Source organism: Clostridium sp. AN503 (assembly GCF_040719375.1).
Lineage (GTDB): Bacteria > Bacillota > Clostridia > Lachnospirales > Lachnospiraceae > Brotaphodocola.
Map to the genome: position 1 here is coordinate 979,777 of NZ_JBFDTP010000002.1, position 57,671 is coordinate 1,037,447.

Below are 57,671 nucleotides of genomic sequence, written 5' to 3' on the forward strand. Positions count from 1 at the left end.
GCCGTGCTGCCAGGAATACGGCGAATTTGAAGAACCGCCAGCCGATCGGTACCATGTATGTGAAAGCGGACCATGAGCTGTCCGAATTCTATGTGGAGATCATCGAGGACGAACTGAATGTGAAGCATGTGGAATTTGTGGAGGATGTGCGCAATTTTACCTCCTACAGCTTCAAACCGCAGCTTAAGACCGTTGGACCAAAATACGGAAAGCAGCTTGGCAATATCAGGAAGGCCCTGGCAGAGATCGACGGAAACGAAGCTATGGATACGCTGAAAGCAGAAGGCGCTTTGAAATTTGATTTCGGCGGCGAGGAAGTTGTCCTGACCGAGGATGATCTGCTGATCGATATGGCACAGACCGAAGGTTATGTGTCGGAGAGTGATAACAATATCACGGTTGCCCTGGATACCAACTTAACACCCGAGCTGGTGGAGGAAGGCTTCGTCCGGGAGCTGGTGAGCAAGATCCAGACCATGCGCAAGGAGGCCGGCTTTGAAGTGACCGACCACATCAAGGTATACCAGGATAACAATGACAAGATCGCAGAGATCCTGAAGGCACATGCCGACACCATCAAGAAAGAGGTGCTTGCAAACTATATCCTGCTGGGCCAGATGGGCGGATTTGCAAAAGAATGGAACATCAACGGTGAGACCGGAATGTTGGGCGTAGAGAAGACTGACTGTGACTGAGAGCACGGCAGATTAGGAGGAAAGCCACTATGAATATGGGATTTGACAAGGAAACATTTAAAAAGAGCGTTGTATATAACGTAAAGAGCCTGTTCAGAAAAACGATCGACGAGGCGACACCTGCGCAGGTGTTCCAGGCGGTGTCTTATGCGGTGAAGGACGTTATCATCGACGAGTGGATCGCTACACACAAGGTATATGAGAAAAAGGATGTAAAGACCCTTTACTACCTGTCCATGGAATTTTTGATGGGTCGTGCCCTGGGCAACAACATCATCAATATCATGGCCAGGGATGAGATCAAAGAAGCGCTCGATGAGCTGGGCTTTGACTTAAACCTGATCGAGGACCAGGAGCCGGATGCGGCGCTTGGAAACGGCGGTCTGGGCCGTCTTGCAGCCTGCTTTTTAGACTCCCTGGCGACACTGGGCTACCCGGCATACGGCTGTGGTATCCGTTACCGTTACGGAATGTTCAAACAGAAGATCGAGAACGGCTATCAGATCGAAGTACCGGATGAGTGGCTGAAGGACGGCAACCCCTTTGAGGTGCGCCGCTCGGAATATGCGACCGAAGTCAAGTTCGGCGGTTATGTGAAGACCGTATGGGAGAATGGGCGGGAGCATTTTGTTCAGGAGGGCTATCAGTCTGTGATGGCGGTGCCATATGACCTTCCGGTTGTGGGCTACGGCAACAATGTGGTGAATACCCTGCGTATCTGGGACGCGCAGCCGATCGATACCTTCAGCCTGGATTCCTTTGATAAGGGCGACTATCAGAAGGCCGTGGAGCAGGAGAACTTAGCGAAGACCATATGTGAGGTCCTGTATCCCAATGACAACCATTATGCAGGTAAAGAGCTGCGCTTAAAACAGCAGTATTTCTTCATTTCCGCCAGTGTACAGCGCGCGGTTACCAAATACATGGAGAAACACGATGACATCCGTAAGTTCTACGAAAAAAATGTTTTCCAGCTCAACGATACCCATCCGACGGTGGCAGTTGCAGAGTTGATGAGGATTCTTTTGGACGAGTATGGCCTGGAATGGGATGAGGCATGGGAGGTCACCACAAAGACCTGTGCTTACACCAACCACACCATCATGGCTGAGGCCCTGGAGAAATGGCCGATCGAGCTGTTCTCCAGACTGCTTCCGCGAATCTATCAGATCGTGGAAGAGATCAACCGCCGTTTTATCATGCAGATCCAGCAGATGTATCCTGGCAATCAGGATAAGGTTGCCAAGATGGCGATCATCTATGACGGTCAGGTGAAGATGGCCCATATGGCGATCGCAGGCAGCTTTTCCGTAAACGGCGTTGCGCGCCTGCACACGGAGATCTTAAAGAACCAGGAGCTGAAGGATTTTTACCAGATGATGCCGGACAAATTCAACAATAAGACCAACGGTATCACCCAGAGAAGATTCCTTCTGCACGGCAATCCGCTTCTGGCTGACTGGGTCACTTCAAAGATCGGCGATGAGTGGATCACCGACCTGTCCACTATCAGCAAGCTGAAGCTGTATGTGGATGATGAGAAATGCCAGCATGAATTCATGAACATCAAATACCAGAACAAGATCCGTCTGGCAAAATATATCAAAGAGCACAATGGTATTGATGTGGACCCGCGTTCTATCTTCGACGTGCAGGTGAAACGTCTCCATGAGTATAAACGCCAGCTGATGAATATCCTGCATGTGATGTACTTATACAACCAGCTGAAGGATAATCCGAATATGGATATGATCCCGAGGACCTTTATCTTTGGCGCAAAAGCGGCGGCAGGCTACAAGCGTGCCAAGCTGACCATTAAGCTGATCAACGCTGTTGCAGATGTGATCAACAACGACAGGTCGATCAACGGCAGGATCAAGGTAGTGTTCATTGAGGATTACCGGGTATCCAATGCGGAGGTTATTTTTGCGGCGGCAGATGTCAGCGAGCAGATATCCACCGCCAGCAAGGAAGCATCCGGCACCGGCAACATGAAATTCATGTTAAACGGCGCTCTGACCATAGGCACCATGGACGGTGCAAATGTGGAGATCGTGGAAGAGGTTGGTGAGGAGAATGCATTTATCTTCGGTACTTCCTCCGATGAGATCATCGAGCTGGAGCACAACCGCAAGTATGATCCCATGCAGATATTCAACAATGACCAGGATATCCGCCGGGTGCTGATGCAGCTGATCAACGGCTATTACGCGCCACGGGATCCGGAGATGTTCCGGGATATTTACAATTCCCTGTTGAATACCCAGAGCAGCGATCGTGCCGACACTTATTTCATCTTAAAAGATTTCCGCATGTATGTGGACGCGCAGAAGCGTGTGGATGAGGCTTACCGCGATTCTAAGTGGTGGGCAAAGGCTGCCATGCTCAACACTGCATGCAGCGGCAAGTTCAGCTCTGACCGTACCATCGAGGAGTATGTGCGTGACATCTGGCACTTAAAAAAGGTTGAGGTAGAGCTGTAAACCGCAAAAACTTAAATAAAATGGAATAATCAAAAAATCCCTCCATAGACTGATAATAGCAGTTAGGAGGGATTTTTTATGCGCAAATGGGTGGTGTCGGGAATTATCATCCTCCTGCTTCCCTGGCTGATGTCCCTTGTGTGGATGCATCAGGGAGGACAGGCTGTGAGTCCCGTGAAAGAGATCCAGGCGGGGCTTGAAGCTGAAAACCAGGCGGCGGGGACGCTGATAAATGGAAGCGGAGACGCGGCGGGAGTTGCGGGAGATACCGTAGTGGAAGCAGGAGAAGCTGAGGTGGAAAAGACTGCCGGGGCGCTGGAGGCAGCGGTGGAAGGACTTGCGGCAGGTGTCCGGGGAGCGGGGGACGGCTCACATGGCACTGTCACCAGGAAGATCCTTCTGGAGCGGAACGGCATCCGCACCTATCTTGCTCTGGAAGACTACCTGCCTGGAGTGATCGTCTGTCAGATGAACCCGGAATACAGCCCGGAGGCGTTGAAGTGCCAGGCAGTCATTGCAAGGACCTACATATACCGTCTGATGAATGGGCGCACGGAGATCCATGAGGAGGAGCTGGATCTGGATTACCTGGGAGAAGAGGCTGGAGTGCGGCCGGGCAGCACCAGCCTGGCCGAAAAGGAGCTGGCGGCGGAGAATCTGGGGCGCTGCCGGAAGGCAGTCCAGGAGACGGCGGGGATCGTAATGAGATATGAGGACCGCTATGTGCTGCCGCTGTTTCATGCCATAAGCGCAGGACGGACGAGAAAGGGGGAGGCGGACTACCCGTATCTTCAGCCCGTGGACAGCCGCTGGGACACGTCGAGGGCAGATTATAAGTGTACCCTGGAATGGAGCCGGGCAGAATTTGCAGGACTGGTGAACCAGATACCAGACGGGCAGCCGGTGTCGGCAGACCAGCTTCCAGACCAGATCCAGACTGTAAAAAAAGATGATTCGGAATACGTTTTACAGATGAAGATCGGCGCAAAAACTTACACTGGCGAGGAGATCCAGTATGCACTGGGACTTCCGTCCTCATGCTTTCTTCTGGAAGGCGATGGCGACAGGATACGCGCCGTTTCAAGAGGCAGCGGACATGGTTACGGCCTGAGCCAGGCGGGAGCGGACAGTATGGCAAGGGACGGCTGGGGATACGAAGATATATTAAATTATTATTATAAAAATATTTCTCTGACGGCTGAATAACTTATATCGCTTTGGTAAGAATAGTACCGAGGTGATAAACGGTGAAAGAGAAAATGAATCAGATGTTCAAGGATAAATTATTCCTTGTCATGTTGGTGCTGGGCCTGCTGACTATAGTAGCTGCGGCAGGTGTTGTTACAATCCAAAGAGGAAGCGGGCAGGAACAGAATCCATATGTGGATATGCAGGGGCAGGGGGAATTTCTTGCAGAGGAACCGGGGCAGCAGACGCCGGTAGCAGGAGACTCCAATACACAGCCGGCTGGTACGCAGGAAGCAAAGGAGAATATGGCACAGAACAATCCGGATACGGTTGTGTCAGAGGAGACTTATGAGGTTGCAGCAGCAGAAGAAGAAGCCCAGGCTGCCGGGACCGGGATCGACGCAGCAACTGCACTGGTGCTGAATTTCAACGACGCCAGCAAGATGATGTGGCCGGTCAGAGGGAATATCGTGCTGGATTACAACATGGAATCCACCATATTTTTCCCGACCCTGGACCAGTACAAATGCAATCCCGGACTGGTCATCCAGGGCCAGGTCAGCGACCCTGTCTATGCTCCGGCCAATGCACGCGTAGTGGAGAGCGGTACCAACGAAGAGATCGGAAATTACCTGATGCTGGATCTGGGTAATGACTATTCCGTGATCTGCGGACAGCTCAAGGAAGTGACGGCCGTGGAAGGGGAATACCTGGAAAAGGGCCAGCTTATGGGCTATGTTGCGGAGCCTACCAAATACTATACGGTAGAAGGCAGCAATGTATTCTTTGAGATGAAGCAGGGAGATAAGACAGTGGATCCGCTGGATTATCTGGAATAAGAAAAAGCTTGTTTGAAAAACGGCGTAGCGGTTGGCTATGCCGTTTTTTCTGGGCAGAAAAGCAAGATTAAGCAAAACAGGACGTCAAAAATCTGGTAAACTGGAAAGGATGAAAGGAGGCTGTCTATATGGACAACGACAGTATTACAATAATTACAGCAGCGATCCGGTTCATAGAGGCCCATTTGACGGAAAAGCTTGACTTGTCCCGCGTGGCAGAGGCCGTGCATTACTCCAAATACCATCTTCACAGGGTTTTTACCGATACAGTTGGCCTGACGATCCACGACTATGTCCAGCGGAGGCAGTTGACGGAGGCGGCAAAGCTGCTGATTTTTTCTGCGAGGCCCATTGTGGAGATCGCAGCGATGGCGGGATATGAGACCCAGCAGGCTTTTACAAATATTTTTACTGCCATGTACAAGCAGTCGCCGGGCAAATACCGGGAAAATGAAAAATTTTATCCGTCTGCAGCTGGAGTTTAAATTCGGGGAGGGATGCCAGATGCTTTGTGCTGATGAGTCCGGGACATGGGATATTGTTTTTGCAGAGGAGGGAGACATACCTTGCTGGATGGAGCTGGTAAGGCTGGTCATAGACGGGTTTCCGCATCTTCAGGAAGAGGAATATGTGGCAGAGCTCAAAAGAAGGATCAAGATCAGGCAGGCTCTTATCCTGAAGAATGGTTCGGCTGCGATCGGGGTGATGTTGTTTTCATACTCGACGGGAAGCATTGATTTTATGGGAACCCATCCGCTCTACCGAAAAAAAGGAATTCCCCAGGCTTTCTTAAAGAAGGTGGTGGAGGAACTGATCGAGGAAAAAGAAATCAGTATCACTACTTACAGAGAAGGGGATAAGGCAGATACCGGACACCGCAGGCAGATCCAGGAGCTGGGATTTGCGGAGGCAGAGCTGCTTATCGAGTTTGGTTATCCGACCCAGCGCTTTATCCTGCCGAGGGAGGCCGCACATGACAGATAGACAGAATTTACCTGAAGAACAGAATCCATTTCCAGATGAGACCGCCCATCTGGAAATGATCATGGGAAGGCTGGATGAGGCTCTGAAAGAGGCCAACGACAGTGTTGAGCGGATCGACAGGGAGTACAGAGATGCAAAACGGTATATGGCGGATTACCGGGGGGAGATCGATCCTCATGAAATGTTCCAGAATGAACTGGCTTTAAAACAGATTGACAGGACCGGTGCGTTTGCGGTGGATGTGTGGTCACGGCTTGCCAGGCTGAAGGAATCCCCTTACTTTGCGCGGATTGACTTTCGGGAAAAGGACGGGCAGAAGGCGGCACAGTATTATATCGGACGCTTTGCGTTTCACCGTGAAAACGAACTTTTGATCTTTGACTGGCGGGCTCCCGTAGCGGGAATGTTTTATGACTGTGAGGTGGGGCCTGCCGGGTATGAGGCCCCGTCTGGATGGATCGAGGGCGAGCTGACCCGAAAACGCCAGTTCAAAATAAAAAACGGGGTGCTGGAATACGCACTGGAAAGTTCGGTCCATATCGGGGATGATGTCCTGCAGCGGGAGCTTTCCCATACATCCGACGAGAAGATGAGATCGATCATTTCCACGATCCAGAAGGAACAGAACCAGATCATCCGGGATGAAAATACCAATACCATGATCATACAGGGAGTGGCCGGTTCCGGCAAGACCTCCATCGCACTGCACAGGATCGCATACCTTCTCTACCGTTTTAAGGACAGGCTTTCCGCAGCCAATATCATGATCCTTTCACCCAACAGGGTATTCGGCGACTACATATCCACGGTCCTTCCAGAGCTGGGGGAGGAGCCTGTCTGTGAATTTGGGTTTAAAGATATTGCCCAAGTACAGCTTGAGGGGATCGTAAGTTTTGATAAGGACCGGGATCCGCTTGGATTTTCTGACAGGGAGTGGGAGGAACGTGTGCGGTTCAAGTCGACACTGGATTTTGTCAGGCTGATGGATCAGTATCTTGAGGAAATGCCCCAAACCATTTTTCAGCCGGAGGACTATGTTTTTGGCCCTTTTACGGCGAAGGCAGACTGGATCCGGATGCGTTTTGGAGCCTGTGAAGGTATGCCTGTGAAAAAACGGCTGGAACGGATCGCGGAGGATATTCATGATCGTTTTGATTCCGATAATTATATGGGAGACAGGGTGCCGGGGGTGAGGACCATACTAAAAAGCCTGAATTCCATGCTGGTCATAAAGAACAGCCTTGCGCTGTACAGGAACTTTTATCAGTGGCTGGGATATCCCCATATGCTTGTGATGCCGGGGAAAAAGACCCTGGAATGGGCGGACGTATCCCCGTTCCTTTATCTTCATTCAGCCTTTGAAGGTATCCGGGAGAGCAGGCGTATCAGGCATCTGGTCATTGATGAGATGCAGGACTATACCCCTGTGCAGTACGCTGTCATCAACAGGCTCTTTCCATGCCCCAAGACGATCCTGGGGGATTATGGTCAGTTCATCAATCCCCTCCATCGGCATACCTTGAAAGACCTGATGCAGATCTATCATGATGGGAGGCTGGTTGAGCTGACGAAAAGCTACCGCTCCACCTATGAGATCATCACATTCGCAAAGAAAATACAAAACTCCGGGAAACTGGAGCCAATGGAGCGGCATGGAGAAGCCCCCCAGGTAACGGCATGCAGTGATGATGCGGAAAAACTGGACAGGATCCGCCGGAAGCTGAAGGATTTTTCAGAAAGCGAATATGCATCCTGCGGAATCATTGTCAAAACCGGGCAGGCAGCTAAGGAACTGTATAAACTGCTTGCAGGAGAGTTTCATGTGCAGTTGATCTCTGAGGAAAGCACCAGATTCATGAATGGGATCTCTGTCACATCCATCCGGATGTCAAAGGGTCTGGAATTTGATGAGGTCATAGTTGCGGATGCCGATGCCGAGGTTTATCACACGGAATATGACAGGTGCCTGCTTTATATAGCATCCACAAGAGCCATGCACCGGCTGTCCATGTTTTATACAGGAAATCCGTCCCATCTGCTTCCCTGAAAAGGAATTGTCCCCAGACTGTGATCTGCGCCGGGAGGCCTCGTACATGCTTCATGAGATTTTAATAATTTGTTCACATTATCGTTGGAAATATGTGTTATGATAAATTGAAATCAAAAACAGGACATGAGCGAGGTGCTATATGAATATATTATTTTTTATCACACCCAAGAGTGAGATCGCCTATATATACGAAGATGATTCTATCCGCCAGGCGCTGGAGAAGATGGAATACCACAAATTTTCTGCAGTACCCCTGCTCACCAGGGACGGCAGATACTGCGGGACCATAACCGAAGGTGACCTGTTGTGGGGGATAAAGAATCAGTATGATTTAAACTTGAAAGAGGCGGAGGGGATACCGGTCAATACGATCAGGCGGCGCATGGATTACCGCCCGGTGACGGCAAAGTCCAACATGGAGGATATGATCGACCGGGCGCTGAACCAGAACTTTGTCCCGGTAGTGGACGACCGTGGGCTGTTTATCGGGATCATCACCCGAAAGGATATTATCAAGTATTACTATGAAAAAGGCAATGCGGCTGAGAATGCCGCAGAAGTGAAAAGCGGGCTGAGGAGGGCAGGAGTGTTATGTTAAAGATCTATGGCACTATGTTGTGCGAAGACTGTGCGGCATTTGCAGAGAGGCTGAAGGAATCAGACATCGCATATACTTTCTGTGAATTCGAGGACAGCTTAGACAACTTAAGAGAGTTTATACGACTGCGCGACAGTGAACCGGTGTTTGATGCTGTAAAAGCAGAAGGCGGTATCGGAATTCCCTGTATATTAAAGGAGGATGGAAGCTGCACACTGGACTGGGAGTCCTGCCTGAAAGCGCAGTCCTGACAGATTTAAATGGCATTGCGCTCCAATAGAATACAGCTTAAATAGAAATGCCGATATCCCGGCAGACGACTGATCTGCCGGGATATCGGTTCTTTTTGTTTTGGAGGATTTTCAGATGTTTATAATTCCCTGGCCGGTTTGGCGATCCGGCAAGGGATCGGTTTTAGTGATCGGTTATAGAGGAAGATATCTGCAGTTTAGTTGCATCCGCACCCACAGTTGTTGTCGCGTGCACTGTTGCATCCACAGCCGTTGTTGCGTGCAGCGCCACAGCCGCAGTCTTCAGCAATCTCGCTGAGCGGCATGATCCCGTTGTTGTTTGCAGCCCGGAAGCCTTCCCGGAAGCCTTCGTCGTAGCCGTCGCGGTAGCCTGCGGCGTAACCTGCACGGTAAGCCTCACGGAGTCTGCGGTTTATATTGTTGTTATTGCCGCAATTGCAGCCGCATCTGTTGTTGCTGCATCCGCAGCCGCACCCGGAGTTGGCACCACATCCACAATTGTTGCATCCATTACAGTTATTCCAGTTATTACATCCACACATTTTAAAAATCTCCTTTTTTGTTGTTTGTACTGTATCATATGTGGACGGTGAGACAGGTGTGACAACCATGGCTGGAGGCAGCAGGCTGGAGCGAGTGGTATATAAGAAGAAAGACGGGACGATGCCTGATGAGAATGCAGGGGAGAAATGCCTCCGGCTGAAAATACAGATTCCGGAGTAACGGAGGCGACCGGAGCCTCATACCATGATACTAGAAACTTCCGTAAGGAAAGGAGTAATTCTTATATGGATTGTAACTGCAATCAACGGAACACCTGTACCTGCAGACCGCAGATGCCGGTTCCTCCCTGCATGAATACCAATTGCGGATGCGGACAAACGGATATCCAGCCGCGCCCGATCCGCCCGATGCAGCAATCTGCACCGGCATCATGCCAGTGCCAGACCCCGATAAAACCAATGCCGTGCCAGGTACAGCCGGCTGTCCGGCCTATGCCGTGTCAGTGCCAGGACCAGACTCCGATCATGCCGCGGCCAGCGGTTCCGTCACAGACCACCTCGGTTTCTCCGGCTTTCAGCACCTGTGTCCGTGAAGACCGGCTGTCCGGTATGCCGATCGCCATGGGATATGTGCCGTGGCAGAAATGGAAACAGACATATTCTCTGGAACAGGGACTGAACCGTGGAACTATTTTCCCGGAACTGGATCTGCCATTTGTTATGGGGAGGTGCCGTGGATGATGTGTGGATGTGAAAACCAGCTGTTAAAAAATGTTTACGAAACCGGCTTTGCCCTGGACGATATCCTCCTTTATCTGGATACCCATCCAACCGACCAGGACGCCATGAACTACTATAAATATGCAAAACGGATCAATGAGGAAGCAGTGAAAGCTTATGAGCAGGCTTATGGCCCGTTAATGATCACTCAGGTCTGCTCTGACAACTGGAGCTGGATGAAGAGCCCGTGGCCCTGGGAAGGAGGGAAGCGTTAATGTGGAGATATGAAAAAAGACTGCAGTATCCGGTAAATATTACGCAGACAAACCCGAAGATGGCACAGTTCATCATCAGCCAGTATGGCGGTCCCGACGGAGAATCTGCGGCAGCTATGCGGTATTTAAGCCAGCGCTACGCTATGCCCTATGAAAAGGGAAAGGCAATCTTAAATGATATTGGAACAGAAGAACTGGCGCATTTCGAGATCATCGGCGCTATCGTCCATCAGCTGACCAGGAACCTGACTCCCCAGGAGATCGAGGAATCTGGTTTTGGGCCATACTATATTGACCATACTACCGGTCTCTGGCCTCAGGCGGCAGGGGGAATCCCGTTCAATGCCTGCGAGTTCCAGTCCAAGGGCGATCCGATCACGGACCTGTTTGAGGACCTGGCGGCAGAACAGAAGGCCAGGACCACGTATGACAATATCCTGCGGATGGTAAAGGACCCGGAGGTCTGTGATCCGATCCGTTTCTTAAGAGAGCGGGAGGTTGTGCATTTCCAGAGATTCGGTGAAGCCCTCAGGGATGTCCAGGATCATCTGGACAGCCGGAATTTCTATGCGTTCAATCCTGCATTTGACAAGAAGCAGGGGACGCCTGGGTGCTGATGACGCCTGAAAGGGCGCTGTGCCTGGAGCATTAAATACACAGTGAAAAGCAACACCGCTGAAGGTAATTGAAAACCTCGGCGGTGTTGTTTGTTAGAAGGCTTTTAAATGAGCTGTTGGAACTTGGAAATATGTTTTTTGTTTACAAACTGCCCTCTGCGTACTATGATGGAAATCATACAGGAGTACATCATACATAAGGAGGTGGAGCCTTGAACTATTTGATGGGGATAGATAACGGAGGGACATTTTCAAAAGCGGCTATATTTGACACAGAAGGAAGTCAGATCGCGGTGGCAAGCCTTCCCACCCGGGTACTGACGCCGAAGTCCGGCTATACGGAGCGGGATATGGAGGAGCTGTGGCAGACCAATGCGCAGGTGATCCGGGCGGTGCTGGAAAAAAGCGGGATCCGGCCGTCTGATATAGCGGGCGTCTCTTTGTCCGGACATGGCAAGGGGCTGTATGTGGTGGATACACAGGGAAACCCTGTCTGCAGCGGTATCTTGTCTACCGATACCAGGGCATGGGAATACCCTGTGCGGTGGAGGCGGGAAGGCGTGCTGGACAAGGTGTTTGAGAAAACCTGCCAGACAGTGCTGGCGTGCCAGCCGGTCAGTCTGCTTGCGTGGATGAAGGATCATGTACCGGAGGCATATGACCGGATCGGCACGGTATTTTCTGTGAAGGACTATGTGCGATACCGCCTGACGGGAGTGAGGAACGGGGAATACACGGATTTTTCGGGCGGAAATCTGATCAATATGAAGACTGGCACATACGACCGGGAGCTGATGGAGCTGTTCGGGATCGGTGGGATCTATGACAGGCTGCCGCCTTTAAAGGAATCCGCGGAGATCTGCGGCGGTGTGACAAGAGAGAGCGGCCGTCTGACCGGACTTTTAGAGGGAACGCCTGTGGCAGCAGGTATGTTTGATGTGAATGCCTGCGGGATTGCATCCGGGCTTGTATCAGAAAAGGATCTGTGCATGATCGCCGGAACCTGGAGCATCAATGAATTCCTGGCACGGTCTCCTATTGTGGACGGCAGTGTATCTTTGAATTCCATGTTCTGTATCCCGGGATATTATCTCATTGAGGAGAGCAGTCCAACTTCAGCCGGCAATCTGGAATGGTTTATCCGGACTCAGATGCCGATGGAACAGGAAACCTGGGGCCGGGCCGGTCTTTATGAGCGGATCAACCGGATGGTTTCTGAGATCCGGCCAGAGGAAAGTAACCTGATCTTCCTGCCGTTTTTAAACGGTTCCAATGAGGACCCGCAGGCGAGGGGGACATTTGTCGGATTGACGGGATATCATGACCGCAGGCATATGCTGAGAGCCATTTATGAGGGCGTGGTGTTTTCCCACATGACTCATGTAAGACGGCTTTTACGGAACCGGGAGAGGCCGGAGAGCATCCGCCTTTCGGGCGGCGCTGCCAATTCGGAAGTCTGGGTACAGATATTTGCAGACGCACTCCAGATCCCGGTTGATGTGGTGGAAGGGAAAGAGCTGGGGGCTCAGGGTGCTGCTATGGCAGCAGGGATCGGCGCAGGGATCTATGCAGACTATCAGGAGGCGGCAGCCAGGACTGTCCGGATCACAAAGACGGTTGTCCCCAGGCCGGAATCGGGAGCGGTCTACGAAAAAAAATACCAGGCTTACCGGCTGGTCAACGACGCTATGGCCGGTATATGGAGCAAATTAAAGTAAATAATCTGATAATTTCAGATAATATAAAAAATATATACATAAAAAGCAAATTATTTTAAAATAAATTTCAAATAATTAAAAAATAGCTTGACAAATAGGATGGTATCAGTTATTATAGAACTACAAAGATAAGAACTTTCTTATCCGAGCAAAGCAAAGAAACAGGAGATTGATTCAAGAAACAAAATCCTGCGGAGCTTGAAAGCAACAAAAAGGGTTAGGCAGAAAACCTCAACTTGAATAGGTTTCGAACAGAAGATCAATCAAAAGTAAAAAATTATCGAAAGATAAGAAAACGAAATTGAGTTGATAAGAAGTGAAAAACCGAAAGAAAATGCCAGGAGAGAGTCTTTATATGATAGTCGCAGGAGGCTATAGATAAAGGCTCTTTCTTTTTGTGTTTGTTTCTTTTTATGATTCCCCTCGTGAAAACTGGGCTTTCTCTGATATGTACAAAAATAAAAAGCGATCTTTGTTTAAACTGCCACTTGCAAACCGGTCAAAGATATGATATTGTATACCTATAAATAAATTGTATACAATTAAATAAGATTGTATACTAAAATTAAACAGAAAAAGGAGAATGGAACATGGACTACATCAAGAATTATTCCCTGGAAGGCAAAGTTGCGCTGATCACCGGAGCATCTTACGGTATTGGTTTTGCTATCGCGCAGGCTATGGCAGGTGCAGGCGCTACCATCGTTTTCAATGATATCAAGCAGGAGCTGGTTGATAAGGGGATCGCAGCTTACGAGGCAGAGGGCATCAAAGCACACGGCTATGTATGCGACGTTACCGACGAGGATGCGGTGAACGCCATGGTAGCGAAGATTGAGGCTGAAGTGGGCGTTGTAGACATCCTGGTCAACAATGCAGGCATCATCAAGAGGATCCCGATGATCGAGATGGCAGCCAAAGATTTCCGTCAGGTTATCGATGTGGACTTGAATGCTCCGTTCATCGTATCCAAGGCAGTGATCCCGGCTATGATCAAGAAGGGCGGCGGAAAGATCATCAACATCTGTTCCATGATGTCCGAGTTTGGCCGCGAGACCGTTTCTGCATACGCAGCAGCGAAGGGCGGATTGAAGATGCTGACCAGGAACATTGCTTCCGAGTACGGCGAGTACAACATCCAGTGCAACGGCATTGGGCCTGGTTATATTGCAACACCTCAGACCGCGCCTCTGCGTGAGAAACAGGCAGACGGCTCCAGGCATCCGTTTGACCAGTTTATCGTATCCAAAACTCCTGCAGGCCGCTGGGGTGAGGCTTCCGATCTGGGCGGACCCGCAGTATTCCTTGCATCCGAAGCTTCTGATTTTGTGAACGGCCAGATCCTGTATGTAGACGGCGGTATTAAGGCATATATCGGAAAACAGCCGTCTTAAGACTGATGTTTTAAAGAAACTGCCGAAAGGCACAGGGGGAAAGCATGAGCGAGAAGTGCTACAAGAACCGTGGAGATTATGTATTTGACACGCTGAAGCGGGATATTCTGGACCTGGAACTGAAGCCGGGACAGGCGATCAGTGAAAATGAGATCTGCGCCCGCTTTGATGTATCCAGGACGCCGGTCAGGGAGGCTCTCAGGAGGCTCCAGGAACAGGGATTTGTCAATACGGTCCCGTATTCCGGCACCTATGTGACTCTCTTGAATCTGGATGATATCCGGCAGATGATCTATATGCGGGTTGCAGTAGAACTGATGGTCATGCGGGATTTTATGGAGACCCAGACGCCACTACTTTTGGAAGAGATCCGCCATCAGATCCGCTGTCAGGAGCTTTTGATCCGGGAGCCGGATTTTGAACCGGAGCAGTTCTACCGTATGGATGCACAGATGCACACCATCTGGTTTGCCGCCACAGGCAGAGAGAAGCTTTGGGATTTTATCCAGGCCCAGCAGCTCCATTACACACGGTTCCGAATGCTGGACTTTGTGACAGAGACGGATTTCACGCGCATCATCAAGGAACATGCCCATTTGCTGGAGCTTTTGGAGCAGAAGGACGAGAAGGGGCTTGAGGCTGCGCTTAAGGAACATCTCTATATCAGCATGACCCGCATGAAATATGCTATTGAGGTTGAATATAAGGATTACTTTGAGTAAGAGCGTGATACCCGCTGTGGATTCAATCCACGGCGGGTGTTTCGGTCAAGAAGATGAGCCGTATGGACTGTTATGAATTTACAGGAATTTTATCAATATTTTGAAAAAAGGGTTGCAAAATCTGCCATAAGTGCTAAAATAAGTTACGGAGGCATAGCTCAGCTGGGAGAGCACATGCATCACACGCATGGGGTTGCAGGTTCGAGCCCTGTTGTCTCCACTGTTTTTCCTGTGTGATACCCAGTGTCGGGTATCACACAGCTATGTTAAGGGGACGTGGCTCAGCTGGGAGAGCGTTGCGTTCGCAACGCAAAGGTCGCGGGTTCGAATCCCGTCGTCTCCACTATTTCGCCAGTTCCGGGAGGAGTGCAGGGAAGTTCCCTGTATCGGAGGTGTCCGGTCTCACACATTGAATATCCCGCGAACACGCTCCGGCTGGTGGAACACAAAGCGAAAGTATCAAAACCGGATAAGTCCAAAAGAGGATAAGCTCCGGGCGTATGGTCTTGAACCTGTAGAGGTTCAGGGCTTTTTGTTTTTTCTAATAAAAAATGAAAAAATCCAAAAAGAGCTTGACAGATTGAACTGTTACTGATATCATATCAGTATGAACTGAGAGAAAAAAAGTAACAGTTTGGGCCGGCCCATAAGAGGGCAGGTAAACAGGATGATAAGGAGGTATTTTATGAACCGGTATATAGCAATCGGGCTTTCGGTGGCTGCAGCGCTCCTGCTGGCTGCCTGTACCCGGTCCCATAAAGGAACGGCAGCCGCAGCTCCAGAAGAGTCAGGCAGTGCCTATCACAAGATAACGGCTGAAGAAGCAAAGGAGATGATGGATTCAGGAGATGTGACGGTCGTGGATGTACGCAGGGCAGAGGAATATGAGCAGGCACACATTCCGGGAGCGGTCCTGGTACCCAATGAGTCGATCGGTGAGGAGCAGCCGGAGGAATTGCCGGACAAGGATGCGGCGATTCTGGTGCACTGCCGTACCGGGGTCCGCAGCAAGCAGGCATCAGACAAGCTGGTGAAGATGGGATATACTAATATTTATGATTTTGGCGGCATTGTGGACTGGCCGTATGAGACAGAAGGTGGTGAAGCAAATTGAACAGCGATTTTATCGTAGGACTCCATGCGCTGGTGTACCTGCACCATAAGGGGACGACCCAGCGCAGTGAGGAACTGGCGGACAATATCTGCACGAATCCCGGCCGGGTACGGCGGGTCATGGCACAGCTTAAAAAGGCGGGATTGGTGGAGACGAGGGAAGGACGTTTTTCAGGCGGATATTCCTATGAGATGGGACGCACGATCACGCTGGGGGAGATCAGCAGGGCTCTGGACACCAAATTTGCCGATGCAGGCTGGCGGAGCGGAGACCCGGATAAGAATTGCCGTGTAGCCTGCGGTATGAGCGGTTATATAGATGGGCTTTATGAAGAGATGAACCACCGCTGCAATGATTACCTGGACACTATTACAGTGACAGATGTGGAACAGGAGCTTTTCAAGGACAAAGAGGGAATGCATGCAGCAGGAAATGCTTAAACTATTCTGGAAGGATTGAAAGGAGATCATAACATGATTGATGTAACAGGCAAGAACTTTAAAGAGGAAGTATTAGATTCGGCAGTTCCGGTAGTGATTGATTTTAAGGCGCCCTGGTGCGGCTATTGCCGCCGTCTGGAGCCGACTGTGGTAAAAATGGGGCAGGAGTTTGAAGGTAAGATCAAGGTGGTTGGGCTTGATATCGATGCAGATCCGGAGCTGGCAGAGCAGTTTCAGGTGATGACGATCCCAACGCTGATCCTGTTCCGGGATGGCAGGGAAGTCAGCAGCGTAGTAAATCCAGCGAACCGGGATGCCATTGAAGGCTGGCTGAAGGAGCACGGCGCCCTGTAAGGACTGGAATTATAAATGAAATACATTAGTATAAAATAAAACACGGGAAATCCATAACAGATGTCAGGATTTCCCGTGTTTTATTGACCTTGCAGTAATCGGGGCAACAGGATTTGAACCTGCGACCTCTCGGCCCCCAGCCGAGCGCGCTACCAAGCTACGCCATACCCCGATGTTCGGCAACCAGCTTATTATAGCAGATAATTTCCATTTTGAAAAGAGGTTTACAGCAGGTTTTTTATTTGTTATCATTATCTTTAGGATAAATGAGAGGAATTTTGAGAAATGAAGGGAATTATCAGTTTTGATATGGATATGACGCTTCTGGATCATTCAGCTTCCAGGATACCGGACAGTGCATATCGGGCTATCGACCGGCTGCGGGAGCAGTATTACATTGCCATCGCTACCGGCCGGGATTTAGACAGCAAGTTCAGCGCCGGGCTGAGGGAACTGGTGGAGCCGGATGCGGTGATCCATTTAAACGGTACCAAGGTGACGGTGGGGGATCAGATGATTTATCACCACACCATGAATAAGGATCTGGTAAGACGGATTCTGGAATTTGCCGAGGGAAGGAATTTTGCCGTGGGGCTAACTGCCGGGACGGAGGACTATTATATGAACCCGGAGGTGGTGAGAGAGCAGGATATCCGGCGCTGGGGGGAGACGGGACGTGTCTTTAAGGACCCCTGGAAGCTGCTTGACATGGAGGTGCGGACCCTGGTCTATCTCGGCAGGGAGCAGGGGGCAAAGCAGGTGGAGGCGGAGTTTCCGGAGCTGAAGCTGCCCATGTTTTCCAGCGGCGAGGGCGCGGATATCGTGGAGCGGGAGGCATCCAAGGCAGAAGGGCTTAAGCGTCTCTGCGAGTATTATGGGATCCCGCTGGAGCATACGGTGGCTTTCGGCGACAGCATGAATGATTATGAGATCGTGCGCACAGCCGGGATCGGAGTTGCCATGGGCAACAGTATTGAAGCGTTAAAACAGGTGGCTGATTATGTGACGACGCCTATTGGCGAGGATGGGATCTGGAATGCCTGCGTCCATCTGGGGCTGATCTGAGGCGTTTGATCTAAAAGATTATGGAACTTTAAGGGGAAGGAAGTAGGGACAATGGCAGTAAACTGTGATTTAGTGATCATCGGCGCGGGACCGGGCGGATATACGGCAGCGCTGAAGGCAGCCGGGTTTGGCATGAAGGTCGTTGTGATCGACCAGGACAAGTTGGGGGGAGTATGTATTAACCGGGGATGTATCCCGACTAAGGCGCTGCTTCACGCATCCAATATTTTTTCTATGATGCAGCAGTGCGATGAGTTCGGGGTGTCTACTGATTTTATTTCTTTTGATTTTGCCAAGATGCAGGATTACAAGAAGCGTTCCGTCAAGCAGTACCGCGGGGAGATCGAGAAGCTGTTTAAGCAGAATGGGATTGGTTTTGTGAAAGGGACAGCCACCATACGCCGGGAAAAGACGGTTGAAGTGAAAAATGAGAATGGCCGGGAGTATTTCCATGCCAGGAACATTATCATTGCCACCGGAGCAAAGCCTGTGATGCCAAAGATTCCGGGGATCGATCTGCCGGGCGTGATCAACAGCGACCGGCTGCTGGCGGTGCCTAACTGGAATTATGACCGGATCGTGATCCTGGGCGGCGGTGTGATCGGCGTGGAGTTTGCGACGATCTTCCAGGCGTTGTGTGCAAAAGTCACGATCGTGGAGAAGGGCAGTCACCTGCTGGGGCCGATGGATGTGGAGGTTGCAACGGCTCTGGAGGAGCAGCTGGCTCAGAAGGGCATTTCCATCCACTGCAATACGACTGTGGAAGAGATCACAAAGGAGGATGGACTGACCTGTCATCTTTTAGATCATAATACCGGGGAGACCAGCCAGATCAAGGCCAGCCAGGTGGTGGTCGCAGTTGGCAGGACTCCATATATGCAGGGACTGTTTGGCGAGGATGTGGATCTGAAGATTGAAGACGGGCGGCTGGCGGTGGACAGCGATTTTCAGACCAGCGAACCGGGGATCTACGCCATCGGAGACGTGGTGGCGCGCACCCAGCTTGCCCATGTGGCTATGGCACAGGGAACCTTTGTGGTGGAGAATATTGCGGGGCATTCCCACAGCATCCGCCTGGAGGCAGTGCCAAACGGGATGTATGTGTCGCTCCCGATCGTGCCCAACTGTATTTACACAGAGCCGGAGATCGCGACTGTCGGGATCACGGAGCAGAATGCCAACAATCTGGGCATGAAGGTGCGCTGCGGTGTCTATACCATGGACGGGAACGGCAAATCCATTATCGCCCGGGAGGAGCATGGCTTTATCAGACTGATCTTCGAGGCGTACTCCAACACGATCGTGGGCGCCCAGATGGTATGCCCCCGGGCGACAGATATGATCGGAGAGATGGCGACGGCAATCGCCAATGGCCTGACTGCAGAGCAGCTTTCGCGCGCCATGCGCGCCCATCCCACATACAGCGAGGGGATTACGGCAGCCATCGAGGATGCGATGAAAAGCTGATAGGGAAAGATGGATCATGAAAGACAGATAAGGAGAGAACAGGATATGAATGAGATTGCAGAACGGATTGAGAAGCTGCGGGAGCTGATGGCTGAGAGACGGATTGACGCCTATCTGGTGCCAACTTCGGATTACCACGAGTCGGAGTATGTGGGGGAGCATTTTGCCTGCCGCAAGTATATCACCGGTTTCACCGGTTCTGCCGGAACCGCGGTTATTACCAGGGACTGGGCGGGAGTATGGACGGACGGGCGTTATTTTGTACAGGCTGCCGCAGAGCTTGCGGGCACAGGTGTGGAGCTGATGCGGATGGGCCAGGAGGGAGTGCCGACTCTGGAGGAATATCTGGAGCAGAACCTTCCGGACCATGGCATCCTTGGCTTTGACGGCCGGGTGGTATGCTCCCGGATGGGCGAGGATCTTCAGAAGCGCCTGGAGGACAAGCAGGTTTCTTTTGCATATACAGAGTCTTTGATCGGTGAGATCTGGGAGGACCGTCCGGCGCTTTCTGCAGAGCCGGTGTGGATCCTGGAAGAGCAGTATGCAGGCGTTCCTGCCGGTGAAAAGATTGCCGCCCTGCGCGCAGAGATGGAGAAATGCCATGCAGATGTACACATTATCACAACTTTGGATGATATCGTATGGCTGCTGAACATCCGTGGAAATGACATTCCGTGCAATCCGGTCGTCCTGTCCTATATGGCAGTCACCAAAGAGGAACTTTTCCTGTTCATCAATCAGAAGGTAGTTTCTGATGAAGTCAGATCTTATCTGGAAGGTCTGGGCGCCACTCTGATGCCTTATCAGGAGGTATATACCTATGCCCAGCAGGTGAAGAATTCCAGGATCCTGCTGGAAAAGGGAAAGGTAAACTATGCGATATTACAGTATTTAGACGACAGCAACCGCATCATTGACCGGATCAACCCAACAGTATTTGCCAAGGCACAGAAAAATGAGGTGGAGATTGCCAATCTGAAGGCAGCCCATATAAAAGACGGCGTAGTCATCACAAAATTCATCTACTGGATGAAGCAGAATATTGGCAAACTTCCCATGACGGAATGCAGCGCCGCGGATTATCTGGACAACCTGCGGAAAGAGCACGGCGCACTGGAACCCAGCTTTACTACGATCTCCGCCTATGGCGCGAACGCAGCCATGTGCCATTATCATGCACTGCCGGATACCTGCGCTGCTTTAAAACCGCAGGGGCTTTACCTGGTGGATTCGGGCGGACAGTATCTGGAGGGAACCACGGATATTACCAGGACCTTTGCCTTGGGACCGGTGACGGATACTGAGCGGGAGCATTATACGCTGGTGCTGATGAGTATGCTCCGTCTGGGACATGTAAAATTTTTACAGGGCTGCAGCGGCTTAAGCCTGGATTATGTGGCAAGAGAGCCATTGTGGAAACGCGGCCTGGATTATAATCACGGCACAGGACACGGCGTAGGCTATCTTTTAAATGTGCATGAGCGTCCAGCCGGGATCCGGTTCCGCATCGTTCCGGAGAGGCAGGACAGCGCTCCGTTCATGCCGGGGTATGTTTGTTCTGACGAGCCGGGGATCTATATTGAGGGGAGTCATGGAATCCGTACAGAGAACATGATGTTCTGTAAGAATGCAGAAAAGACAGCGTATGGACAATTCCTGGAATTTGAGTATCTGACCTGTGCCCCGATCGATTTGGAGCCGGTGGACGTGTCTCTGATGGAGGAACAGGATATTGCCTGGCTGAATGAGTATCATAAGTGGGTTTATGAGATGATCTCTCCGTATCTGACGGAGGCTGAGGCGGCATGGCTGAAAGAAGCAACTCGGCCGGTCTAAAAACCATGGATAAGAGAAAATCTGTTTTGGGCAGTGGATTTGATCATTATAGTGCAGAGCTTTCCCGGAGGAGTTTTCACTCCTCCCAGGGAAGCTCTACAATTGTATATGGATGATTTACAAATGGAAGAAATTTATCCAGGATGTCCCTGGTGCGGATCTTTAAGCTGGAGGTATTGATGCAGGGATGACATCCCACATATTCATGGTGGTCGATCACATCCTTGTCGATGAGCAGCTTAACCCTCAGGTCTTTATCATTCATCAGTCCCAGAACGCTGACTGAGCCAGGTGTGATATTTAAGAATTCCTCCATATATTCCGGGCCTGCGAAGGACAGCCGCGCGCTGCCGATCTGCCGGGAGAGCCGTGCAGTTTTGAACTTCTTATGGCCGGGCATCATAAGCAGATAGAAATCCGTTTTCTGTGCATTGCACAGAAACAGGTTTTTGCAGATCTCAATATCCAGAAGCTGATCGACATCGTGGCATGCCTCTATAGTAGCTGTTGCATCGTGGTCCAGACGCCAGTATGGGATTGCGAGCCTGTCTAACAGGTCGTAGGTAGAAAGCTCCTTTGGCAGGCGGCCGGTGGCGTCAGCAGGACGGCCAGTGTAGAGGTTTGGGTCTAAATGAAAGGAATCTGCTGCGGTAGTGTTCATATGGTTGTCCTCCTGAGGTGAGTTTGGGATTTATTATACTCGGATTGAGGGAAAATGCAAGAGGGGCTTGTGGAGGAGATATTTTAGTGGGAATATTTTAGTTGCGAAGAGGGCCTGTTTTAAATGATCTATAAATATAGAAATGTATGAATCGATAATTAGACTGAAATTAGGATAGAAAAAAATGTTGTGATCAATAGAGGAGATATATGGTGGCAGGGAATAGCAGGAAACAGAAAACAAATGTGGCTGGTGAAAAGCAGCGAAATATGGAAGCGAAGAGGGCGGATAGGGAGAAAGGGAGAGTTTCTGGAAAGTTTGCAAAGCCAATGAAGCCTGGGGAGAGGAAGCTGCCAGGGCGGAAAACAGACGGTCGGGAAGTGGAAGGCCGGAGTACAGAGTGCCGGAAAACAGAAGGTTGGAGTACAGAAAGCCGGAGAGCAGAAAGCCGGAAAACAGATTGTAAGAAAGAAGATCGGAAAACGGTTGACAGTAAGACAACCGCCTGGAAGAGTGCTGCCCGCAAGAGCATGTACAAGAGGGAAGAGGGGGCTGCAAAGAAAAAGAGTCTGTGCCCTGTTTCCCGCAGGTGCGGTGGATGCCAGCACCTGGACAAGCCATATGAGGAGCAGTTGAAGAAAAAACAGGCGGATATGCAGAGGCTGCTTGGTCAGTTCTGCAAGGTGTATCCGATCAAAGGAATGGACAATCCATTTCATTATCGCAATAAGGTCCATGCAGTATTTGGCTTTCGGAAAGGAGAAGCGGTGTCCGGCGTATACGAGGCTGGAACCCATAATCTGGTTCCAGTGGAAAGCTGCATGATCGAGGATGAAATAGCGGATGAGATTATTGGAACTATCCGTGGCATGCTGAAATCGTTTAAGATACGTACCTATGATGAGGACACCGGTTATGGGCTTCTTCGTCATGTCCTGGTCCGCCGGGGATTTGCCACAAATGAAATCATGGTGGTTCTGGTGACGGCCTCCCCGATATTCCCTTCGAGGAATAATTTTGTTAAGGCTCTCCGCGAGAAGCATCCGGAGATCACCACGATTGTTCAGAATATCAATGGTCGGGGAACCAGTATGGTTTTGGGGGACAAGGAACATGTCCTGTATGGCAGGGGATACATTGAGGATGTGCTCTGCGGCTGTCGGTTCAGGATCTCTCCAAAGTCCTTCTACCAGGTAAACCCGGTGCAGACGGAGTACCTGTACAGCAAGGCGATCGAGCTTGTAGGACTGACTGGAAAAGAAACGGTCCTGGATGCTTACTGCGGTATTGGTACGATCGGCATCATTGCCGCCAGTCATGCAAAGCAGGTGATCGGCGTGGAACTGAATGCAGATGCGGTGCGTGATGCAGTGCAGAATGCCAGGTGTAATCAGGTAGATAATATCCGGTTTTATTGCAATGATGCTACTAAGTTTATGTGCCAGATGGCAGAGGCTGGTGATACGGTAGATGTGGTATTTATGGATCCTCCCCGCATGGGAAGTACGGAGGAGTTTATTCGGGCCGTTGCGGCGGTGAAGGCGAAAAAGGTTGTCTATGTGTCCTGCGGGCCGGATACGCTGGCGAGGGATCTGGAGGTGTTTGGGAGAGCGGGGTATCAGGCAATGGGGGCTTATCCGGTGGATTTGTTTCCGATGACTGGGCATTGCGAGTCCATCGTCCTGTTGCAGCGGAAAGGGTGATGTTAAGAAGGGGAATAAGAGAAATAAAGATGGAAAAAATATTGAAAAATTGAATTCGGTGTAAGATTTGTGGGGATGTGATTGAGTCGAAATCGGTGCATGATTTTAAGACCTGTTCCTGCGGCGTCTGCAGTGCAGATGGTGGCTTGGAATATCTGCGGAGGGTAGTAGCGAGTAAGGAGAGTTATGCAGAACTGTCAGTAACAGAAGAGAACGCTGATATAAAATAGCATAGAAGAAGTTAAGACGTAAGGGCGAATATGCTTTTGCGTCTTTTTTCTTATGAGAAGGTGGAAATACTTTGTGAAGAAAATCAGATTAATACCTGTTCTGCCCAAAGAATCAAAGCTGTTGCAAGTAGCGGCTTATTGCCGCGTCAGTACAAGGAGTAAGGAACAGAAAGCCAGCCTGTTTCGACAAATATGGGCTTATATGAATCGGATACTGAATCATCCAAATTGGGAATTTGCTGGAATCTTTTATGATTTTGGAAAAAGCGGATTACGGAAAAGAGGGCGTACAGGACTGGAAAAGACTTCCTGCTGTTTGCCGCAGAAAGGGTATGAGGTTGCACCCTCCAATAATGTGGTATTGCTGTTAATCCTGATCCTGCTTTGTTACAAACATGAAAGAATGGGTAATATAGTCTAACAAATTGACATTTTTTGTTTTTTGTGATATTATTTGGTATAGGTACACAGATCGTGGGTTGAAAAAGTATTATTGATAAATATTTTGAGCTGGAGATATTACTATGGGTGTCAAAGAATGTTACAAAAAAATGGCCGGGGATTACGATGAAGCTGTTCGTAGAATGGGTAGTGATGAACGTATCATAAAATATTTAAAGATTTTACAAAGGGACACCAATTTCAAGTCTCTTTGTGAGGCGATTGAGAAAAATGATCTGAAAACTGCTTTTTGTGCAGCACATACGTTAAAAGGGATTGCCTTGAATTTGAGTCTGACATCCCTTGCAGACAGTATCATAGAGCTGACTGAGATGCTCCGCAGTGGAATGCCCAACGAAAATATGGTCTTATTGCTTCATAACGCAAAAAAGACGTATGAATTGACGCTGGAGTGTATTGATGCTCTGATAAATATAGAGTGGAAAGGGTAATGATATGAAACTCCAAAATAAAGTTTTGATTGTGGACGATTCGGAGTTGAACCGCTCTTTGCTTGCAGATATGCTTCAGGATGAGTATGAGATATTAGAAGCTGAGAATGGGCTGCGGGCAGTAAAGCTTTTGGAATTTTATCAATTTGAGATTTCTTTGATACTGTTAGATATTATGATGCCAGAGATGGATGGGTTCGGGGTTCTGGCAATGATGAATAAAAATAAGTGGATTGAGCGTATCCCGGTCATTATCATTTCAGCAGAAACAACGGCAGCCTATATAGATGCAGCCTATGATTTAGGTGCAACAGAGTATGTTAATCGGCCTTTTGATCCTAAAACAATCAGGAGGCGTGTAGCTAATACCATCATGCTCTATTCCAAACAAAAATTTCTTGAAAATGCCGTTACCGAACAGGTTTTGGAAAAAGAAAAAAGCAATCTTATTATGGTTGAGGTTTTAAGCCATATTGTTGAGTTTCGTAATGGCGAGAGCGGAATGCATGTCCTTAACATTCGTACTGTCACAGAAATGCTTCTAAGGCAGCTCTGTGCTTTAAATGATCAATACGGCTATCTTCAATCCCAAATTTTATTGATCGCAAATGCATCTACGCTGCATGATATAGGAAAAATTTCTATTGATGAGCGAATTCTAAATAAGCCCGGCAGACTCACAGGCGAAGAATATGAGAAGATGAAAGCACATAGCAGCATTGGCGCGAATATGTTGGAAAAAACACGATATTATCCAAATGAAGCGCTTGTACGGATTGCAAGGGATATTTGCCGGTGGCACCATGAGCGGTATGATGGCGGAGGCTATCCTGATGGTCTTGCGGGTGATGAAATTCCTATCGAGGCGCAGGTAGTTTCCCTTGCGGATGTGTATGATGCTCTGACCCACAAGCGTGTTTATAAAGAAGCCTATTCGCACCAGAAGGCTTTTGAAATGATTTTCAGCGGTCAATGTGGTGTGTTTAATCCGTTATTGCTTCAATGTATGAAGGATATAGGCCCTATGTTGGAAAGCGAGTTAAAACTCCATTCGCTTGGTTATGTTACAAAAGAAGAAATAAAAGACATAACCCGGACTATCTTACAAAGCGGAGAGGCTTCCAACCGCACATTGGCCCTCTTAGAGCAGGAACGGATCAAATATCAATTTATTGCTGAAATGTCAAAAGAAATTCTTTTTGAATATACATATGAAACAGATGTCCTAACATTTTCGGAAGAGGGAGCTCTTCAACTGGGTTTGCCGGAAATTATTGTTAATCTGAAAGAAGATCAGTTGTTTAGGCAGGTTATGAAAGATGCCGACTATCAAGATCTGCACAATAAGCTTCTCTGTGCATCACCAAACAATCCTATAATCATGGAAAACTACTGCCTGTGTGTCAAAGGGCAGCAGCGATGGTATAAAATCACAGCCCGTCCTCTTTGGCTGGGGAATGATACGGATATAGTTACAGGAGCCATCGGAAAATGTACAGACATCCATGAGGAAATCAAAGAACTTGAGTTGTTGAAGAAAACAGCTCATATTGATGATTTAACTGGTTTGTACCGCAGAAATTTTGCTCGTAGAAAGATAAAAGAACTGCTCGCTAAAGAACATTCTGTGGGCAAAAATTATGCGTTGCTGCTGTTTGACCTGGATTGCTTTAAAAATGCCAATGATATGTATGGGCATATGTTCGGAGACCAGGTACTGCATGCAACAGCACAAAAAGTACAAAAATCGGTGCGAAACTCAGATATTATTGCCAGGATCGGAGGGGATGAATTCTTGATTTTTGTGGAATATAAGAATGACATCGCTTCACTGGTTGAACGTATTTTTCAATCGATTGGCGGAATGTATCAAGATTTTCATATTTGTGTGAGTATGGGCATTTCGCTTGCCCCTATGCACGCAACAGAATATGAGGATTTATTGAATTGTGCAGATCAGGCGCTTTATGCCGCAAAGCGTAAGGGACGGAACTGTTATTGTTTTTATGATGAGTCTATGGATAGTTTTTCGTCGGCGCTATCAGAAAAAATACCTTATGAGGAAAAGATGAGATGAAATACGATAAATACCAATATGACAGAATATTTGAAATTTTAAAGAATAAGATCGAATCCGGACGGATGCCGAAAGGCACGGCCCTTCCTTCCTATGCTGATCTTTGCAAAGAGTATAAAGTATCTAACAAAACCATACGGCGTGTGGTAGCAATGCTGTCTGAAGCCGGTTTCATTGAGACAAAGGAGCGGAAGCTTTCCGTGGTTGCATATGATCTGGCGGGTACGGAAAAGGCTTTATCAGATAACTTGAAAGAACCCAATATCCCTGTTATGACAGATATCTTAAAAACAGCGGAAATTCTTTATTATCCGTTTATATGCCATGGAATATCGCTGTGCGACAAGTATGACTGGGATATCCCTGAAAGAATTGCCCGGCAGCTGAACCCCAGGATACCAGAGCTTTTTTGGAAAAACTCAAAGCTGGTCTGGCGTTTTTTTATTGCCAGATGTGAAAATGAGTTAAGCCTTCATATTGTTGATGGTCTTGGTTTCCTGGGAGTAGAATACAGGGAAAACAACTTTGACTCACGCGTCGTATATCAGCAGACGCTTATCGATTTTATCCAAAAGAGCAGAGTAGAGGCGCCTGCAAGCGAAGTCATCAAAGATTTCCTTACATATATCCATTTTATTACGATTTCAAGGGAAGATTTTCAATGCTTTGTGCCTGCTGATTCGCCATTTTGTATCGGCGTTCAGGGACTTGACCAGTGGATGAAAACAGCGGAAGAACGCTATTCCAGTGTATACCTGGATATTTTGGGGCTTATCGCGATCGGGTATTATCAGCCGGGTGACAGACTGCCTTCTCATGCCCAGATGCAGAAGCAGTATGGCGTCAGTGTAAATACGACGACGCAGGCTATTCAGTGCCTGCAGGAATGGGGCGTTGTAAAGGCAACCCGTGGGAAAGGGATTTTTGTTTCTGCAAATATAGATACATTGAACAATATTCAAGTGGATCCGAAATTAATTGCCAGCCATCTCAGGAGATATTTCGAGTGCCTGGAACTGCTTTCCTTAACGGTAGAGGGAGTGGCTTACCATGTTGCGGCTCATGTAACCGATGAGCAAATACAAAAATTAATCCGGCAATTAGACGAAGCGAAAAAATACGGCAGCCTATATCAACCAGCTCCTGTTGTTCTGCTGGAATTTTTGACAGAGCATATTAGACTGGACGCCCTGCGGTCGATCTATACGATTGTACTCAAAAATTACCGGATTGGCCGTAAAATACCCAAATTAATAAACAGGGCCAAACCATACAGAAAACTGGAAATACATGGCAGGTGTGCAGCAGTTGCGAAGGTATTGTCCGACGGGGATCAGAGTGCATTTGCAAAGCAGGCTGCGGAAATGTTCAAGTATACCCATCAGCTTATCATTGAAGAGTGTAAAGAGTTGGGATACTGGAATACGGTCAAGGATATATACGACGGCTCCCAACTGTGGAAATAGTGTCGATATTATGAGGAAACAAAGTGAAAAGAGCGATGAATGGAAAAATGAAAAAAACCGGAGCGGAAATCCTGCCTCGGATCAGATGTATAACGGTTCTTCTGACGGTGGCGCTCATCTCCGAAATTTTTTTGTTTACCGTTACATACCGTCATTTAAACCAGTCTATCCAAAATGAGCGTATCGATTCGATCGAGCAAATGAGTACTCTTATTTCGGAAAAGCTGTTTCTATTAAGGCAAAATTATGAGGATAAGGTACGGCAGGCGGCTCTCGTCATTATGGACAACCATGTCCGGTCGCTGGACCAGGAACATCCTCTGCTCCAGGGGGTTGAACAGCTTTACCTGCTGGCTGAGGATGGCTCCTGTATCTCTTTAACAGGCGATAAGATCCTGCTGTCTGAATCGGAGGAGATCAGGAAGCTGAAAACCTCGGATGAGGTTCGGACGGATTTTTGTACGGTACAGACAAAAGGAGATTTTTGGGTTTTTATGTCTCCTCTTTCTGGCGTAACCATAGAGAATAAAGAGTTCTTCGGAGTTATTATGCTGGTGGACTCAAATACCTATGCAGAGATCGCCGCCACAGCTTTATATGAGAATCAGGGCGCTTCCTATGTGGTGAACCGGTTGGGCGTGATCGAACTGCGGCCAACCAAGTCCACCGCAAATGAGTATTTCGGTGGGTATAACCTGCTCCATATCCTGCGTGAAAAAAATGTGGATGAGCAGCAGATCTTTGTGCTGCAGCAGGGACTGAAAGAACAGCAGGAAGTCAATTTTATCGCTAAAATAGGTGGGGAAACATGGCGGATACAGAGTTTTCCGGATAGCTGGGGAAACAGCATTGTTATTACAGTGCCCATATCGATCACGGCCCGGTCAACCTTTGACGGAATGCGGAATGTAGTCATTATGATTGGACTTATCCTCCTGACTGTGGTGATCATGGCACTGGTCTGGGTCTCCTACTATGTGAAAAAGGGTCAGCAAATCAAATTGGAGCAGGCGAAAGCAGCATTGAAGAGCGATTTTATGAACAAGGTCTCTCATGATATCCGTACACCGTTGACTGCCGTGATTGGGCTGAATGATCTTCTGATGCATAATGCAGACAAACCGGAAGTTGTAGCGGAATGTGCACAAAAAGCGAAAAAGTCTGGTGAATATCTTGTCTCTATTATCAATGACGTTCTGGATTTAAGCCGGATTGAATGTGGAAAGCTGCGGCTTTCACAAAAAGCTTTTGATATGAAGGAACTGCTGGAGACTGTTGTTCAGTTGGAGACATATCCTGCTGGAGAGAAAGCGCTGAATTTTTGCCTGGATTGCCCGGAAAATTTCCACAGAGGATTTTTAGGAGATGCCGTTCGCATCAAGCAGTGTCTCATCAATCTGGTTTCCAACGCCATCAAATTTACGCCTGAACAGGGAACTGTGACTCTGACCTACCGGGAACAGACGGATAGCAGCAGATATACCAGAGCTTATTTTGTGGTGGAGGACACTGGGATCGGTATGAGCGAAGCGTTTATGCAGCAAATGTTCCATCCCTTTGAGCAGGAACAGTCTTCCCTTACTTCTTCTCATGTAGGCAGCGGCCTGGGGCTGGCGATTGTGCACAATCTGGTGACCCTGATGAACGGAACCATCCATGTGGAGAGCAAATTGAAGCAAGGGAGCAGATTTGTCATAGAACTTCCCTTGGAGCGCACCGGATTGAATGAACAGAACCTTGAAAACATGAACACCGATGAATTGCCTGCATATTTGCTTGGCAGGAGAATCCTGTTGGCAGAGGATAACGAAATCAACCGTGAGATTGTCACAGAGCTTTTAACCGGACTAGGCTTTGTCGTCGATGGTGCTGGAAATGGCGCTGAGGCTGTAGAGCGCTTCCAGGATTCTTCTGAGGGATATTATTCCATGATTTTGATGGACATCCAGATGCCGGTGATGAGTGGCCTGGATGCCGTATCAGCCATACGCGGATCGGATCATATGGACGCCGGGATCATCCCCATCATTGCCTTATCTGCAAACGCTTTTGAAGAGGATGTAGAGAAATCCCTTGCCCACGGCATGCAGGCGCATATCAGCAAGCCGGTAGATATGAGTATGCTCAAGAAATTGTTTGTCAAATATATACACGAAAGAGGGGGCGCAGAATGAAAAAACGGAAGTTTTTTTGCATCGTTCCAGTCCTGAGCCTATTGACGGGCATGGGTGGATGCACCGACACGCCGCGTGAAACGGAGGTTAGAGCACGGTTCTGCCAGGAGAATGAGATTTTGACCTGTGAACCTGTGGATTTTGATAAAACGGTGATCACCATCGGCATATACGCCCCCTGTAATTCGGATCCGGTGGAGCTTGCCATTGAGGCACAATTCCCTAATATCGATATTGTTACCCTGGATCAGGTCAGCGTCCCCGACATCCAGTCGTACGTAAAGCAGCCTGGCGTACAGCATGATTTGGAAGATATTATATTTATGGGCTATGTAAAAGATATGGCGGTAAGTGACAGCATATTTTATGACTTATCTGCGGAAGATTTCACTTCTCTTTACAATCAGGCTGTATTAAACAGCATGAGTTCCGGTGGCAGTCTTTACCAGCTTCCGATCAATAGTTCCGTACAGGGGATCTTTTACAACAAAAGTCTGTTTGAGGCGCATGGCTGGGAAATCCCGGAGACGGTCGAGGCATTTTATACTTTGTGCGACGAAATTACTGCACAGGGTATCCGCCCTTTTGTCCCCTGTTACAAGTATTCTCCGGACGGAGTTGGTCTGGGGTTTAGCAACCGTGCCGTTTTTTCCACTATGGATAAACGGAAGCAGTATGAGCTTTTCTGTAGAGGACAGGCCTCCTGCAAAGGGCTGCTGGAGCCGTATTTCGAGGTACACAAAACCCTTTATGACCGAGGCATCGTGGTGGAAGGCGACTTCTCCTCCAGCCTGACAAGAAACCGCCGCGCCCTATACGCAGGTGAGATCGCTATGCTGCCGGAACAACTGACCATGTTTTCTCTGTATGAGGATGAGCAGCCGGAATGTGAGCTTGGATTTTTCGGTTACCCCTCTCATACGCCTGGGGATCGGTGGATGCAGATGTCACCGGGGCGCAGCATGGCACTGTCTAAGGAATCTATGGAAGACAGCAATAAAAAGCAGGTTCTATTGGACATCCTGGCGTTTCTCAGTACAGATGAGGGGCAGGAGGCTTTGTTAGAAGTTTTTTCGGGGCTGAGCAGTGTGAAATCCGCTCAGGCAGATTTGAGAGAAGAATTTTGGGACGTACAAAGATGTGTGGAAAACGGACAGGTTTTTTTTGCGAACAGGATTGGAAATGATCTTCACAACCAAACTCTGAAGGCCTATTTGGAAGGCAGGATGACCTTGGAGCAGGCTCTTGCCCAAACAGACGCTATGGTTAAAAACATCTCGGCCAACCAAGTACCCGATGAATCAATCGGAACCGCAACCGAGGAGTTTACAATCCTGGAAACCAGCAGTTTTATTGCTGATGCCATGCGTTCTGCCACCGGAGCTGAGATTGCCCTCATTCCCCACAGTTCTTACTATGCGGGAAATTATGCGAAGTTTTATGAGGGAGAGGTTACAATGCTATACCGCTTTTATCTGAGAGGGCTGGGCAACGGGGACTATCTGACCACTTATGAAATTACCGGCGCCAATCTGAAAAATCTGATGGAGCACCCAGTCATCAACGGGGAAGAAGTTAATGCCATGTATGCCTTTTCCGGCTTGAACATGGAGTACGCCCCATGGCGGGCATGGGATGAAAATGTAATAAAGCTGACCCTGGCTAACGGAGAAGAGATCGAGGACGATAAGAGCTACATCGTGGCTGCATGGCCCACCTCTATTGACGGACGTTATCTCACCTCCACCCTGGACGTCCACAGCGAGCTGGGCAGTAATATTGATCTGGTCACTTCCGCTGTCAAACAGGCAGGGACCATCTCTCCGGCAAAAGATCACCGGCTGATACTGCGCTGGGATTAAAACCACAAAAACAGGAGCTTATATGAAACAATCTATGAGAAGATTAAAAAAATACAGAACAGGAGTTCTTACTGTGGCAATCCTGCTTGTGATTCTGCTTTTAGTGGATAGTCCTGCCTATGCCGCAAAAGAACACCCTGTCCGGCTGCGAATCCCATTTCCAGAAACAGAAGGCTTTACGATGACCGATGAAAATGGAAACCGGTCTGGACTGGTCGTGGATTATTTGTATGAGATCGCAAAATATACCGGCTGGTCATATGAATTCATTGATACGGATGCGAATGTCATGGTGCAGGATTTTATTGCAGGTCAATATGATCTTATGGGCGGCACTTACTATTCAGAGGCATTTGAGCAATACTTTGCCTACCCGGATTATAGCTGTGGCAATACCAAAGCTGTTCTGCTGGCCCGCCAGGACAATGACGCCATTAAAGGTTATGATCTAAGGGATTTTAATGGGAAGACCATAGGTGTTGTGAAGCAGGCAGCTGATAATGTGCGCCGGCTGGAGGAATTTTTATCTTTCAATGGCTTAGTCTGCACAATCAGGCCATACACAGCTGAAGATGTTGCCTCCAATCAAATTAATCTGGATCTGGAGGCTGGGATAATCGATCTTAAGCTCGGAAATGCAACAGATGATATAGGTGAATTCCGTGCGGTAGCGTATTTTGATGCGCAGCCTCATTATCTGGTTGTGCAGCCGGACAATAAGGAACTGCTTGACCAGTTAAATTGGGCAATGGAGCTTATCCTGTTGTCTGATCCTCATTTTTCAGAGGAAGTTTATAAACGGTATTTCGATGATACAGGTGTGCAGAACCTGCTGCTGACCGAGGAAGAAAAAGACTATATTCAACAGGAGGGTACCGTAACGGTGGCGGTTCCCGCCTATTTTCATCCGCTTTATTGTATTGGTTATGAGGATGGGGATCATGCCGGACTGATACCAGAGCTGCTGGAAAAAATAACTGCGCGATATGGGATCCAATTTTCTTATATATTGTCGGACTCTTACGCCCATACCCAGCAACTGGTCATCGAAGGCAAAGCTGACATGGCGGGTATTTTCTTTGATGATGCGGCGGATGCCATGCGGAGTGAGCTGATACAGACCAAGCCCTATGCCGCGTTAAATGACTTGATTGTACGCAACCGGACCGTGACCTATCCGGCTGACGGATTAACCTGCGGTCTTTTAGAAGGACGTTGCCTTCCCACTTATATAAAAGCAAGCGAAGTGATATATTTTACTACCATTGATGAAGTTTTGTCCGCAGTAAATACTGGTAAAGTGGATTTTGCATGTGGGCTTTCTGCACGGGTGGAAAAAATGATGCAGGAAAACATTTATACCAACGTCGTTCCGGTTACCTTGTCGGCAAACCGGATGAACATCAGTTTTGCTATGCCTGTGCCAGCAAAACCGGAGCTGCTGTCCATCATTAATAAGGGTATTAACAGCTTATCCGAGGATGACCGGATTTCCCTTTTAGATCACAATCTGGTCTCTATTGGAAATGCCAAAGTATCAGTAAAAAATTTTGTTGAGACCAATCCTATTTTATCGATCACTGCAATATCAGTTTTTTTGCTGCTCGTCATAGTTGTTGTTATTGCAATCGCTAACCTGCGCATAAAAAATGCCAATATGCAAAAAGACATTGTTAGAGCAGAAGCGGAGAATAAAGCAAAAAGTGAATTCCTTTCCCGAATGAGCCATGAAATCCGTACACCGATGAATGCCATTGTAGGTACGACTGCACTGATCGCAATGAAGGATGATGTCCCCGAAAGCATAAAAGAAAATTTGGCGAAGCTAAAAGCGACATCACAGTATTTATTGGCACTCATCAATGATATTTTAGATATGAGCCGGATTGACAATGGCATGCTTTCTATTGCAGAAGAGGATTTCTCCTTACAGCAGATGCTTAATGAATTTTGTAGTATGATGCAAACACAGGCAAAGGGGCGGGAGATAGCCCTCTGCTGTGAAACAAATTTCGAGCATTCCGATTTGAAAGGGGATGCAATCCGGCTAAAACAGGTTTTGATGAATCTGGTTTCTAATGCGATTAAGTTTACGCAGCCGGGAGGAACCGTACATCTGACTGTGGAGGAAACCTCCTCCTCTGACCTGCAGGCTGTCTATTTGTTCAAGGTTTCAGACAACGGCATTGGGATCAAAGCAGAGGATCTAGAGCGTATTTTTGAATCCTTTGTCCAAACTGGCGCCAATCTAATGCGCAGTCAGGGTACCGGGCTGGGTTTGCCGATCAGTCGGAATATTGTGCAACTTATGGGCGGCACTTTGGAAGTGAAAAGCAGGATAAATGAGGGCAGCGAGTTTTTCTTTTCCATTCCCCTGGCCTTTGGATCGCCCATAGATCTAAAACAGGAATTAGAGACTTCTTTCTGTTTTGAAAATGTACGGATTCTATTAGCAGAGGATCATCCGATCAATGCAGAAATTGCTATGGATATTTTGACTTTAAAAGGAGCGCAGGCAGAACTCGCAGAGGATGGCGCAAAAGCAGTCAGGCTCTTTGAGCAAAGTGCTCCTGGATATTTTGACCTTATTCTAATGGATATGAGAATGCCTAACATGGGAGGCTTGGAGGCAACAAGGGCAATTCGGGCTTCAGACCATCCTGACGCAGCAAAAATCCCGATTATCGCCCTGACGGCCAATTCATTCCAGGAGGATAAAGACATGGCAAAAGAAGCAGGAATGAATGATTTTCTATCGAAACCTTTGGAAATAGATTTGCTTTATACGGTACTTCAGAAATGGATGGGGAGGTAAGGCTGGGAATCCAGGTAAGGGCAGTAGCCCCAACTCAACTTCGCGCTCAATTCTGAAGCTCCCTGATCAGTTCCCGAAGCCGTGATCTGATCCTGGTCCGGTGTATGCCGGTATAACCCGGCTTCTCCACAAACCAAAGCAGATACTCGCGGTATAATGCGACAATCCCGGACCTGCTCCGCCAGTGCACACTTCTTTTTCGAGTATATCATACATTCACTCATTCTATAATTTAGTGTCATTTAAAATGACACTAAATTGGCATTGTCAATTTGAAAACTAAAGCTTGAATTCTGGTTTAAAATCAAATAAAATAGAGTAATTAGGAAAAATATAATTATTGTCATTTTGAATGACAAATAAATGCCATTTAGTCAACGGCTTTCCCACGGAGATAGTATCTCCATCGGAGTCTGGGCAGAGGATTTGAGCGTCCTGGTTGAGCATTTGGAAATCACGGAAAGAGAGGGAGTAACAAATGAAAGCAGCATTGACTGCCTGGGAGACTTTACAGGCATTTTGCAGCGCCTGGTTTGAACGGCGCAGTGTAGAGGAGACCCATATTTTTTTGGCGGATGAATTCTGTTTCGTGGGAACGGGGGAGAATGAGTTTGCACACAGCTCCCGGGAGATGAAGGAGTATCTGGAAAAAGATATTCAGGAGATTCCTGAACCTTTTTCTGTGGAATTAACACTCTATCAGGAACAGGAGCTTGACTCCCGGATCTGCAATCTGTCTGTGGGCATGAACCTGAAAAATTCACAGTACCGCTGGAGGTTAAGAGGTTTTTTTACTCTGGTCAGAGACCGGGGGGAGCATTGGCGTTTCCGTACCCTGTGGTTTTCAGAGCCTGGGAGCAGCCAGATGGGAGAAGAACACTATCCCCAGACACTGGTCATGGAAAATATCACCAGACAGCGCCAGGAACTGCTGAATACATCGCTGCCCGGCGGTATGATGGGCGGATATATCGGGAAAGGGTTTCCCTTCTATTTTGTGAATGGCCGTATGCTGGAGTATCTTGGCTACAGCGATCAGGCGGAGTTCGTAGCTGACATCGGAGGGATGGTTTCCAACTGCATGCATCCGGATGACCGGGCTATGGTGGACGCGGAGGTGGCCCGTCAAATGGCGGTGCGGGGCGAATACATGGTGGAGTACCGCATGAAGAAACGGGACGGGTCTTATATCTGGGTCCAGGATCTGGGACATGAGGTTACTGCAGAGGACGGCAGGCCGGCTATTATATCGGTGTGCATTGATATCACGGCGCAGAAAAAGGCGCAGGCCGAGATCATACATCTTTATAACAATGTTCCTGGCGCAGTATTCCGTGTACGTTATGAGAAGGATTTTACCATCGTAGATGCCAACGACGGGCTGTATGAATTTCTGGGCTATACCCGTGATGAGTTTATTGCATTGGGGAACCGGATGTCTGCGGTGATCTATCCGGATGACCTGGATGGCGTTCGTGAAAGGCTGATCCTGGAGGAGAACCACGGGGACACCATACAGGATGAACACCGGCTGGTCTGCAGGGACGGAAGCGTCAAATGGATATCGGTGAAAGCCCAGCTAATGCCCGGAGACGACGGTGAGGTGTATTTCTACGGAGTTTTTGTGGATATCACGGACCAGAAGCTGGCCCGCAACCAGGTCAGGGAGTTATATGAAAAGGAACTGGCTTATTTTACGCAGGCAGCTTTGATGGAGGGCAGTATCCAGGGACGTGTCAATGTCACGCAGGATAAGGTGGAGAGCTATCAGGCCACGGATATCGCAGCCATTGCGCAGACGGGGGATTCCTATGAACAGGCGGTCAGAAAGCTGGCGGAATCCTCAACGGATTCCAGATATGGCGAGTATATCCGCACAGTCCTCAGCCGGAACCATGTGCTGGAAGAGTTTTCCTCAGGGAAAACAGATCTTCATTTCGAGTTTTTGCGGAAACGGACGGATGGCAGCGTTTTCTGGGGCAAAACAAATTTCCGGTTTCACAGGAATCCTGAAACCGATGATATGATCGCGTTCTTTTATACCATTGACGTTACAGAGCAGAAGATCCAGGAGCAGCTCCTCAGCAAAGTGACTGAGCTGGATTACGAGATCATTTCCGACGTTGACATCCGCGATGATACATACCAGGTAGTTTCTTTTCACCCGGATGCGATCGGCATGATGCCGGTAAGAGGGCGGTTTCAGGAAGCGGCCAGAAAGATCGCAGCAGATTTTATGCGGAAAGAGACCGGGCGTGAGTACCTGGCAAAACTGGATTTTGGTTATATGCGGAAGACGCTGGCTGTATACGGAAGCTATAACTTCATGGCCGAGATCCTTGACGAACATGAAAATTCCTATGTCAAGCGGTACCAGGTCTTTTACATCAGCAGGGAACTGGGGCGCGTGTGCATTGCGCGGACCGATGTCACGGATATCATCCGCCAGGAGCAGGAACAGAAAGAGATCCTTTCTGCTGCCCTGACCGCTGCAGAGCAGGCCAATGCGGCCAAGACGGACTTCCTTTCCCGCATGAGCCATGAGATCCGCACCCCGATGAACGCCATTATCGGCATGAGCGCCATAGCGGCACAGGCAGTCGGCAATGATGAGCAGGTTGCAGAGTGTATTTCAAAGATTGGGATCTCATCCCGTTTCCTGCTCTCGCTTATCAATGACATTCTGGATATGAGCCGGATTGAAAGCGGAAAAATGCTGTTGAAGAATGAAAAGATACCCATGGAGGATTTCTTAAACGGCCTCAATGTCATCTGCTACAGCCAGGCGGCGGCAAAAGGCGTGGATTACGAATGTATCGCGTCCCCGACGCTGGACGACTGTTATATGGGAGACGCTATGAAGCTGCAGCAGGTACTGCTCAATATCTTGTCCAATGCCATCAAGTTCACGCGAGAGGGCGGCAAGGTCACGTTTTCTGCCGAGCTGCGCAAAAAGGTAAAAAAGAGCGCTAAGCTGCGTTTTATCGTCAATGATAACGGCATCGGCATCAGCGATGAGTTCCTTCACCACATATTCGAGCCATTCGCCCAGGAATCCATGGGGACCACTGCGTTATATGGAGGTACGGGGCTGGGGCTGGCCATATCGAAGAGTATTGTAGATATGATGAGTGGGAAGATCACAGTGCGTTCCATCAAAGGGATCGGTTCGGAGTTCACCGTGGATGTGGAGCTGGGGATCACAGACGAAGAACTGCACCGCCGCAACAGGAAAAAAGCCCATCCTCAATTCGCCGATTTAAAAACGCTGGTGGTGGATGATGATATGATGGTGTGTGAAAGTGCGGTAAACACGTTGAAAGAGATGGGGATCACCGCTGAATGGGTGGACAGCGGTCATAAGGCCATAAAGCGGATACAGGATCTGTACGACGACGGCAGGCATTACGATATGATCTTGATTGACTGGAAGATGCCGGAGATGGATGGGATCGAGACCGCCCGCCGAATCCGTGCGATCGTAGGCCCGGAGGTTACGATCATCATCATGACTGCCTATGACTGGGCGGCCATTGAACATGAGGCAAAAGCGGCCGGCGTAAATCTGCTGATGAGCAAGCCCATGTTTAAGTCGTCCCTGATTTCAGCGTTCTCCAGGGCGCTGGGCGAAAAGGAGGAGGCCGGTACGGGCAGCGAATCAGTAGTTTATGATTTCACCGGGCGGCGGGTCCTCTTAGTGGAAGACAACGCGATCAATACTGAAGTAGCTGAGGTTATTCTTGAGAGCAGAGGCTTCGTCGTGGATACTGCGGAAAACGGGCTGCGGGCCATTGAGATGTTCAGTAAGTCTGATGCGGGCTATTATGATGCCATCCTTATGGATATCCGGATGCCTCAGATGGATGGGCTGACAGCTGCCAACAATATACGCCATATGATCAATGCCGATGCCGGGATGATCCCGATCATCGCCATGACAGCCAATGCTTTTGACGAAGATATTGAAAAAAGTAAAGCAGCCGGGATGAATGCGCATCTTGCAAAGCCCATCGAGCCGGAACGGCTGTTCCGGGTCCTTAATGATCTTATTCTGGGCAGGGAGGAGTAAACGATGACAGAGGCGTTTTATCAGGAACTGAAAGATGTCCTTGACAGTATCCCCAGCGGCATGTGCATCTACCGGGTGGACCAGGGACGGCTTTATCCACTGTATCATAACCCGGCCTTTTTTGAAGTGCTGGGGCCTTCTAAAAGGCACGCCCAGGTAAGCGAGCAGGTGTCGTTCATTGGCGTTCATGAGGAAGACCGCGCCACTTTGCAGAAAGAAGTGTCCGGCCTGCTGAATGGGGGCGATATGCTGCGGCATACCTGCAGGCTTTTTCATGAAGAACTGGGAGAATACCGGTGGATTTGTATTGAAGGAGCCAGAAGAGTGGGGGCGGACGGCGATGCATTTTTGTATGTGGTGTTCAGCGATGTGACAGAACAGAGACGGCTGGAGCAGTATTTTCAGAACACGCTTCAGAATCTTCCCGGCGGAGTGGTGGTAGTCCGCTATGAGGAGGACGGAAGCATTATCCCCGAGTATATTTCGGAGGGTCTTGCGGTAACTACAGAGATGCCGCTTGAGGACACCTGGGAGTTATACCGCAAGGATGCCCTGACAGGCGTCCATCCGGATGATCTGGATCGTGTGCGGCAGCAGTTGGACGCATATTTTGCCAGTGGAGAGAGCCAGTGGGAGATTGAGTACCGTCTCTTAAAAGGGTCCGGGGATTATGTGTGGGTCAAGAACACCCTGTCGCTCATCGAATATGATGGCGGTGAAAAGAAGATATATTCTATCTTTAATGATATGACAAAGGAGCGGGAAGAACGTGTCCGTGTCCGGCAGAATTACAATGACCTTCTGCTGCAGCACCATCAGAAGTCGGACCCCAACGCCCTGGTGATGGGGCACTGCAATATCACGGAGGACAGGATCCTGCAGATCAGCGATCAGACCGGAGCAGGCCTTTTAGAGCGGTTTGGAACGGTCCGTGAGGATTTTTTTACCTGCCTGGCGGGGCTGATCGTGGATGAAGCGGAACGGCAGTTATTTCGGGATACCTATCTGCGTGCTCCCGCACTGGCTGCTTTTGGACGCGGGGAGACCGTAAAAACACAGAATGCCTTTGTTATGCTGCCCGGCGAGGCGCTTGGGCGGTATGTGAGATTTGATATGAAGATGGTTTCTACACCGGACAGCGGCGATGTCACGGGGATTTTGACGGTCATGGATACCACAGAGCAGACGATTTCCGGCCGGATCGCCCATCAGTTATCCGTCAGCGGTTATGATTTTGTGGCGGATGTGGATCTGATGCGGGACACATACAAGTTACTGTCCCAGGATGAAAATGCCAGATGTGCGCCGTTTAGAAATGGCGTCCATTCATACCGGGTGGCGAATCTGCTGAGATCCGGGATCGTGCCAAGGGACCGGGAACGCTTCCGGGAAGGGCTTGACCCGGAATATATGCTCAACAGGCTGAAACAGGGCCAGGCTTATACCTTTGCGTATTCCATGATGGATAACAAGGATATCCGTACTAAGAATGTCACGGTTTCTCCCATTGACCTGCGGCTGGGCAGGGTATGCCTGACCAGGACGGATATTACCGATTCCATCCGGGAACAGCAGCGGCTGCTCCGGTCGATCGCCTGTATCTGTGAGCTGGCCGGTTTCATCAACGTCGCCAATGGGACATTTCTTTTGTATACCAGGGAGATGATCCTGGAGAATCTGCCGCCTCATGCCGCACAGAATTATAATAAGATTCTTGATAAGCTGGCAGGCAGTTATGGGGCAGAGGCTGATCATGCCAAGATAAAAAGGATGTTCCATATGGAAACACTGCTCCGGCAGTTGAGAGAAAAGCCGGAGGGTTATGAATTTGTACTCCCTTATCAGAATGAGTCCGGCCTGCGGTATAAACAGATCAATGTTCTGTGGGGAGACCAGAATCATAAGACGGTCTGTCTTCTGCGGTCGGATGTGACGGACATGCTGGCTGCGGAGCGTGAAGTGAAGGCCGAGTTGGAACGCGCTCTTGTGCTGTCACGGGAAGCCAGTCTTGCCAAAAGCGATTTCCTGTCTGCAATGAGCCATGACATCCGCACGCCTATGAATGCGATCATGGGAATGACCACACTGGCGAAGGCCAACAGTGATGACCCCGCCCGCGTCCGGGATTGTCTTCAAAAGATTTCCGTGGCCTCCGATCATCTGCTGAACCTGATCAACGATGTGCTTGATATGAACCGGATCGAGCGGGCCCAGATCACACTGAACCGGGAGCGGATCTACCTGTCGGAGCTGGTACAGCAGGTCGGAGGGATCATTGTTCCACAGGCAGAACAGGCGGGGCTTGACTTTGATATTCAGCTTGGAGAGATACAAAACGCCTGCTTTTACGGTGATTCCCTGCGCATCAGCCAGGTCCTCATCAATGTTTTAGGCAATGCAGTCAAGTTTACACCGCAGGGAGGCGCTGTACAGTTTAAGGTGGAGGAACTGTCGGCGCAGTCCGACTCCCGGTGGGTCTGTTATCGTTTCACGGTCCGTGATACAGGGATCGGTATGGAGGAAGAGACCATGGCGCATCTTTTTGAACCCTTTGTCCGCAGCCGTGTTGTATCTCGTGTGGAAGGGACAGGGCTGGGGCTGAGTATTGTAAAGGGGCTGGTTGATCTGATGGATGGAAGAATAACTGTGCAGAGCGAACTGGAGGAGGGAACGGTATTTGTCATCGAGCTGAAAGGGGAAATCGTGCCGTCCTCTGACCGGCAGCCTGTCCCGGACCCGCCCCGGATCATGGAGAAGCCAGGTCTTTTTTCGGGCCGCCGCTTTCTGATCGCAGAGGACAATGCGATCAATGCAGAAATCATTTCTGAGATCCTGCGCATGTGCGGCGCGCAAACAGAGGTCATGGGGGATGGGGCGCTGGTTGTGGAAGCGTTTTTTACTGCGGCTCCGGGAACCTACGATGCCATACTGATGGACATCCAGATGCCTGAGATGGACGGTTATGAGGCTGCCCGGATGATCCGATCGGATCCAAGGCCGGATGCCGGGACGATTCCCATCATCGCCATGACTGCCAACGCCTTTGAACAGGATGTGAATGCAGCCCTGGAAGCGGGGATGAACGCACATATCGCAAAGCCTCTGGATGTGAATGTTCTGTATGAAAAGCTGGCCAGGGAACTGGATTGAGCACCGTGTGGGATTTTCAGGTGATTTTATTAGGGAGAACTATAGAATGTCAGATGACAAAAAGAAAAAACGGACGATAACCGCCATATTTTTAATCCTGCTTCCGTTGTCTGCCCTTATCATATTCCTATTGGCAAGAGCAGAGAAAAAGAGGACGGTCATGCAGGCGGGATATGTCATGATCAGTGAGATCAGTAAGGTTCAATATGCGATTGATTCCCGGCTGTTAAATGCAGAAATACTTGAAATGATCGTAGTCAATAACCATGGCACGGTTACAGATTTTGAGATGATCGCGGAGCGTTTATATGATGATGACCCTGCAATCCGCTGTCTGCAGTTGGCGCCGGATGGAATCGTGACCTATGTGTATCCGCTGGAGGGCAACGAAAGTGCATTCGGCAGCCTTTTTGACCATCCGGACAGAAAAGAGGATGCCGGGTATGCCAGGGATACCGGCAGGATGACTCTGTCAGGACCGTATGAGCTTTCCCAGGGGGGCACTGGCCTGGTGGCCAGAAATCCCATTTATCTGGAGGATGGACAAAATGGGACTGCTTTTTGGGGGTTCAGTGTGGCTGTATTAAATGTGCCGGAAATATTTAATAAAGCAGAATTGGAAACCTTATCGTCCCGGGGCTATTTCTATCAGATATTCAAAATAAGACCTGAAAATGGGGAGATCCAGGTCATTACCAGCAACACAGACAGGGACATGCCGGATGCCATCAAGGGTGCGATCACAGTTCCAAATGGAACCTGGTACTTGAACCTGCGCCCTAAAAGCGGATGGGTCTCATGGAAAAACATAGTTATGGAGAGCATGATAGCCCTGATCTTAAATACGCTGTTTGTATTACTGGCCTATGGAGGGCTTACGATCCTCGAGCAAAAAAGAAAGATGACGGAACTGGCAAACACAGATTCACTTACCGGTTTATACAACGTCCGTTTCTTTATGGCAACAATAAAGCAGCTATATGAATGCAGGCAGGCATTTGGCGTTTTTTATCTGGATTTAAATAAATTTAAAGAAGTGAATGACCAGTATGGACATGATATGGGAGACAGGCTTCTTGTGGAGGTGGCGGCGCGGATCGAAGGCTGCCTTAAAAAAGACGACATACTGTTCCGCATAGGAGGGGACGAATTCTCTATCATAGTGGCAGGAACAAATCCCTCCACATATTATCATGCTCTGACAGAGCGGATCGTGGAGCAGATCTCCACGCCTTTTACCGTATCGGATATTGTATTGTATCCGGGAATAAGCTGCGGGTATTCCCGGTATCCGGAAGATCAGTCGGATATAGAAAAGCTGATTCAGGAGGCGGACAGGAATATGTATGCTATGAAAAACAGGTGAGATGGGGCGATAGGAGACATCAATATGTTGTATCCGGTTGCTTTTATTTTTCACATTCGATATAATGTGAAGAGGGATTATCTGAGCATTTTGGTGAAAGGCCGGAAATGGTGCAAAAAGGATATATCTCAGCTCAGGATGAGTCTGTACATAGATCCGGTCAGCAGAAAGGTAGTCATATGAAGCAGAGATTCAGCTTTCGATATAAATTTATGGTCATTACGGTACTTACAGTATTGTTGTCTTTTTTTACAGTGATATCCGGGGCAGCCGAGGAGGGACAAAAAGCTCTCCGCGTGGCATTTCCGCAGGTGGAGGGCTTCACCATGACGGCGCCGGATGGGACGCGTTATGGGCTTGTTGTGGATTTCCTGGAGGAGATCTCCAAGTATACCGGCTGGGAGTATGAATATATAGAGACCAACAGCGATACCCTGCTGGAGGATTGTGCAGAGGGGAAGTTTGATCTGATAGGCGGCAGTTACTATTTGGAAGGCCTGGAAAAATATATGGCTTATCCCGATTACAACTGCGGTTACAGCCGCCAGGTTCTGATGGCGCGCAGGGACGATGACAGTGTGAGGAGCTATGATCTGGGAACGCTCAATGGAAAGGTGATCGGCGTATATGATCGTGCTACGGAGAATATACGGCGTCTTAAGGAGTTTTTAGGGATCAATGGCCTGGACTGTGAGCTGCGTTATTATAGCTATGATGATGTAACAAGGTGGGGGTCTTTAAAGCCTGCGCTGGAGGGCGGCGAGGTGGATCTGCTTATGGGGAACAGCTCGGATGCCACGGAGGATGTTCAGCTTGTGGTTTCCTTTGATTCCCAGCCGTTTTATATCGTTGCCATGCCGGGAGACCAGCAGACCCTGACAGAGCTTAACATGGCGCTGCAGCGGATCTATGATGCGGACCCTGAATTTGCAGCAAAGGTGTATGCTGAGAATTTTGAGGCAGTGACCAGTGGTGCAAGAGTGCTCAATGAGAAGGAACAGGAGTATGTTGCTCAGAAGAAGACGGTAACAGTTGCAGTCCCAAAGGACTGGCATCCTCTGTTCTGTCTCAATAACGAAGACGGGCACAAAGGCCTGGTGCCGGATGTGCTGGAAGCAGTATCGGAATTTTCCGGATTGGAATTTACCTATGTGTATGGTGACAGTTATGCGGAGGCCCTGGAGCTAATGCAGCGGGGAGAGGCGGATATGATGGGATTTTTCGCCGGTACTGATGAGGATGCTGCATTTTACGGTCTTGCGCTGTCTCAGCCCTATGTGGATCTGGACTGTATCCTGGTGCGCAACAAGGAGTCGGGTTATCCGGACGAGGGGCTTACGGGAGCTGTGATGGAAGGGAGGACCTTCCCTAAGAATATCATTGCGGACCATGTGGAATATTACGTGGATACAAGCGAAGCGTTGAGGGATGTAAACCGGGGCAGGGTGGATTTTTATTATGGCCTGTCATTTCATCTGGAGTATATCATCCAGCAGAAAAATTACTCCAATCTGGTGCAGGTAAACCTGATCAATGACAGCCAGGAGATCTGTTTCGCGCTTCAGAGGCCTGCGAAGTCGGAGCTTCTCACGATCATGAACAAGGCGCTCAACAGCCTGACAGAGGAGCAGAAGGCGACCATCAGCAGCCGGAACATCGTATCCATCGCTGCATCTGAGATGACGCTTTCCAGTATTATTTACGGCAATCCAACGCTTGCAGTTTCTGTGGTTGTGGTGTTTATGGCGATGATCCTGTTCGTGGTCATCCTGATCTTCCGCTCCCGGATCCGTGCGGTCCGTATGCGCAACGAGCTGGAGAAGGCGGAAGCGGATAACCGGGCAAAGAGCGAATTCCTGTCGCGGATGAGCCATGAGATCCGCACCCCCATGAATGCGATCGTAGGATTCACAGATCTGATAGAAATGATGGACGACCTGCCGTCAAATGCCAGGGAGAATTTAGAGAAGATCAAATCCTCCTCCAAATATCTGTTAAGCCTGATCAATGATATCCTGGATATGAGCCGGATTGAGAGTGGGAAGATGGAAATATCCAGGGAACCGTTTTCTATGGGCCGGTTGCTTGGTGATATTGAGAGTATGATGACGGCAGAGGCAAAAAACAGAGGGATAAGGTTCTGGCTGGAAAAGGACATTCGGGATGATGGTCTGGCAGGAGACGCCATACGTCTTCGGCAGGTGATTTTGAACCTGCTGTCTAATGCTTTTAAGTTTACTCCGGAGGGCGGAACTGTCCGGCTTTGTGTGACCGAGGAGCCGGTGGCAGAAGCGGGACCTGTATTTACGATCCATGTCATTGACAATGGGATCGGTATCGAAAAGAAGGATCAGGAGCGTATTTTCCAGAGCTTTGAGCAGGTTGGTTCCAATGTGGCCAAATCCCAGGGGACAGGGCTGGGTCTGGCGATCAGTTATCATATTGTCCAGGCTATGGGAAGCTGTCTGAAGCTGGATAGTGAGCCGGGAATGGGCAGCGATTTTTATTTTACGGTAACTCTTGAAAAAGATGATTCGCCGGCATCCAGCCGGAGTGAAGAATCTACAGGAAATCTGCAGGATATGCTGCTCAGACCAGATATAAAAATATTGGATGGTGTGAAGATCCTGGTGGCAGAGGACAATGACCTGAATGCAGAGATTGTAGTGGAGATGCTTTCCATGCAGGGAGCTGTGGCTGTCAGGGCAGATAATGGAAAGAAAGCCCTGGAGGTATTTAAAGACAGCGGTACGGACGAGTTCAAGGTGATCCTGATGGATATCATGATGCCTGAGATGAACGGCCTGGAGGCGACCCGGGCGATCCGTGCCCTGGAGCGGAAGGATGCTGCTGGGATCCCGATCATCGCCATGACGGCGAATGCTTTTAAGCAGGATGAGGAGGACGCGATGAAGGCCGGGATGAGTGGATTTTTATCTAAGCCGATCGATGTAACAAAGCTGTTTGAAGTGCTTTGCAGTGTGAGGGAGCCGCAGGATATATGAGATGGCGGCTGAGATGCGGGCAGAGAACAAGAACAATGGAAGGCTGGTTATGAAGATGAGAAAACGTTGCAGCGTCATGTTGACTATAATCTCTCTGTTGATGACGTTTTTATCCGGCTGTGGGAAGGCCGGAGAGCCCAATGATTTACAACTGGCGTCTAAGAAACCGGAGAAGATCGTGATCAATCTGTTTACTGCTATCGATGGAGTAGAGGGTTCCGGCGCCAGTCTCTACCGGAAGATGATCGCTGATTACAACGCCCAGAGTGATACCGTTGAAATCCGGGCCAGCGGCCTTTCCACTGCGGAGGGGTATAATGAGGCGCTGAGAAATCGGCTGGAGAACCCAAAAGATGTGGATTTGTTTATAGTGAATGCGGATATGGTCAAGGAGTTCAATGAAAAAGGCTATTTTTATGACCTTTCAGATCAGCCTGTTTTTCAGGAACTCAATGATACAGCCCGGCAGCAGGCAGTTGTAAATGGTACGGCATACTGCCTTCCTACTAAAATGACCGCGTATGGACTTTGTGTCAACGTGGGGCTTTTGCGGGAGTATGGATTGGAGCCGCCTCAAAATGAAGAGGAATTCTTAAACTGCTGCGCGATCCTTAAAGAAAACGGGATAACGCCCATTGGAATCAACCGGTGGTACGCCATGACAGTACCTGCTATGGCGAGGGGACTTTATCCTATATACCAATCTGAGAATAAGGAAGAGATCATCGCCGGTCTCAACGACGGCAGCATTAAGATTGGCGATTATATGCTGGAAGGTTTCCGTTTCTTTAAAGAACTGGTGGACAAGGGGTACTACGGTGACGGTCTGACAGCAGAGTATGTGGATAGTATTAAGGCCAACAGCACTGACTGGGAGAATTTCAGGGGTGGAAAAGTGGCTTTTACAGTATTTACTACCAGTAAGGAGCCTGATATTGAGATGTATGCGCCGGAATTGGAATATATTATGCAGGGCATTCCGGCTCTGCCGGATGGCACGGTAAGCCTGCCTGCCATCAGTACTCGTCTGTGCGTCAACGCCGGAGGACAGCATGTGGCTGAGTCTCTGGAAGTGCTGGAATATTTGACCGTCCATGAAAAGAACGAGTTGAACAGGGGGACCAAGGGGGATCTGCCGGTATTCCAAAATGAGGAATTTGATTTAAACCCCAGTCTGCAGGCGGTTTATAATGACTTCTGTTCACCCGGACAGATCCCCATTGAAGACATGTCGCTCCGTTTTGATTATTGGGGAACGATCCGGACATTGTGTCTGGATATTATCGGTGGACTTACGCCGGAGGAAGCTGCAGCAGAATATGACCGCATTCAGCTTGAGGCTGTGGATGCCAGTTATCCTTGATGAAAGGAAGGAGAGTTTATTGTGTATAAAGAGATACCGGGCAGTTACCGCCGTTGGAATCCTCTGTTTATCACCATGGTTGTTCTTTCTTTAACAGGAGCATTTATAATCGGGATCTCAGCCATCCAAAGCATACGTTCCAATGTGCGCAGTACCACTGTCCAGGTGATCCGGGAGATTACAAACAGCAAAAGCCAGATGCTTGTGGCGATTTTAAAGGAGTCGGAACGGAATCTTAACAATCTGGCTATTACGCTTAACGCGGTGGAGGATGATCGGATGGAGGCTGATGTGCTGCAACGGTTTGAGAACGATTTGCTCCGCGGACTAACGATCATGGACCGGCAGGGCCAGGCGCTGTACGGTACAGATGAGGCCTATTTGTTAAAGGGAATCCCGGCTGGATTTGCGCGGCAGGTGGAAGCCGACGGTTTTGCCATGTCTGATCCTCTGATTGGCGTGGATGGCGACCGTCTTCTGCTATTTGGGACGGTTCTTAATGATGAGTATACGCTCTATGCCAGTCTGTCTGCTGACTCTATACAGAGGGCCTGCGGTGAGACGACCTATCTCGGAGAAGGGTACAGCTATATTTTGGGGCGGGATGGCCAGATCATTGTTCCGCCGATCCGCTACAGCTATGAGCAGGTCTATCAGAATATCCGAGATCTCCTGGTCAATAAGGATAATTCTTTTGAGAAGGTCAAAGGTTTTGTTGAGACTTTGGATGCAGGGGCCACCGGATCGGTGGTCTTTCAGGTGGATGGACAGGAACAGCTCTTTTGTTTCGCACCCCTTGACGGGGGAAAGGACTGGCAGTTTGTCACAGTGGTTTCTTTAAGTGCGGTGGAGCAGGATGGGATGCGGATCATCCGGACCTCTATGGTTATGGCTGCTGTTATCATCGGCGTTGTCGTGGCAGCTCTGGCGGCCGGTGTTTATTTCTACTGGTCCATGCAGAGAAGGAGGCAGGAAAATGACCGGTTTTTACTTAGTATCTATCAGGCCATTTCGGAGAATACGGATACGGTTATTTATATTCTCAACGATAAAGGCCCTGTGCCGGACTATGTGTTTGAAAACAGTGAGCGGGTGTTAGGCATTCCTGCTGAAACATTTTTACATAAAGAAAGGCAGGGACAGGCCAGTGAATTCAGAGACAGGCTGCAGTCGCTTTTGGAGGAGCCATGGCCGAAGGAGAGGTGCCAGCGGGAACTGCACGCCTATAACGATTGCCTGCTCCAGGACATGTGGCTGAAGGTGCTGATCTGCCCGTTTCGTCTGAGCGGCGATGCCAAATGCATCTATGCCATTACGGATGTGACCCAGGAGCACAATGACCAGGAGAAGATCGAAGCTGCGGTGGTTGCGGCAGAGCAGGCAAATGCTGCAAAAAGCAGCTTTTTCTCCAACATGTCCCATGAGATGCGCACGCCGATGAACGCAATTACAGGGATGACGGCCATAGCAAAACGCAACGTGAACGATCCGGAACGGGTGCTGGACTGCTTAAGCAAGATTGAGATTTCTTCCAGACATTTGCTTGGACTCATTAACGATGTACTGGACATGAGCAAGATTGAAAACGGTAAATTGGCGTTGGTCAGCGAGCCCTTCGACCTTCGTGAACTTCTAAAAGGATTGGAAGCCATTATACGACCGCAATGTGAATCGAAGCGGCAAAGCCTGAGCTTTATTATTGACATCAGCCATCCGGGATTGATAGGAGATACGCTGCGCCTGAACCAGATTTTTATGAATCTGCTTTCTAATGCAATGAAATTTACTCCCGATGGCGGAACCATATCGTTTACTGTGTGGGAGCGGGAGCAGCGTGCAGATTCTACCTTTTTCCGGTTCACAGTCACGGACAACGGCATTGGTATCGAACCGGAGGCGCAGAAGTATATTTTCACTCCGTTTGAACGCACAGACAACATGACGGTCAGCCAGATCGAAGGAACCGGTCTGGGCCTGGCCATCACGAAAAACCTGATCTCCGCCATGGGCGGTCAGATTGCCCTGGAGAGCGTTCCGGGCCAGGGATCCTCTTTTGTGGTGGATCTGGATCTGCACACACAGGAAGGCGGGGAGGCAGAACAGGCTGTTTTCGAGATTATGGAATGGGATGAAGCTGCTTTTACTGGCAGACGTATCCTTCTGGCGGAGGACAACGCCATCAATCAGGAGATAGCGGTAGAAATGTTGAGCACTTATGGCGCGGAGGTGGAGACTGCAGAGGATGGGAAGCAGACGTTTGAGAAGTTTGCCTCCTCGGAGCCGGGGTATTATGATGCGATCTTAATGGATATTCAGATGCCTGTCATGAACGGGTATGAAGCCACCAGGGCAATCCGTGCCTGCAGACATCCGCAGGCGAAGACCATCCCGATTATCGCCATGACGGCAAATGTGTTTGCAGAAGATGTCCTTTCTGCCAAGAATGCGGGTATGGACGCCCATATCGGCAAACCTATCGAATTGCCGCGGTTGTATCAGGTGTTGATGGAGAAGATGGAGGAAAGATCATATTAAAACAACGGCAGCAGTCATTTGGACTGCTGCCATTTATGTCCCTTCCAAAGATGCCAGGAATAGACAAAAGCCAGCATCAGGGCAAGAGTTGCGATCGCCAGGGCCAGGCTTGCCAGGTTACCCGGCATGGTCTCCAGCGGGATGAGAGTGATCCCGGTAACTTTGGCATACAATTCCACAAGGAAGTAGATGGCAAAGGTCTGGCCTGCAAAGAGGGGCATGGAATAGCGGCCCACAAACTGCCAGAACCGGAAGTTTTGGCAGAGCTGGGCGCCGAACAATAAAGCCATAATGCCGGAAAATGCAGCGGCATAGTAGTAAGGCGTCTGGCTGTAGGAGCAGTCGCAGATATTCACGTAGGAACTGAGCTGCGGCCCGAACCAGAAGCTGAGCCAGGTGCATACCGGGATCAGGAACAAGGCCGCGGGCTTCAGCCTTTTTAGCATATCATAGCGGTTAAAATAATACCCGGCGATGACGAAGACGGAGGCGCTAAGGGCGCTGTCGATCTTCCAGGGCAGCCGCTCGCCGATGGGAAGGTAAGGGAAGATCCGGCGGATATGTACGGCGGCCACTGCCAGAAGAAGCAGGCTGTAGCACCTGAAAAGGAGCGGTCTGCGGTCAAATACGCGGATCCAGAAAAGGGCGATCAAGTCCGCCACAAAAAGCGCCACCAGAAACCAGATCTGTCCCACGTACAGATTCTGGGGCTGGGTATAGTAAAAGATCCATTTGAGCTGATGCCGCCAGCCGTCCGCCAGTATGGGCAGCCGGTAATCCGGGCGGAGCATGCAGATGAACATGGCCCCGAAGGTGATGGCAAAATAGGGGATCAGAAGCCTTTTCCCCTTGTCTTTTATATAGGTCCCATAGTCCGGGTATTTTTCCGGCCGGAAGGTCATACCGGAAAGAAAGAAAAAAGCGGGCATATGGAACGCAAAGATCCACCTGAATAAGGTGTGGTGCATGGTTACAATATGTCCGAATATAACTAAAAACAGCGCAAATCCTTTTGCCACGTCAATCTCTGTTCTTCGTGCTCTGCCGGAGGCTTCCATGGTAAAACTCCTTTCAGCTTTTGTGTACTCATTTTTCCTATTATACAGAAAGAAGGGAAAAAAGTCCATACGGGTATCAGTTGAAAAAGCCGGAGAAACCCTGTATAATGGGAAGGTACTTCATGGAAAGATAAAGGAGAACCGACTATGATAGATGGAAAGATGGAATTGGTAAAACGGATCGGCAGCGAGGAAGGCGAGCTTTTTGTCCTGATCTCAGGCTGCACCCGCGGGCCCTATGTGGTGTGTGATGAGGAAACCTACGACGATGAGGTGATGATGTTTTTTGAGGAGGCAGCGGCTAAGGCGGAGGCTGAGAAGCTGGCAGGGGAGAAGATCCCGGTGACGGTGTTAAAGCTGGGGAACCGGCAGATGCTTTTGTTCTTTACAAACCTGTACACTATGGGGGTCAATGCGCTTAAGATCTGTTATGGCGGGGAGGAATCCCTGGTGCAGCTTGAGGAGATCGTGAAGCGGCGTGACAAAAAGGAGATGCCGGACGGATCGGTCTGGGTGGAGAACCCGGAGCTGCATCTGACGGCCCTGTATTTTGCCCAGGAGCTGAGGACCCAGTCCGATGAGGATACGCCGAAGCGGCTGGCGGAGCTGCAGGAAGAGCTGGCGTCCCATTTTAAGAAGGCCAGCTTTATCTTCGCCCTTCAGAAGGACGGGCAGGGCACGCCCATGGTCAAGATGAAGGACGGGGAGAAATACCAGCCTGTCTTTACGGATGCCCTGGAGTTTAAGCGCTTTAATCATGAGGATCAGTTCCGCCCGGTCATTGTGGAAGCGGATCAGATCCCAAAGGTCCTGGATAAGACGGCAAGAGGCGTGATCTTAAACATCATGGGAGTCAATCTGCCCCTGGCTGTGAGCCGGGCGGATTGAGGGACAGTTCAGGCGCGGCAGCGGCGTGAGCTGTGATGCAGCGTATAAAATCATCTACCTGCGGCTTGCGGATGGAATTTTCCGTGTATATAAGCCAGGTGTTGCGGAGCAGCGGGCTGCCGTCCCGGTGACAGAGCGGGTGGATGAACTGGGGATAGTCCGCCATGTAATCCCAGGCGAAGAACACCGTGTAGCCCAGGCCCTTTAAGATCATTTCTTTGCAGATGTCCGCGTGCCGCACCGTCAGCCCGCGGGGAAGGGGCGTGTAGTAGTGCTCGTTCCACCACTGTTCGATGATCTGCTGTGTGTAGGAATCTTTAATGTAAGTGATATAAGTATATTTCTCCAAATGATCCATATCCAGCGCCTCACTGCTGGCAATATACGCCTGCTCTGTCTTATAGAGCAGGCGTTTTCCCTGAAACGGGATCTCCCCGTTGATAAATCCAAGATCCGCTTTACCCTGTTCCACCAGGCGGCACACATGGCTGCTCTGGGTGGTTATAAAATCAAACTGGACGCCGGGACGCAGGCGGCGATACTCCTGCAGCAGCTCCGGGATCGCAAAACGCGCCATGGAATTGGGCGCGCCCAGGGTAAGGACGCCGCCTGGCTGGGAGCTGAAGCTTATGAGATGTTCCTTTACCTCCTGCATCATATTGTTAAATTGTACGGCCTTGACTGCCAGGTATTCTCCCTCGGGCGTGAAGGACACTCCCTGCTTTCCGCGGACCGCGATGGTCACGCCCAGTTCTTCCTCGATGGCCTGCAAACGCTTGGTCAGGGTGGGCTGGGTCAGGTAGAGGAGGGAGGCAGCTTTTGTGAGGCTGCGGCATTCATATAATGTCTGGATCAAGTTCCAGTCGGTCATTCTCATGTCTTTTCCCGCTTTCTGTGGTTTCTGCTATGAATTATTATTTATTCCGTTTTTGAATAGATAAGTATAATATAATTCCATTTTACAATGATGTCAAGACAAGTTATGATTACATACAGACAGGCTTTGCCAGACCATTCTGCCGGAACATTTTGCCCCGGGAAACGGCAGGGCCTTTATGGAGGATCAGGAGGAAAGCAGAGTATTATGTGTGATGAAAATGGGAGAAAAGCGCCGGAGCGGCCTTCACGGGAACTGATTGAAAAGCTGAAAACCTTTACGGTGCCGGAGCTGTGCGACGGCGCAGGGGTTTATCATGCCATGGATTACCGGATCAAACTGCGGACCGGCAGGGTGAGGATCGCGGGACCTGCGGTGACGGTGGATGTGCCGTTGGGGGAAGGGGCGATCGTGGCGGACGCTATCCTAAGTGCTGAGCCTGGAGATGTGTTGGTGATCGCAGGAAAAGGCAATTGTGACAGCTCTTACTGGGGGGATCACAGGAGCGTCTGCGCCGCCATGAAAGGGCTGGAAGGAGTGGTGATCGACGGGGCCTTCCGGGATCTGGAGGGCTGCGAGGAAGCCGGATTCCCTGTTTTTGCCAAAGGGCTGACCTGCGGCACGGCGGCCAAAAGCGGGGCCGGAGCGGTGAATGTGCCGGTGAGCTGCGGCGGAGTTGCCGTTTGCCCCGGCGATCTGGTGGTGGGAGACGTAAACGGCGTCTTAGTATTTGCGCCGGAGGATGCAAAAGCTATTATGGAGCGGGCGCTGAAAAAACGTCAGGCGCAGGCGCGTGTACTGGAAGAAATGCGGCGCACGAAAACCGTGATACCGCGGATTAAGATGCAGTGACCGTAAAAAGGTGCAGAAAGCTGTGAAAAGCTATAAAAAAGGATGAGGTGGATAAAATGATAAAACTAACAGATCAAAGGGTTATCTTAAACGGACAGGGAGAATTTGTCCCGTTTGATCAGGCACAGGCGGGAGACAGCTTAAGGGAGGCCAATTCTGCGGGAAGCGCCTGCGCGGAGTGGGAGACCGGAAAAAAGCGCACAATGGCGTACCGGATTTTGAAAGCCCACAATCACAGCGGCAATATGGAGCAGCTCAAACTGAAATTTGACGCGCTGGTGTCCCCGGACAACAACTACGTGAACATCCTCCAGACCGCCCGGGCCAGCGGGATCAAAGAGTTTCCGGTCCCCTATGTGCTGTCCAACTGCCATCATACTTTGTGTGCAGTGGGAGGTACGATCAACGAGGACGACCATGTATTCGGTATGTGCAATGCGAAAAAGTACGGCGGTATCTTTGTCCCGCCCTACCGTGCGGTGCTGCACCAGTACATGAGGGAGATGATGGCAGGTTGCGGGAAGATGATCCTGGGTTCCGACAGCCACAGCCGGTACGGCGCCCTAGGAACCATGGGGATCGGCGAAGGCGGGGGCGAGGTGGCAAAGCAGCTTCTTGGAAGGACCTATGACCTGGCATATCCCCCGGTCATTGCGGTGAAGCTGACCGGAACGCCCCGCCCCGGCGTCGGTCCCCAGGATGTGGCCCTGGCGTTGGTGGCGGCTACCTTTAAAAACAATTTTAACAAGAACAAGATCCTGGAGTTTACAGGAGAGGGTATCGGGAACTTGAGCATGGAGTACCGCATGGGCATCGATGTGATGACCACGGAGAGCGCCGCCCTTTCCAGCATCTGGTGTACGGATGGGTTGACGGAGGAGTATCTTAAGGAACATGGCAGGAAGGAAACTTACCATGCCTTAAAACCGGAGCCGGGCGCCTGTTATGACGGATTGATCGAGATCGATCTTTCCCGGGTGGAGTGTATGATCGCCCTGCCGTTTCACCCCAGCAACGCCATGCCGATCAGGGAGTTTAAGGAGCGGATGGAGGAGATCCTTTTGGAAGTAGAGGAAGAGGGGCGGAAGATAAAGGGGGATAAAGGAGAGCCATTTTCCATCATGTCCCATATGAGGGACGGGGAATTTTACGTGGACCAGGCCCTGGTCAGCGGGTGCAGCGGCGGCATGTTTGAGAATATTGCAGCCATGGCGGATATTTTAAAGGGCTGTGGGATTCCTGGAAATGGGCTGAATCTGGGGATCAATCCCGCCAGCCTGCCGGTGATGGCGGATTTAATGGAACAGGGCATTGCAGGAGAGCTGGCCATCTGCGGCGCTACTCTGCGTCCGGCGATCTGCGGGCCCTGCTTCGGGGTTACGGATGTGCCTGCCAACAACCAGGTCAGTATCCGCCATATGACCCGCAACTACCCGAACCGGGAAGGCTCCAAGCCGGGGCAGGGGCAGATGGCGGCGGCCTGCCTGATGGACGCCCGTTCCATAGCGGCTACCGTGCGAAACGGCGGACGCCTGACTGCGGCAACGGAGCTGGATGTGGAGTACCGTCCGGCCCACCACCATTTTGAAGGGAAGATATACGAAAACCAGGTCTTTGATAATTTTGGTAAAGGGGACCCGGAGGAAGCGCTGGTCATGGGCCCCAATATCGCGGACTGGCCAGAGATGCAGCCCCTTACCAGACACCTTCTCTTAAAAGTGGCTGGTTCCTATCGTGGTTCTGTGACCACGGATGAGCTGATCCCGTCCGGCGAGGCGTCCTCCTTCCGCTCCAACCCGGAAAAAATATCGGGATATACGATGATCAGCCGGGACAAGGACTATGTAGGCCGGGCAAAGGTTGTCCGGAGCCTGGAAGCGGAGCGCAGGGAACAGGACGGCAGAACCTCGGATCTGGGATTGAACAGTCTGTTAAAAAATCTTGCATCCCGGAAAATGTGTGATATTGCAGACATTACCCTGGGCAGCGTTATGGTCAGCGACCAGATCGGGGACGGCTCATCGAGAGAACAGGCAGCAAGCTGCCAGAAGGTGCTGGGCGGGTTTGCCAATCTTGCCAATGAGTATGCCACCAAACGTTACCGCTCCAATCTGATCAACTGGGGCATCCTGCCTCTGCGCACGGAGGAGCGGCTTGAGCTTCCGGTCGGAGCATATCTTTTTATAGAGGATGTGGACCGTGCTATTATGAGCGGCGCAGACGTCGTGGAGGTTCAGGTCCTGGATATTGCAGGAGAGACAGATGGGGAGCGGAGGACCCTTTGCTGTACCCTGGACAGCCTGACGGAGGACGAGAAGAAGATCCTGCTTTCCGGCTGCCTGATCAATTATTACAGGGATGAAAGAAAGGCATAGAACGGATCGGGCCTTCATAATCTTCTTGTAAGAGAGGACAACGGGGGCATTATGAAGCTGTGCAACGGGGTATTTGAAGGAGGCGGTGTACGGGGGATCGGTCATGTGGGAGCAGCCTGCCGGATGGAACAGGCGGGCTACCGTTTTGTGGATCTGGCTGGGTCCTCGGCCGGGGCGTTTGTGGCGGCCCTGCTGGCGGCTGGTTACCGCTGCGGGGAACTGAAGCAGGAGATGGAAACCCTGAATTATCTGCGTTTTAAGGGAAAAGACCTGGTGGATCATTTTGGGGCAGCAGGAAAAATACTGTCCCTTCTCTGGACTCTTGGGATCTATAATACAGATTATCTGGAAATGTGGATGAGCCGGATGCTGGAAAAGAAAGGGATCGTCACGTTCCGCGACCTGGCGGGGACGGGAAGGCGGCTGTTTATCACGGTCAGCGATGTCACGGAGAAGCGGCTGCTGGTATTTCCGGGGGACGCAGAACAGTTTGGCATGGATCCGGGAGATTTCCCGGTGGCGTTGGCTGTGCGCATGAGCGTCAGCATCCCGGTGTTTTTTGAACCGGCCCGGATGCGGGACCGCCGGGGCCGGCTGCATCTGCTGGTGGACGGCGGGCTTTTGAGCAACCATCCGATGTGGACGCTGGACAATGGGATTACCGCCCCTGTGCGGCCCACCTTCGGATTCCGTTTTCAGGATGGGAAGGAGGAGCTGTGCAGCCAGGCTTGTCAGGCGGGACCGAACCTGGCCGATTATCTGAAAGCCATCGTCTCGACCTGTCTGGATGCGGTTGACAACAATCACGTATCCCAGGGGGACTATGCGCGGACGATCTGGATCCCCACTGTGATAGAAGATGGGGAGAAGAAAAAGAAAATAAGCAGCACGGATTTTGATATTACTAAGGAGGAGAGCGAAGCTTTGTTTGCAAATGGC

41 protein-coding genes, 3 tRNA genes and 1 pseudogene (2 of these 45 only partly in view) are annotated in these 57,671 nt (G+C 49.9%); 40 read left to right on the forward strand and 5 right to left on the reverse strand.

Annotation, left to right across the window (positions count from 1 at the left end):
- The 8 genes and pseudogenes from ileS to AB1I67_RS11800 form a co-directional block, all read left to right on the forward strand.
- Positions 1 to 695, forward strand: partial view of an isoleucine--tRNA ligase gene (gene ileS / locus AB1I67_RS11765; RefSeq protein ID WP_367030064.1) — the end only. 2,440 nt of this gene lie to the left of the window's left edge; the window shows 695 of its 3,135 coding nt (coding positions 2,441-3,135); its start codon lies off the left edge, out of view; it ends in the stop codon at positions 693 to 695.
- A gap of 29 nt (positions 696 to 724) precedes the next feature.
- A complete protein-coding gene (locus AB1I67_RS11770; protein WP_367030065.1) occupies positions 725 to 3,178 on the forward strand; it encodes a glycogen/starch/alpha-glucan phosphorylase in 2,454 nt (817 codons plus the stop codon).
- A 78-nt stretch (positions 3,179 to 3,256) separates the two neighbouring features.
- A complete protein-coding gene (locus AB1I67_RS11775) occupies positions 3,257 to 4,384 on the forward strand; it encodes a SpoIID/LytB domain-containing protein (protein ID WP_367030066.1) in 1,128 nt (375 codons plus the stop codon).
- Positions 4,385 to 4,425: 41 nt separating this feature from the next.
- On the forward strand, positions 4,426 to 5,205 hold the full coding sequence (locus tag AB1I67_RS11780) for a M23 family metallopeptidase (RefSeq protein ID WP_367030067.1): 780 nt from the start codon (positions 4,426 to 4,428) through the stop codon (positions 5,203 to 5,205).
- A 128-nt stretch (positions 5,206 to 5,333) separates the two neighbouring features.
- A pseudogene (locus AB1I67_RS11785) lies at positions 5,334 to 6,189 on the forward strand (helix-turn-helix domain-containing protein).
- A complete protein-coding gene (locus AB1I67_RS11790) occupies positions 6,179 to 8,236 on the forward strand; it encodes an ATP-binding domain-containing protein (RefSeq protein WP_367030068.1) in 2,058 nt (685 codons plus the stop codon). The pseudogene AB1I67_RS11785 and the gene AB1I67_RS11790 overlap by 11 nt, the downstream one beginning before the upstream one ends.
- 142 nt (positions 8,237 to 8,378) lie before the next feature.
- Positions 8,379 to 8,837, forward strand: a complete 459-nt coding sequence (locus AB1I67_RS11795) for a CBS domain-containing protein (protein ID WP_367030069.1) — start codon at positions 8,379 to 8,381, stop codon at positions 8,835 to 8,837.
- A complete protein-coding gene (locus AB1I67_RS11800) occupies positions 8,831 to 9,088 on the forward strand; it encodes a hypothetical protein (RefSeq protein ID WP_367030071.1) in 258 nt (85 codons plus the stop codon). Before AB1I67_RS11795 ends, AB1I67_RS11800 begins: the two co-directional genes overlap by 7 nt.
- A 197-nt stretch (positions 9,089 to 9,285) precedes the next feature.
- Here AB1I67_RS11800 and AB1I67_RS11805 read toward each other — a convergent pair whose 3' ends face one another.
- On the reverse strand, positions 9,286 to 9,630 hold the full coding sequence (locus tag AB1I67_RS11805) for a hypothetical protein (RefSeq protein ID WP_367030072.1): 345 nt from the start codon (positions 9,628 to 9,630) through the stop codon (positions 9,286 to 9,288).
- A 246-nt stretch (positions 9,631 to 9,876) separates the two neighbouring features.
- Between AB1I67_RS11805 and AB1I67_RS11810 the strand changes: the two genes are divergently transcribed.
- The 11 genes from AB1I67_RS11810 (at position 9,877) to AB1I67_RS11860 (ending at position 16,945) form a co-directional block, all read left to right on the forward strand.
- Entirely contained in the window at positions 9,877 to 10,332 is a 456-nt protein-coding gene (locus AB1I67_RS11810; RefSeq protein ID WP_367030073.1) for a spore coat associated protein CotJA, read from the forward strand.
- On the forward strand, positions 10,329 to 10,586 hold the full coding sequence (locus AB1I67_RS11815; RefSeq protein ID WP_367030074.1) for a spore coat protein CotJB: 258 nt from the start codon (positions 10,329 to 10,331) through the stop codon (positions 10,584 to 10,586). The genes AB1I67_RS11810 and AB1I67_RS11815 overlap by 4 nt, the downstream gene beginning before the upstream one ends.
- Positions 10,586 to 11,203, forward strand: coding sequence for a manganese catalase family protein (locus tag AB1I67_RS11820; protein ID WP_367030075.1), 618 nt, complete (start codon positions 10,586 to 10,588; stop codon positions 11,201 to 11,203). The genes AB1I67_RS11815 and AB1I67_RS11820 overlap by 1 nt, the downstream gene beginning before the upstream one ends.
- Positions 11,204 to 11,415: 212 nt before the next feature.
- Positions 11,416 to 12,921 (forward strand): FGGY-family carbohydrate kinase, encoded by a 1,506-nt coding sequence (locus tag AB1I67_RS11825; protein WP_367030076.1) that lies wholly within the window; start codon positions 11,416 to 11,418, stop codon positions 12,919 to 12,921.
- Between the two features lie 590 nt (positions 12,922 to 13,511).
- Positions 13,512 to 14,315 (forward strand): gluconate 5-dehydrogenase, encoded by an 804-nt coding sequence (locus AB1I67_RS11830; RefSeq protein WP_367030077.1) that lies wholly within the window; start codon positions 13,512 to 13,514, stop codon positions 14,313 to 14,315.
- Positions 14,316 to 14,359: 44 nt separating this feature from the next.
- The gene (locus AB1I67_RS11835) at positions 14,360 to 15,037 is read left to right on the forward strand and encodes a GntR family transcriptional regulator (RefSeq protein ID WP_367030078.1); all 678 of its coding nucleotides are present in this window, start codon (positions 14,360 to 14,362) and stop codon (positions 15,035 to 15,037) included.
- 147 nt (positions 15,038 to 15,184) lie between these two features.
- Positions 15,185 to 15,257 (forward strand) — tRNA-Val (locus AB1I67_RS11840).
- Positions 15,258 to 15,307: 50 nt separating this feature from the next.
- Positions 15,308 to 15,380: transfer RNA gene (locus tag AB1I67_RS11845), tRNA-Ala, on the forward strand.
- A gap of 342 nt (positions 15,381 to 15,722) precedes the next feature.
- A complete protein-coding gene (locus AB1I67_RS11850) occupies positions 15,723 to 16,151 on the forward strand; it encodes a rhodanese-like domain-containing protein (RefSeq protein ID WP_367030079.1) in 429 nt (142 codons plus the stop codon).
- Entirely contained in the window at positions 16,148 to 16,591 is a 444-nt protein-coding gene (locus tag AB1I67_RS11855) for an Rrf2 family transcriptional regulator (RefSeq protein ID WP_367030080.1), read from the forward strand. Before AB1I67_RS11850 ends, AB1I67_RS11855 begins: the two co-directional genes overlap by 4 nt.
- Before the next feature lie 33 nt (positions 16,592 to 16,624).
- On the forward strand, positions 16,625 to 16,945 hold the full coding sequence (locus tag AB1I67_RS11860) for a thioredoxin domain-containing protein (RefSeq protein ID WP_367030082.1): 321 nt from the start codon (positions 16,625 to 16,627) through the stop codon (positions 16,943 to 16,945).
- Positions 16,946 to 17,043: 98 nt separating this feature from the next.
- Here the strand turns inward: AB1I67_RS11860 and AB1I67_RS11865 are convergent.
- Positions 17,044 to 17,117: transfer RNA gene (locus AB1I67_RS11865), tRNA-Pro, on the reverse strand.
- 113 nt (positions 17,118 to 17,230) lie between these two features.
- Between AB1I67_RS11865 and AB1I67_RS11870 the strand changes: the two genes are divergently transcribed.
- From AB1I67_RS11870 to AB1I67_RS11880, 3 genes are read left to right on the forward strand one after another with little or no spacing between them, the layout of a single operon-like run.
- Positions 17,231 to 18,010, forward strand: coding sequence for an HAD family hydrolase (locus tag AB1I67_RS11870; RefSeq protein WP_367030083.1), 780 nt, complete (start codon positions 17,231 to 17,233; stop codon positions 18,008 to 18,010).
- Positions 18,011 to 18,061: 51 nt separating this feature from the next.
- Complete coding sequence (lpdA, locus tag AB1I67_RS11875; protein ID WP_367030084.1) at positions 18,062 to 19,477, forward strand: dihydrolipoyl dehydrogenase; 1,416 nt, start codon at positions 18,062 to 18,064, stop codon at positions 19,475 to 19,477.
- Between the two features lie 45 nt (positions 19,478 to 19,522).
- Positions 19,523 to 21,313 (forward strand): aminopeptidase P family protein, encoded by a 1,791-nt coding sequence (locus AB1I67_RS11880; RefSeq protein ID WP_367030085.1) that lies wholly within the window; start codon positions 19,523 to 19,525, stop codon positions 21,311 to 21,313.
- Positions 21,314 to 21,389: 76 nt separating this feature from the next.
- Here the strand turns inward: AB1I67_RS11880 and AB1I67_RS11885 are convergent, their stop codons facing one another.
- On the reverse strand, positions 21,390 to 21,974 hold the full coding sequence (locus AB1I67_RS11885) for a prolyl-tRNA synthetase associated domain-containing protein (RefSeq protein ID WP_367030086.1): 585 nt from the start codon (positions 21,972 to 21,974) through the stop codon (positions 21,390 to 21,392).
- A gap of 209 nt (positions 21,975 to 22,183) precedes the next feature.
- On the opposite strand from AB1I67_RS11885, the gene rlmD reads away from it, so the two are divergent.
- The 14 genes from rlmD to AB1I67_RS11955 all read left to right on the forward strand — a co-directional run bounded on the left by rlmD (position 22,184) and on the right by AB1I67_RS11955 (position 50,682).
- Positions 22,184 to 23,677 (forward strand): 23S rRNA (uracil(1939)-C(5))-methyltransferase RlmD, encoded by a 1,494-nt coding sequence (gene rlmD / locus AB1I67_RS11890; RefSeq protein WP_367030087.1) that lies wholly within the window; start codon positions 22,184 to 22,186, stop codon positions 23,675 to 23,677.
- 303 nt (positions 23,678 to 23,980) lie between these two features.
- The gene (locus tag AB1I67_RS11895) at positions 23,981 to 24,328 is read left to right on the forward strand and encodes a recombinase family protein (RefSeq protein ID WP_367030088.1); all 348 of its coding nucleotides are present in this window, start codon (positions 23,981 to 23,983) and stop codon (positions 24,326 to 24,328) included.
- Between the two features lie 103 nt (positions 24,329 to 24,431).
- Positions 24,432 to 24,800, forward strand: coding sequence for an Hpt domain-containing protein (locus AB1I67_RS11900; RefSeq protein ID WP_367030090.1), 369 nt, complete (start codon positions 24,432 to 24,434; stop codon positions 24,798 to 24,800).
- A 4-nt stretch (positions 24,801 to 24,804) separates the two neighbouring features.
- Positions 24,805 to 26,877: a diguanylate cyclase gene (locus AB1I67_RS11905; RefSeq protein WP_367030091.1), complete on the forward strand. Its 2,073-nt coding sequence runs from the start codon at positions 24,805 to 24,807 to the stop codon at positions 26,875 to 26,877.
- Complete coding sequence (locus AB1I67_RS11910) at positions 26,874 to 28,343, forward strand: GntR family transcriptional regulator (protein ID WP_367030092.1); 1,470 nt, start codon at positions 26,874 to 26,876, stop codon at positions 28,341 to 28,343. The genes AB1I67_RS11905 and AB1I67_RS11910 overlap by 4 nt, the downstream gene beginning before the upstream one ends.
- Before the next feature lie 23 nt (positions 28,344 to 28,366).
- A complete protein-coding gene (locus AB1I67_RS11915) occupies positions 28,367 to 30,517 on the forward strand; it encodes an ATP-binding protein (RefSeq protein ID WP_367030094.1) in 2,151 nt (716 codons plus the stop codon).
- A complete protein-coding gene (locus AB1I67_RS11920; RefSeq protein ID WP_367030096.1) occupies positions 30,514 to 32,379 on the forward strand; it encodes an extracellular solute-binding protein in 1,866 nt (621 codons plus the stop codon). The genes AB1I67_RS11915 and AB1I67_RS11920 overlap by 4 nt, the downstream gene beginning before the upstream one ends.
- 22 nt (positions 32,380 to 32,401) lie before the next feature.
- Positions 32,402 to 35,194 carry a transporter substrate-binding domain-containing protein gene (locus AB1I67_RS11925; protein WP_367030097.1) on the forward strand — a complete coding sequence of 931 codons (2,793 nt, stop codon included), beginning with the start codon at positions 32,402 to 32,404 and terminating at the stop codon, positions 35,192 to 35,194.
- A 478-nt stretch (positions 35,195 to 35,672) separates the two neighbouring features.
- Positions 35,673 to 39,263: a response regulator gene (locus AB1I67_RS11930; RefSeq protein WP_367030098.1), complete on the forward strand. Its 3,591-nt coding sequence runs from the start codon at positions 35,673 to 35,675 to the stop codon at positions 39,261 to 39,263.
- Positions 39,264 to 39,266: 3 nt separating this feature from the next.
- Positions 39,267 to 42,413 (forward strand): ATP-binding protein, encoded by a 3,147-nt coding sequence (locus AB1I67_RS11935; RefSeq protein ID WP_367030099.1) that lies wholly within the window; start codon positions 39,267 to 39,269, stop codon positions 42,411 to 42,413.
- 46 nt (positions 42,414 to 42,459) lie between these two features.
- Complete coding sequence (locus AB1I67_RS11940) at positions 42,460 to 43,779, forward strand: sensor domain-containing diguanylate cyclase (protein ID WP_367030100.1); 1,320 nt, start codon at positions 42,460 to 42,462, stop codon at positions 43,777 to 43,779.
- A 179-nt stretch (positions 43,780 to 43,958) separates the two neighbouring features.
- Entirely contained in the window at positions 43,959 to 46,784 is a 2,826-nt protein-coding gene (locus tag AB1I67_RS11945) for a transporter substrate-binding domain-containing protein (protein WP_367030101.1), read from the forward strand.
- 1 nt (position 46,785) lies between these two features.
- The gene (locus AB1I67_RS11950) at positions 46,786 to 48,147 is read left to right on the forward strand and encodes an extracellular solute-binding protein (RefSeq protein ID WP_367030102.1); all 1,362 of its coding nucleotides are present in this window, start codon (positions 46,786 to 46,788) and stop codon (positions 48,145 to 48,147) included.
- Between the two features lie 21 nt (positions 48,148 to 48,168).
- Positions 48,169 to 50,682: an ATP-binding protein gene (locus AB1I67_RS11955; protein WP_367030103.1), complete on the forward strand. Its 2,514-nt coding sequence runs from the start codon at positions 48,169 to 48,171 to the stop codon at positions 50,680 to 50,682.
- A gap of 14 nt (positions 50,683 to 50,696) precedes the next feature.
- Here AB1I67_RS11955 and AB1I67_RS11960 read toward each other — a convergent pair whose 3' ends face one another.
- Positions 50,697 to 51,740, reverse strand: coding sequence for an acyltransferase family protein (locus AB1I67_RS11960; RefSeq protein WP_367030104.1), 1,044 nt, complete (start codon positions 51,738 to 51,740; stop codon positions 50,697 to 50,699).
- Between the two features lie 147 nt (positions 51,741 to 51,887).
- On the opposite strand from AB1I67_RS11960, the gene AB1I67_RS11965 reads away from it, so the two are divergent.
- Positions 51,888 to 52,628 (forward strand): SseB family protein, encoded by a 741-nt coding sequence (locus AB1I67_RS11965; protein ID WP_367030105.1) that lies wholly within the window; start codon positions 51,888 to 51,890, stop codon positions 52,626 to 52,628.
- Here AB1I67_RS11965 and AB1I67_RS11970 read toward each other — a convergent pair.
- Positions 52,594 to 53,505, reverse strand: coding sequence for a LysR family transcriptional regulator (locus AB1I67_RS11970; RefSeq protein WP_367030106.1), 912 nt, complete (start codon positions 53,503 to 53,505; stop codon positions 52,594 to 52,596). The genes AB1I67_RS11965 and AB1I67_RS11970 overlap by 35 nt on opposite strands.
- Positions 53,506 to 53,712: 207 nt before the next feature.
- Here AB1I67_RS11970 and AB1I67_RS11975 point away from each other — a divergent pair, with 207 nt between their 5' ends.
- The 3 genes in view from AB1I67_RS11975 to AB1I67_RS11985 are tightly spaced (at most 56 nt apart) and all read left to right on the forward strand, a layout consistent with a single transcriptional unit that may run on beyond the window.
- Positions 53,713 to 54,357 (forward strand): RraA family protein, encoded by a 645-nt coding sequence (locus AB1I67_RS11975; RefSeq protein WP_367030107.1) that lies wholly within the window; start codon positions 53,713 to 53,715, stop codon positions 54,355 to 54,357.
- Between the two features lie 56 nt (positions 54,358 to 54,413).
- On the forward strand, positions 54,414 to 56,732 hold the full coding sequence (locus tag AB1I67_RS11980; protein WP_367030108.1) for a hydratase: 2,319 nt from the start codon (positions 54,414 to 54,416) through the stop codon (positions 56,730 to 56,732).
- A gap of 51 nt (positions 56,733 to 56,783) precedes the next feature.
- Positions 56,784 to 57,671 carry the 5' portion of a patatin-like phospholipase family protein gene (locus AB1I67_RS11985; RefSeq protein ID WP_367030109.1) on the forward strand. Its footprint extends 78 nt past the window's final position, so only the first 888 of its 966 coding nucleotides appear in the window; the start codon lies at positions 56,784 to 56,786; its stop codon lies beyond the right edge, outside the window.

Coding starts and splice junctions, on each gene's coding strand:
- AB1I67_RS11770 (WP_367030065.1), top strand. CDS start 725: ATGAATATGGGATTTGACAAGGAAACATTTAAAAAGAGCGTTGTATAT.
- AB1I67_RS11775 (WP_367030066.1), top strand. CDS start 3,257: ATGCGCAAATGGGTGGTGTCGGGAATTATCATCCTCCTGCTTCCCTGG.
- AB1I67_RS11790 (WP_367030068.1), top strand. CDS start 6,179: ATGACAGATAGACAGAATTTACCTGAAGAACAGAATCCATTTCCAGAT.
- AB1I67_RS11795 (WP_367030069.1), top strand. CDS start 8,379: ATGAATATATTATTTTTTATCACACCCAAGAGTGAGATCGCCTATATA.
- AB1I67_RS11800 (WP_367030071.1), top strand. CDS start 8,831: ATGTTAAAGATCTATGGCACTATGTTGTGCGAAGACTGTGCGGCATTT.
- AB1I67_RS11805 (WP_367030072.1), bottom strand. CDS start 9,630: ATGTGTGGATGTAATAACTGGAATAACTGTAATGGATGCAACAATTGT.
- AB1I67_RS11810 (WP_367030073.1), top strand. CDS start 9,877: ATGGATTGTAACTGCAATCAACGGAACACCTGTACCTGCAGACCGCAG.
- AB1I67_RS11815 (WP_367030074.1), top strand. CDS start 10,329: ATGATGTGTGGATGTGAAAACCAGCTGTTAAAAAATGTTTACGAAACC.
- AB1I67_RS11820 (WP_367030075.1), top strand. CDS start 10,586: ATGTGGAGATATGAAAAAAGACTGCAGTATCCGGTAAATATTACGCAG.
- AB1I67_RS11830 (WP_367030077.1), top strand. CDS start 13,512: ATGGACTACATCAAGAATTATTCCCTGGAAGGCAAAGTTGCGCTGATC.
- AB1I67_RS11835 (WP_367030078.1), top strand. CDS start 14,360: ATGAGCGAGAAGTGCTACAAGAACCGTGGAGATTATGTATTTGACACG.
- AB1I67_RS11850 (WP_367030079.1), top strand. CDS start 15,723: ATGAACCGGTATATAGCAATCGGGCTTTCGGTGGCTGCAGCGCTCCTG.
- AB1I67_RS11860 (WP_367030082.1), top strand. CDS start 16,625: ATGATTGATGTAACAGGCAAGAACTTTAAAGAGGAAGTATTAGATTCG.
- AB1I67_RS11870 (WP_367030083.1), top strand. CDS start 17,231: ATGAAGGGAATTATCAGTTTTGATATGGATATGACGCTTCTGGATCAT.
- lpdA (WP_367030084.1), top strand. CDS start 18,062: ATGGCAGTAAACTGTGATTTAGTGATCATCGGCGCGGGACCGGGCGGA.
- AB1I67_RS11880 (WP_367030085.1), top strand. CDS start 19,523: ATGAATGAGATTGCAGAACGGATTGAGAAGCTGCGGGAGCTGATGGCT.
- AB1I67_RS11885 (WP_367030086.1), bottom strand. CDS start 21,974: ATGAACACTACCGCAGCAGATTCCTTTCATTTAGACCCAAACCTCTAC.
- rlmD (WP_367030087.1), top strand. CDS start 22,184: ATGGTGGCAGGGAATAGCAGGAAACAGAAAACAAATGTGGCTGGTGAA.
- AB1I67_RS11900 (WP_367030090.1), top strand. CDS start 24,432: ATGGGTGTCAAAGAATGTTACAAAAAAATGGCCGGGGATTACGATGAA.
- AB1I67_RS11905 (WP_367030091.1), top strand. CDS start 24,805: ATGAAACTCCAAAATAAAGTTTTGATTGTGGACGATTCGGAGTTGAAC.
- AB1I67_RS11910 (WP_367030092.1), top strand. CDS start 26,874: ATGAAATACGATAAATACCAATATGACAGAATATTTGAAATTTTAAAG.
- AB1I67_RS11920 (WP_367030096.1), top strand. CDS start 30,514: ATGAAAAAACGGAAGTTTTTTTGCATCGTTCCAGTCCTGAGCCTATTG.
- AB1I67_RS11925 (WP_367030097.1), top strand. CDS start 32,402: ATGAAACAATCTATGAGAAGATTAAAAAAATACAGAACAGGAGTTCTT.
- AB1I67_RS11930 (WP_367030098.1), top strand. CDS start 35,673: ATGAAAGCAGCATTGACTGCCTGGGAGACTTTACAGGCATTTTGCAGC.
- AB1I67_RS11935 (WP_367030099.1), top strand. CDS start 39,267: ATGACAGAGGCGTTTTATCAGGAACTGAAAGATGTCCTTGACAGTATC.
- AB1I67_RS11940 (WP_367030100.1), top strand. CDS start 42,460: ATGTCAGATGACAAAAAGAAAAAACGGACGATAACCGCCATATTTTTA.
- AB1I67_RS11945 (WP_367030101.1), top strand. CDS start 43,959: ATGAAGCAGAGATTCAGCTTTCGATATAAATTTATGGTCATTACGGTA.
- AB1I67_RS11950 (WP_367030102.1), top strand. CDS start 46,786: ATGGCGGCTGAGATGCGGGCAGAGAACAAGAACAATGGAAGGCTGGTT.
- AB1I67_RS11960 (WP_367030104.1), bottom strand. CDS start 51,740: ATGGAAGCCTCCGGCAGAGCACGAAGAACAGAGATTGACGTGGCAAAA.
- AB1I67_RS11965 (WP_367030105.1), top strand. CDS start 51,888: ATGATAGATGGAAAGATGGAATTGGTAAAACGGATCGGCAGCGAGGAA.
- AB1I67_RS11970 (WP_367030106.1), bottom strand. CDS start 53,505: ATGAGAATGACCGACTGGAACTTGATCCAGACATTATATGAATGCCGC.
- AB1I67_RS11975 (WP_367030107.1), top strand. CDS start 53,713: ATGTGTGATGAAAATGGGAGAAAAGCGCCGGAGCGGCCTTCACGGGAA.
- AB1I67_RS11980 (WP_367030108.1), top strand. CDS start 54,414: ATGATAAAACTAACAGATCAAAGGGTTATCTTAAACGGACAGGGAGAA.